This window comes from Mesorhizobium sp. BHbdii, assembly GCF_053848045.1.
In genome coordinates this window covers 392,109-447,936 of record NZ_JBSPKX010000002.1, presented here as the reverse complement: position 1 = coordinate 447,936, position 55,828 = coordinate 392,109, and the positions used below count along the sequence as shown (strand labels likewise).

Genomic DNA, 55,828 nt, shown 5'->3' with positions numbered 1-55,828 from the left:
CCGCCCTGGCGCGCGAACTCGGTCTGCCCAAAGTGCTGGTGCCGGCGCGGCCGGGCATCACCAATGCGCTCGGTTGCGTCGTCGCCGATCTCAGGCACGATTTCGTCAACACGGTCAACCAGCCGGTGGCCGGCCTTGATGAAATCCACATTCACGGCACATTGGAACGGCACCGAAACGAAGGCGAAGAGCTGATCGGCAAGGAAGCGGTGAAGCCGGAGACGATCCGCGTCACGCATTCCGCCGACATGCAGTTCGTCGGCCAGACCCATATCATCAACGTGCCGCTGCCGTCGTCTTCGGTGACGCGCGAGGTACTGCAGCAACTCTTTGAGAAGGCCTATTTCGCCCGCTTCAAGGTCGAGCTGCCGGAAATCCGCGCCAATCTGGTCAACCTCAACACCTCGGTGACCGGCGTGCGGCCGGCGATCGACCTGTCACGGCTGATCGACCCGGCAGGGCGCGCCAGAACGCTCGACGAGGCGCGGCGCGAAATCCGGCCGGTCTGGTATGGCGGGCGCTGGCACGATACGCCGGTCTATAGCAGGGAAAAGCTGCCGCTCGACGCATTCATCGAAGGGCCGGCGATCCTCGAACAGATGGACGCGACCACCGTGCTCGAGCCCGGCGACCGGGCGCGCTCGGACGCCGACGGCAACATCATCATCGACATCGGTGAGGCCTGAGATGGCAAAACTCGACACCATTACGCTTTCGGTCATCCAGGCGGCGCTGCAGCAGGTCTGCGACGAGATGGACCTGACCTTTTCGCGCGCCGCTTTTTCGCCCGTCATCGCCGAGGCCAACGACCGCTCCGACGGCATCTATTCGGCCGTCGATGGGTCGCTGATCGCGCAGGGCAGCCAAGGTCTGCCGGTGTTCGTCGGCGTGATGCAGTATTCGACCAAAACGGTGATCGAAATGATCGCCGACGGCCGCTGCCTGCAGCCCGAGCCCGGCGACATCTACATCGTCAACGACCCCTATCTCGGTGGCACCCACCTGATGGACGTGCGCTTCGCCATGCCGGTCTACCGGGACGGAACGATTTTCTGCTGGCTGTCGAACACCGGCCACTGGCCCGATATCGGCGGCTCGGTGCCGGGCGGCTTTTCCGCCTCGGCGACGGCCGTGGAGCAGGAGGGCCTGCGGCTGCCGCCGGTCAAACTGTTCAAGAAGGGCGTGCTCGATCGCGAGATCTACGCCATCATCTGCTCTAACATCAGGGTTGCCGACCAGCGCATCGGCGACATCCGTGCGCAGGCGGCCGCCCTGCTGATCGGTCAGGACCGGCTCAACGGAATCCTGGATCGTTACGGCAGCGAAACAGTGGTCGAGGCGATCGCCGAACTGCGCCGCCGCGCGGCCGAACAGATGCGCGCCAACATATCAGCCATTCCCGACGGCGTTTACCATTCCAAGGCCTTCGTCGATTCCGACGGGGTGGTGAACGAGCCGCTGACCATCGCGCTTGCCGTCGAGAAACACGGCGACACGCTCAACTTCGATTTCTCAGGCTCGTCAAAACCTTGCGCCGGGCCGATGAACAGCGTCTTGGCGACCACCTTGTCCTCGGTCTATCTCGCGATGCGCCATATTTTCCCTGATGTGCCGATCAGCGCCGGCGCCTTCGAGCCGCTGATCGTCAGGCGGCCGGAAGGCACCTTCCTCGACGCCAGATATCCGCGCCCGGTGTCGGGCTGCGCGGCCGAGGTTTCGCAGCGCATCGCCGAGGCGGTGTTCGCGGCGATGGTGCAGGCACTGCCGGACAAGGTGACGGCGGCCCCGGCCGGCTCCAGCGGCAATTTCGCGCTCGGCGGCAACGATCCGGCCCGCGGTCGCGATTACGTCATGTACCAGATCTCCGGCGGCGGCTATGGCGGCAATGCCGGTCACGACGGCCTGACCAACGGCTGCTCGACCATCGGCATCTCCAAATCGCCGCCGGTCGAAATCATGGAGCAGGCTTTTCCGGTGCTCTACCGCCACTATGCCCTGCGCGAAGGCTCGGGCGGCGCCGGCAAGCATCGCGGCGGTTTTGGCCTCGCCTACGAGGTCGAGATCCTGCGCGGCGACGCCCGCGCCTCCTTCGTCATGGACCATGGCCGCTTCGGCCCGCAGGGCGCGCTCGGCGGCAAGGACGGCGCGGTCAATACGGTGACCGTTTTTCGCGACGGCAAGGAACATGTGCCGCCGCACCTCTCCAAGGAGCAGGACATCGCCCTCAAAGCCGGCGACCGCGTGCGCGTCGGCACGCCGGGCGGCGGTGGCTATGGCGATCCCCTGGCGCGCGACCCGGAACTGGTGCTGAGGGATGTCGCCTTGGGTTACTACACGCCCGAGGACGCTGGCGAAAAATTTGGTGTCTCCCTGTCGACGGATGGGCTGGCGATCGACCGGGCGGCGACGGACGAGAAACGCGCCCACCGCTGAGATAGGACGAATCCTCGGCGAGGCCCCTCGCGCAACCAGACGCAACCAGGTCACTTTCCCGGCCCTCACTTTCCCGCTTGACTGACCCGCCGTACCGAATACGCTATTGGGGAAAATACCGGCTCCGACCGCCGGGCGGCAAAAATGCCTCGTATGCCTCGCCTTCCGCGGCGGCGGCTGCGGGGCATTGTTATTTTGGGGATTTGCTTGGGACGGCGTATCGAAATCGGCATCCTTTACTCGCGGTCGGGCAACTACCGCCTGCTGTCCGAATCCTGCCGTTCCGGTGCGATGACGGCCATCGCCGACATCAACGCCGATCCCGCCATCCCGATCGAATTCGTTCCGGTGGAGCGCGACCCGCAAGGCAATATCGATGGCTACGCGACGGGCTGCGCCGACATTCTCGCCAACAGCGGCGCGCGCCACATCATTGGCTGCATCACGTCATGGAGCCGCAAGGAGGTCATCCCGATCCTCGAGCGCGCCGGCGGCACGCTCTGGTATGCCTGTCCCTATGAGGGCTTCGAAGCAAACGAGCATGTCGTCTACATGCACGCTTGCCCAAACCAGCATCTCGTCCCGCTGCTGGCCCATGTCGTGCCGCGCTTCGGCGCCAATGGCTTCCTGCTCGGCTCCAACTATATCTGGGGCTGGGAGACTAACCGTGTCGCCCGCGACCTGATCGCCGACGCCGGCGGCAAGGTTTTGGGCGAGCGCTATCTGCCGCTCGGCGAGGTCGATGTCTCCAGACTGATCGCCGAGATCCAGGCAACCCGGCCGGAGTTCATCCTGAATAACCTGATCGGCTCCTCGTCCTATGCCTTCATCGCGGCCTATGCCGAACTCGCCGAACGCGACCCGCATTTCAGGCCGGAGCGCTGCCCCATCCTGTCCTGCAATCTCACCGAATGCGAGTTGCCGGCGCTCAATGATGCAGGCAATGGCCATCTTTCCGTCGGGCCCTACTTTCACGATATCTCGGCAGCGGATCGCCAGGGCGATTGGGCGCCCTCTGTCATGCCTGCCTCATCCTTCGAGGCGGCCGCCTATGCCTCGGTGCGGACGCTTGCCGAAATCCTCGCCCGCAATCCCGGCGCACAATGGCCGGACCTTCCCAAGGCCTTTGCCGGAACCTCGTTTCGAACCCCGCTCGGCGACATCTCCATCGATCCGCAAACCCAACACGCCACCTTGCCGGTGCAGATCGGGCGCATCGAGGGCACCGCGTTCAAGACCGTCACGCTGACCAAGGGTGTCGCGCCCGATCCCTATCTGTCCCGCTATGACCGGACCGAGACATTCGGCCGCCCACGCCTGAGGGTGGTCTCGTGAGCAAGGTCCCGCGCATCCCGAATCTCGGCGGCGCCAGGGCCTTTGTCCTGCATCGTCCGCATCCGACGGTGCAGGCGATCACGCGGCAATTGTCGGCCATCGGCCTCGAGACGGTCGGCTGCTGGCCGGAACTGCCGGCCGAGGCGCTGGCGGCGGACTTCGTCTTCTTCGATGCCGATCTCGGCTTCGACGAACAATTCCCATGGGCGCCGGGTGAGGCGCCGATGCCGCTGGTGGCGCTGATCGGCTCCGAAGCGCCGGGCCGCATCGAGTGGGCGCTGTCGCACAAGGCCGACGCCCAGTTGCTGAAGCCGGTTGGCAATGCCGGCGTCTACAGCGCCCTGTTGATCGCACGGCAGAGTTTCGAGGCGCGCAAGCTTTTGGCAAGCGAGATATCGTCGCTTCGCCTGCGCGTCGCGGAGCGCCAGACCATCGTGCGCGCGGTGGAGGCCCTGTCGAAAGGCGCCGAGGACGGCCGCGCCTATGCGCAGCTCCGGTCGCTGGCGATGAGCTGGCAGATCAGCGTCGAGGAGGCCGCGCGCCGGATCGTGGCGATGACGGAAGAAGGCGGCGATGACCAGTCCCATCGCGCCTGATCTTCCGGCAACCGGGCGCATGCCGGTCAAGCCACGCGCCGGGGTCTGGCGGCGCCTGGTCAAGCGCCCTCTGGCGGTGCTCGGCCTGGTGATCGTTGCCGTCGTCGTGGCTGGCGCCGTCCTGGCGCCGTGGCTGACGGGCTACGATCCGAATGAGCAGATGTTTGACGGGCTGACGCTTGAAGGTGCGCCCTTGCCGCCGAATGCCAGCTTCTGGCTGGGCACGGATCTGCTCGGCCGCGATCTGCTGACCCGCATCCTTTTCGGCGCGCGTACTTCGCTGATCATCGGGATCGTCGCCAACGGCGTGGCGCTTTTGATCGGCACGCTGGTCGGCGTCACCGCGGGTTATTTCCGCGGCTGGATCGGCAGCGCGCTGATGCGCTTCACCGATCTGATGATGGCCTTTCCGGCGCTGCTGCTCGCCATCTGCCTGGCGGCGGTGCTCCAGCCGAGCCTGTGGATCGTTGCCATGGTGATCGCACTGGTGAACTGGGTGCAGACCGCGCGGGTCATCTACACCGAGACCAGCTCGCTCGCCGAGCGCGAGTTCATCGACGCCGAGCGTACGATCGGGGCCAGCGCATCACGCATCCTGTTTCGCCATATCCTGCCGCATCTGCTGCCGACGATCATCGTCTGGGGCACGCTCGGCATCTCGACCACGGTGCTGCTCGAAGCAACGCTCAGTTATCTCGGCATCGGCGTGCAGCCGCCGACCGCATCCTGGGGCAACATCATTTTCGAGAACCAGACCTATTTCCAGGCAGCGCCCTGGCTGGTCTTCTTTCCGGGTGCGGCGATCCTGGCGCTGGCGCTGGCCTTCAACCTCATTGGCGATGCGCTGCGCGACATCCTCGATCCGACGCAAAGGGGCCGAGCATGATCGCCTATCTCGGCCGCCGTATCATTCAATCGCTGCTCATCCTGCTCGGCGTGTCGCTGATCACCTTTGCGTTGCTCTACCTGCTGCCCGCCGATCCCGTCCGACAGATCGCCGGCCGTAGCGCCACGCCCGAGACGGTCGAGAACATCCGCCGGCAGCTCGGCCTCGATCAGCCCTTCTTCATCCAGTACTGGCACTATCTGACCAGCCTGCTCAGCGGCGATCTTGGTCGCTCCTACATCCAGCGTTCCGAGGTCACGGAGCTCATCATCTCGCGGCTGCCGGCAAGCCTGCTTTTGATGGTCGGCGCCATCCTTTGCGAGCTGGCGATCGGCCTGACGATGGGCCTTGTTGCCGCAGTCAGGCGTGGCACCGCCACCGACCAGACGCTGATGGTCGCGTCCTTTGTCGGCGTCTCGGCGCCGCAATTCGTCGTCGGCCTGCTGCTCCTCTATGTATTCGCCGTGCGGCTCGGCTGGTTTCCGATCGGCGGCTACGGCACCTGGCGCCATTTGGTGCTGCCCTCGCTGACCATGGGAATCCTCGGCGCCGGCTGGTACGCCCGCATGATGCGCTCGTCAATGATCGACGTGCTGCGCCAGGACTATATGCGAACCGCTCGCGCCAAGGGCCTTGCGCGCGGCGCCATCATCTTCCGCCATGCACTGCCCAACGCCATCCTGCCGGTCATCGCCATGATCGGCATCGACATCGGCATCTTCATGGGCGGCATCGTGGTGGTCGAAAGCGTGTTCGGCTGGCCCGGCATCGGCCAGCTTGCCTGGCAGGCCATCCAGCGCGTCGACATTCCGATCATCATGGGTGTCACCCTGGTTTCAGCCTTGGCCATCGTGCTCGGCAATCTCCTGGCCGACACGGTCGCACCGTTCATCGATCCGCGCATCAAGCTTAGATGAAAACCAAAAAAGACCGGTAACAACCAGAGAAAGGGAACATGAGATGAAGAAATTCTTGACATCCACCCTTGCGGTATCGGCGCTCGCGCTGATGCTCGGCATGACAAGCGTACGCGCCGAGGATGCCGTCGATCCGAACGCCAAGCAGGGCGGCGCGATCACCATCACCTACAAGGACGACGTTGCCACGCTCGATCCGGCCATCGGCTATGACTGGCAGAACTGGTCGATGATCAAGAGCCTGTTCGACGGGCTGATGGACTACGAGCCGGGCACCACCAACCTGCGGCCCGACCTCGCCGAGAGCTATGAGATAGCGCGCGACGGCAAGACCTTCACCTTCAAGCTGCGCCAAGGGGTGAAGTTCCACAATGGCCGCGAGATGACCGCCGACGACGTGAAATATTCGCTCGATCGCGTCGCCAATCCGAAGACGCAGAGCCCCGGCGCCGGCTTCTTCGGCTCGATCAAGGGCCATGACGATGTCGCTGCAGGCAAGGCGGAAAGCCTGGCGGGCGTCACCGTCGTCGATCCCTACACGGTCAAGTTCGAACTGACCCGGCCCGACGCCACCTTCCTGCATGTCATGGCCATCAACTTCTCGCATGTCGTGCCGAAGGAGGAGGTCGAGAAATACGGCGCGGACTTCGGCAAGCATCCGGTCGGCACCGGGGCTTTCAAGCTCGCCGAATGGACGCTCGGCCAGCGCGTCGTCTTCGAGCGCAACCCGGACTACTGGCACAAAGGCCTGCCGCATCTCGACAAGGTCACCTTCGAGATCGGACAGGAGCCGATCGTGGCGCTGCTGCGGCTGCAGCAGGGCGAGATCGACATTCCCGGCGACGGCATTCCGCCGGCCAAGTTCCAGGAGGTGATGGCCGATCCCGAGCAGAAGGCCCGCGTCGTCGAGGGCGGCCAGTTGCACACCGGTTACATCACAATGAACACCACCATGGCGCCCTTCGACAATGTGAAGGTGCGGCAAGCGGTCAACATGGCGATCAACAAGGACCGTATCGTCCAGCTGATCAACAACCGTGCGGTGCCGGCCAACCAGCCGCTGCCGCCGTCGATGCCCGGCTACGACAAGGAATTCAAGGGCTATCCCTATGACGTGGCCAAGGCCAAGGCATTGCTTGCCGAGGCCGGTCATCCCGATGGTTTCGACACGCAGCTGTTCGCCATGAACACCGATCCCAACCCGCGCATCGCCCAGGCGATCCAGCAGGATCTGGCGGCGATCGGCATCAAGGCCAGCATCCAGTCGCTCGCGCAGGCCAATGTCATCGCCGCCGGCGGCGACAAGGCCGGCGCGCCGATGATCTGGTCCGGCGGCATGGCCTGGATCGCCGATTTCCCCGATCCGTCGAACTTCTACGGGCCGATCCTCGGCTGCGCCGGCGCGGTTCCGGGCGGCTGGAACTGGTCGTGGTACTGCAACAAGGATCTCGACGCCAAGGCGGCGGAGGCCGACTCGATCGTCGATCCGGCCAAATCAGGCGAACGTGCCAAGATGTGGAGCGCGATCTACGGCAAGATCATGGAAGACGCGCCCTGGGCGCCGGTCTTCAACGAGCAGCGTTTCACCATGAAATCGGCCCGGATGGGTGGCGCCGACAATCTCTATGTCGATCCCGTCCATATCCCGATCAATTATGACAATGTGTATGTGACCGATGTGCAATAACTGTGACTACACCATCCACGGGCGCCATCACCATTTCGGCTGGGACAATTCCTTTGTCCCGACTGAGCGGGTGGCGCCCGGTTCGACGATCGAATTCCAGTGCCTCGATTCGTCAGGTGGCCAGCTTCAGGCCGACAGCACCGTTGCCGACGTCGCTTTGCTCGACTTCGCCAAGGTGAACCCCGTCACCGGGCCCATCTATGTCGAAGGTGCCGAGCCGGGCGATGCACTGAAGGTGACGATCGAGATGTTCAAGCCGTCCGGCTTCGGCTGGACGGCGAACATTCCGGGATTCGGGCTGCTCGCCGACAATTTTTCGGAGCCGGCGCTGAACATCTGGACATACGACGCCGCCTCGCTCGAGCCGGCGCTGTTCGGCAAGCATGCGCGGGTGCCGCTAAAACCCTTTGCCGGCACCATCGGCAACGCGCCGGCTGAAATGGGCCTCCACTCGGTGGTGCCGCCAAGGCGCGTCGGTGGCAATCTCGACATCCGCGATCTCGCGGCCGGCACCACGCTCTATCTGCCGGTGGAGGTGGCCGGTGCGCTGTTTTCGGTCGGCGACACGCATGCCGCGCAGGGCGACGGCGAAGTGTGCGGCACGGCGATCGAAAGCCCGATGGATGTCGTGTTCAAGCTCGACCTGATTAAGGATGCGCGGCTGAAGACGCCGCGCTTCACCACGCCTGGCCCGGTGACGCGCCATCTCGATGCCAAGGGGTATGAGGTGACGACCGGCATCGGACCGGACCTGATGACGGGCGCCAGGGAAGCGGTCTCCCAGATGGTCGACCTGCTTGCCGGCCGCTACGCAATGGACCCGGTCGAGGCCTACATGCTGGTTTCGGTCTGCGGCGATCTCCGGATCAGCGAGATTGTCGACATGCCGAACTGGGTGGTGTCGTTCTACTTCCCGCGCTGCGTCTTCGAATGAGCAAAGGCGCAACCAGCAAGCGGACCGGGGCTTTTGCCCCGGCCGTTTCGGTCACGGCCGGACCGGTGCTGGAAATCTCCGGGCTGACCGTCGGCGTGCGTGGCGAAGATGGCGAGCGGCCGGTGGTATCAGAGCTATCGTTCTCGCTTTCGCGCGGCGAGACGCTTTGCATTGCCGGTGAATCCGGTTCCGGCAAATCGATGACCGCGCTGGCGATCATGCAGTTGCTGCCGCAGCCGGCCGCCCGGATAGGGTCTGGCACGATCCGGCTTCGCGATGTGGATCGGAGTGACATCGACCTGGCGGGGCTCGATGAGCGCCGGATGCGCCGCATTCGCGGCGACCGCATCGCGATGATCTTCCAGGAGCCGATGACATCGCTCAATCCGGTGCTGTCGATCGGCCGGCAGCTGGTCGAGTCCATCGAGGCCCATACCGGCCTGTCGCGCGCCGAGGCGCGCCGGCGCGCCATCGAGGCGCTGAAGGCTGTCCGCATCCCGGAAGCCGAAAGCCGGCTAAAACAGTTTCCGCACGAACTGTCCGGCGGCATGCGCCAGCGCGTGATGATCGCCATGGCGCTGGCACTGAAACCGGATGTGCTGATCGCCGACGAGCCGACGACGGCGCTCGACGTCACCGTGCAAGGCGAGGTGCTGGAACTGCTGCGCGATCTGCAGCGCGAACACGGCACCAGCATCATCCTCATCACCCATGACATGGGCGTGGTGGCCGAAATGGCCGATCGCGTCGTCATCATGCGGCACGGCCGCATGGTCGAGCAGGGAACAGCCGCCGATATTTTCGCCAGGCCGCAAGCCGACTATACGCGCGAGCTGCTCGCTGCCGTGCCGCGCATCGGAACCGGCGTCGGCCGCCAAAAGTCCCCCGAACAAAAATCCGTCGAAGCGGAAATGCCCGGAAGCGTGGCGGTGGTCAACGATCTGCATGTCCATTTCGACCTGCGCGGTGGCTTCTTCGGCCAAGTGAACCGCCGTGTCCACGCCGTCGAAGGCGTCAGCTTTTCGATCGCGCCGCACGAGACGCTGGCGCTGGTCGGCGAATCCGGCTGCGGCAAGTCGACCACCGCCAAAGCGTTGGCCGGGCTTGTGCCCTACCACGGCGATATCGTGATCGGCGGGCGCAATCTGGCGGGCCTTGGCCGTGACCAGCGCAGGTCGGTTCGCCGCGACGTGCAGATGATTTTCCAGGATCCCTATGCCTCGCTTGACCCGCGCATGCGCGTCGGCGACCTCGTTGCCGAGCCGCTGTTGATCCATGGCATTGCCTCGAAGGAAGAGCGCGGCCAGCTTGTGGCGGCGCTTTTCGAGCGCGTCGGGCTGTCGGCCGACCAGATGGAGCTCTATCCGCACGAATTCTCGGGCGGCCAGCGCCAGCGCATCTGCATCGCGCGCGCTCTGGCACTCAGGCCCAAACTCATCATCGCCGACGAGAGCGTTTCGGCGCTCGACGTGTCGGTGCAGGCCCGCGTGCTCGACCTGCTGAAGGAACTGCAGCGCGAATTCGGCATCGCCTATCTGTTCATCTCGCACGACATGGCGGTGGTCGAGAACATTTCCGATCGTGTCGCCGTCATGTATCTCGGCCAGATCGTCGAAATGGGCACCCGCGACCAGGTCTTTTCGAACCCGCGCCATCCCTACACGAAGCGCTTGATCGAGGCCGTGCCGGTGCCCGATCCGGCAAAGCGCCGGCCGCGTTTCGCGCGTCTCGACCAGGAGATCCCGAGCCCGACTCGAAAAATCGGCGAAGACCCGCCGAAACTGGCCCTGAAGGATCTTGGCAACGGTCATCTCGTTGCTGTTTCCTAGAGCGGGATGAATTTAGGTTGGCGAGCCGCGCTCGCGCGAGTTTTTGAAGGTGCTGGTGCAGGACGCTGATCTGGATGGGCTGAAACGCTGGTCGTTCACCACAGCGCGCATCGGCGAGACGAAGCTGCTGATCTCGCGCATCGGCGTGACCGGCGAGCTCGGCTTCGAGCTTTTCGTGCCGGCCGACGAGGCCGCCACCGTCTGGGACGCGTTGATGCGGGCCGGCCAGGATTTCGGCCTGAAACCCTATGGCGTGCTGGCGATATTCACGCTTGGACTGGAGAAGGCCTATCCGGCCCACGGCATCGACATGGACGAGACCCGCACGCCGTTTCATGTCGGCCTCGATCGCTGGATCAGGTCCGACAAGGGCGATTTCGTCGGCCGCGAGGCGCTGCTCAAGATCCGCGACACAGGCGTCGACGAGCCGCTGGACCGGGCTGATCGTCGAAGGCGGCATGCCGGCCGCGGCGAATGCGCGGGTTCTGGCCGACGGCGAGGATGCCGGCGTCGTCACTATAGCGACCACGGCTATTCCTCGGGCAAGGTGCTGGCGACCGCGCATCTGCGGCTGCCGTTCACGCAGATCGGGACGGTGCTCAGCATCGACATCGATGGCGCCGACACGCGGGGTGGTGTCGGCGATGCCGTTCTTCGATCCTGACGGGGTGAGGCTGAGGGCATCCTCGACACAGTAGTTTTGGCAGGTCGAGCCGATCGGCAGCGAACGTCGATGATTCCTGTCAGTGGCAGGTCGCAAACATCTAGGATTAGCCGAAGCATCCCTCCACTTCGTCATCCCAGGGCGGAGCAAGGAGCGAAGCGACGCGGCGCAGACCCTGGGATGACGAAGATGTGGTGGGCCTAACGCTAATCGCGAGCGTTGGAGACTTGCGGCCGGAAGCCGGCCGACGACCGTCCACAGCCGCGTTCAGGCTCAGTCTAAGAACCAAGTCCTCTGTGCAGAGGAACTAGTTTCGAAGTCCTGTGATGGTAACGCAATAACGGAACGCGAACGGCCAGCGAGGGCCGTCACCTCAAACCTGATCCGCGATCAGCCGATATTGGTCGGGCCGGCGATATCTGGCGAAGTCGAAATTCACCTTGCGGCAGACGGCGATGAGGTCGAGATCGGCGCGATGGACGATCACCTCGTCGTCGAGCGACATCGCCTGCGCCGCGATTTCGCCGGTCGGGGCGATGATGCAGGAGCCGCCGATCAGGGCCTGGCCGTCCTCGACGCCGGCCTTGGCCGCTGCCGCGACCCAGACCGTGTTCTGATAGGCGCCGGCCTGCATCGGCAGATGATTGTGGAACATGCGCAGATGCGCCAGCGCCGGCGCCTCATCGAGCAGCAGCGGGGTGTTGTAGCCGATCAGGACAATTTCGGCGCCGTTGAGGCAGAGCATGCGGTAGGTCTCCGGCCAGCGCCGGTCGTTGCAGATGGCCATGCCGACGCGCACGCCGCGATAGGCGAAGACCGGAAAGCCGAGATTGCCGGGCTCGAAATAACGCCGCTCGAGATGCACGGTCGTGCCCGGTTCCGGCTCACTTGATCCCGGTACATGGATTTTGCGATAGCGCCCGACAAGCTTCCCGTCCTGCCCGACCAGATCCATCGTATTGAAGCGGCCCCCGTCCACGCGCGTCAGCTCGGCATAGCCGAGCGCGAAGCCTATCTTGAGCCGCGCCGCGGTGTCGTAAAGGCGCTGCGTCTGCGGGCCCGGCATGGCCGGCTCGAAGAACGCCTCGATCTCGGCCTGGTCGTCGATGCGCCAGCGCGGAAAGAAGGTTGTCAGCGCCAGTTCGGGAAACACCGCGATTTCAGCGCCGGCGGCCGCCGCTCTTTCCAGAAGCACGACCAGCCGGTCCACCGTTTCGGACCGTTGCGCGCTTTTCTGTATCGGGCCGGTCTGGCAGACCGCTATGGTCAGGTTTCGAGCCATGGCGTCGTCTCCCAATAGATCGCAGTTCAGGCGGCAGCGGTCACCATGATCTCGACGCGGTAGCCGTCGCCGGCGAGCCGGGCTTCGAGCGTTGCCCGCACCGGCATGGCGCTTTTGTCGATCCAGGCGTCCCAGGCGGCGTTCATATTGTCGAAGTCGGCAATGTCGCGCAGCCATACCGTGGCGCTCAGGATCCTGGTCTTGTCGCTGCCGGCCTTCGCCAGATAGGCGTCGATCTTGGCGAGCACGTCGCGCGTCTGCTGCGTGGTGTCGCCGGACAGATCGTCGGCCGTCATCCCGGCCAGATAGACAATGCCCCAGATAGACAATGCCATTATGGGCTGAGCACGCGGCAGAAGCGTGGTCCATTCTCGAAGCGTTCGATCGTCATGCGGTCATCCCTCACTCACGGTGCTTTTTCCTCCGGCGCGAATGTCGCCCCGATCCGGCCGGGCGCAAGATCGCCCGGCTCGATGCCTTGACGCAACAGATCATCCGGCAACAGCCCGGTGCGGATCAGATCGCGACATGCCCGGGCCAGCGCCGGCGATGTCTTGATGCCGTAGCCGCCCTGGCCCGCCAGCCAGAAGAAGCCTTCGGCCTCGGCGTCGAAGCCGACCACCGGCGAGGCGTCGCTGACAAAACTGCGCAGGCCCGCCCATTGATGTTCTATCCGGCGCACGTCGATCGTCGTCGCCCGCTGCAGCCGATCGACGCCGACGGCGACGTCGAAATCGTCGGGATAAGCGTCCATCGGCTCGCTTGGGGTCGCATCCGCCGGCGAGACGAAAATCCGGCCGGCGTCCGGCTTGAAGTAGAATTCCTCGCCGACATCGTTGACCAGCGGCCATCCGGCAATGGAGACGCCATCCGGTGCTGCGACATGGAACGCGGTGCGCCGCTTCGGCACCAGACCGATCGGCGCAACTCCAGCCAGACCGGCGATCCTGTCCGCCCAGGCGCCGGCCGCATTGACGAGGATCGGCGCGGCGAACAGTCCCTGGCTCGTCTGCAGGATCCAGCGATCCTTGTGCCGCTCGATCGCGTCGACGCCTGCATTGGTGACGATCCGGCCGCCACGTCTGCGCGCGTTGCGCAGGAAACCCTGATGAAGCTCGTTGACGTCGATCTCGCGACAGCCTGGTTCGACGATCGCACCGGCGACATAATCGGCTCGCAGCACCGGCACGCGCGCAAACGCCTCTTCGGGACTGACCCGATGGATCGACGGCACGAATTGCCTGGCCCTTTCGAGTTCCTCTTCAAGCCGGCCGAGCTGATCCTGACGCGCGATGGTCAGCATGCCACGCGGAAGTATCAAGGGATGATCGCAAAAGTCCTCGGGCGGCGCTTCGAGAAAAGACCTGCTCGCGATCGCCAGCCGTCGGATGACGGCGTTGCCGTAATTCTCCGTAAAGCTCGCGGCCGACCGGCCGGTGGAATGGTAGCCGCAATGGCTTTCCCGCTCGAGCAGGATGACCGACGAGACGGCCGCCAGTTCATAGGCCGCGCTCGCTCCGGCAATGCCGCCGCCGATGATCGCGATCTCGGCTTCTTGTATCGAGGCGCCGTCGGGAGACTTCATCGCTAGTTCCTCTGCACAGTGATTTTGACAGGTTGGGCCGATCGGCAGCGAACGTCGATAGTTTTTCGGCGGCCAATTTCAGTGGCAAATCGCAAACTTTCGAGATTAGCCGAAACACCCCTCCCTTCGTCATCCCAGGGCGGAGCAAGGAGCGAAGCGACGCGGCGCAGACCCTGGGATCCATGCCGTTACCTCGCGGCAGTGCTCCAGCGGACCAGAACCGAACGCTACCACCCCGTTCCGCGAAAAAGCTCGAACCACTCTGGATTAGTCTTCTCGATCAGTTCTATCTTCCATGGGCGCGGCCAGCGCTTCAGCGACTTCTCGCGCTGGATGGCATCGCGGATATCGAAATGTTCTTCATACCAGACCAGACGCTGCACACCGTAGCGGCTGGTGAAGCGCGAGCCCTGGCCGGATTTGTGCTCCGGCATGCGGCGGCCAAGATCGTTGGTGACACCGATGTAGATCGTGCCGCGCTTCTGGCTCGCGGTCATATAGGCATAGCCGGTCATGGTGGAAGGGTAGCTGGCACCGTTGCGGATGCAAGCACCGTTCTGAGCCGTTGCATTCCTCGGCTGAGGTAACGGAATGGATCCCAGGGTCTGCGCCGCGTCGCTGCGCTCCTTGCTCCGCCCTGGGATGACGAAGGTGTGGTGGCTTATGGCTAATCGCAAACCCTCGAGATTGGCAGGAGGAGATCGGTCGGCGGCAACCATCACAGCCTCCTTCAGGCTCAGTCAAAGAACCAAATCCTCTGTGCAGAGGAACTAGTAACCGCGCATTGGATCGACAACGCCGAGCAGCTTTTCGCCGCGCCGATAGCGGCTGAGATTGTCTGCGAACATTTCAACGGCTTTCTCCTCCCAGCCTTCATAGACCGACGAGCAATGCGGCGTGACGATCACGTTCTCATAGCCCCAAAGTGGGTGATCAGCCGGCAGTGGCTCGGTCGAAAAGACATCGAGCGCGGCGCCTTTGATGCTGCCGCCGTCGAGCGCCGACAGCAGCGCTGCCTCATCGACGACGCCGCCACGCGAAACGTCGATGAGCACCCCCGACGGCTTCATCGCGGCAAACGCCGCAGCGCCGATCAGCCCGCGCGTCGCCTCCAGCAGCGGCACGCAACAGGCGATGAAGTCGGCCCGGCCCCAAAGTCCCGGCAATGCCTCGATGCCGTGAACCTCGTCGACATCGGCGGTTGGCCTGGGATGCGCACGTACGCCGAACGTCGTCAGCCCCAGGGCCTTCGCACGCCGGGCCAATGCTTGCCCGGTCCTGCCGAGGCCGAGCAGCAGCAATGTCTTGCCCTGGATTGGCTCGACCGAGCCGGTGATCCACGTTCGCGCGCGCTGATGCCTGGCGAAATTTCGAAGACCGAGCGAGAAGGACAGCATCGCCCCCAGCGCGTATTCGGCCATCATATCGGCCGCGACACCGGCGGCGTTCGTCACCGTCACCTTTTCGGGGTTCCAGCGACCCAGATGATCCGTCCCCGATCCGCCGACCGACACCCATTTCACCGTCGGGCTCTCCAGGAGAGCGGAGCGCGGAAAGCGCGCTGTGCCGTCGAAGCGCACCGAGTAGACGATCTCGGCCTTTGTCTCTTCTATCAGGGCGGCCAGACCGGCGTAGCTGTCACAAGGATAGACCGAAAGCCCCGGATGCTTGTCCCGCAACAGCTTCATCGCCACGGCCGGCGCGTTGGTGTGAAGGATTACGCTAGGGTCGGCTGTCATCGTCACGATAGAGGACCAATGCGCGGCGCTGCTCCTGCCGAGATACGCCGATGCACGCCATCCAGGCTTTCTGCGAAGGCAACAAATACGTTCCGTGCCGTGAGCTCGCGCAATACCTGTTCGTTGAGCCCGCCGCGCGTTGCATAGTCTTGCGCCAGATCCATGAAGCCCGTATCCGGCGTTGTTTCCGGTGCGTTGGCCAGCGCTTTGAAAATGGTGACGATATAGTCGCGCGCCCGCGCCTCGGCGACGCCATGCTGTTTCAGCCAGCCATGGATTGTATCGAGATATTTGAAATAGCTGGCAAATGTCGCGGTAACGACGCTCAGCGCGTCGAACTCGCTCGAATCATCGACCTCGATCACCTTTCCCAGCCTGCCGAACAATGCCGCCATGCGCCGGTCGGGCGGACAGATGATTGTCGCTCCCTGCCTGTGAGCGATCATCGGCATGGGAAGTGCCTTCGTCACCTGCTCCACGGGAGCGATCAAGGCGGCTATTTCTTCGCGCGACAGGGTGGCGATCAAGCTGACGACGTGACGGTCACGACGAAACCGCAATCCTGTTAGCACGTCATGCGCAATCTGCGGCCGAACCGCCAGCATGATCGTATCGCAACTGTCGAGGACTGCCTGATTGTTCGGTGCAACCCGTACATCGCGGTAGCGAAGCGCCAGGCTGGCAGCAACTTCTTCATTACGGGGCGACAGGACAATCGATACGGAATTGTCCGCGGCGGATTTAAGCCCGGTGACAATCGCGGCTGTGAGCGCGCCTGTGCCGATGCCGATGAAGCCGAGTTTCATTTGAATCCCTAAGCGTTGGTTCTGGATCGTCGTCAGCCGCCAAAATAGTACCAGCTCGGCGAGACTTTGGGATCAGAGCCCGCGATCGGCATTCTTGCGACGCTCAGAGCCAGCGCCTCACGCTTTGCTTGTAGTCGCGATACGCTTCGCCGAAACGCCGCTCGAGATAGGCCTCCTCGCGGGCGACGACGCCGTAGCGGATCAGGATTGCCAGCGGCAGCGTGAGGACAAGGATCCAAATATTCTGCGCGGCGACGCCGATGCCGCCATAGATCAGGAACATGCCGAGGTAGATCGGATTGCGCGTCCATCCATGGATGCCGGTCGTCACCAGCACGCGCGTCGGCTCATTCGTCGGCACCGGCGTCGCCGCACGGTAGAAGTTGCGAATGCCCGCTGCGAAAAGCGCAAAACCGATCAGCACCAGCGAGCCGCCGATGATCCAGGCCCCGGGAATCGGGAACGGCAAGCGCAACAGGCGATCCAGCACGAAGCCAATCAGAAAAGCGGCGAGAAAGAGCAGGGGCGGTCTCGCGATGACGCCTGCGGTTCCGGTGTCGGTTTGCCCAGCCGGGTCCATGTCTGCTCCCGCAGATGCTGGAGAGCTATGAAGCCATAGCCCCTAGAGATGACAATCAAGGTGTCATTCTAGAAGTTGACAATATAGGTGTCAATCGCGGAAATTGGCGGAGACAAGGAGAACGGAAGCGATGGCGCCGGCACGACACGGGACTGAGTTGGGCCCAAGAACAGGGACGGACCCCATCGTTGACGGCAAGGCCGAGGCGATCACCGAGCTGATGCTCGAAGTGGCCCAGTGCTTCTTCAGAATACGGGCTCTCGGCCAGAAGGCAGGGCTCATCACCAGTTGGGGCGGCGGTGCGTTCGGCTTCATGCGAAGCCTGGCGCTGCTTGGCCCGCTCACCGTGCCGCAGATCGCCCAGATGCGGCCCACCAGCCGTCAGCGCATGCAGCGGCTGGCGGATGAGCTTGCGGCCGAGGGGCTCGTCGAATTCATCGACAATCCGAAGCACCGGCGCTCGAAGCTCGTGCGGCTGACGCGCAAAGGCGACGCGCGCCACAGTGAGCTGAACGCCCAGCTCTTGGCGATCGCCTCGACCATGGGCGTCGCTCTTGACGAAGCGGACATCCGCAAGACCGCCGGGATCGTGCGGCAGCTGAGCGATGATGTGAAAGTGCGGTCGGAGCGGCTGTCGTAGCGCTGACGCAAAGGCTGCGCGGCGCCGTTGAAGGGAATCCTGCTTGAGCGGCTCCCTGATCGCGTGCCGTTCAGCCTGGATGCGCTTGGCTGATTGCCACTTCCGTCCGGGCCCGCCGGCGAACGGTTGCCAACCGGAACCTCTGCGGAGCTCAGGCGTTCGAAACCGCAGGAACTGATAGCTGCGCCTGCAATCGGCAAAGAGTACTGCAATGGCTCGGAAAGCAAAGATAACGACAGGCACGAACGACCGGCCGCGCAACGAAACCATAGGCCAATCCGGCGAACCGGACGACAGCAGCACGTCGCTTGAAGTCGACGAGACCGCCGCCCGGTTGAGAGACAAGCTGCAGGGCAAACCTGCGCAAGCTGCGCAGGATCAGACCAATGTCGACGAAGTACCGCCAGGCACTCCTGGCGCCGGCGAGAATATGTGTCGCCGCTGCGCCGGGACAGGCATGATCGACGGCCGCACCTGCCCCGAATGCGGTGGAACCGGAAAGGTGACGACGCCGATCGGCGGCGGCTGAGGCGATCAGGGGGCCTGCCCGTTCCTATCCGGGCTGCCCTGTGCGGATCAGATCGCCGGCACCCATTTCCAGAACACCCCCTCCATCCGTTCGGGATAGTGCTTGAACTCGCATTCGAAGCGCCACCCGTAAGTCTTGGCGGCCGCCAGCGCTTCCTTGCTGACTGGGTTCATGCCCGTTCCCGGCGCGAACCAGTCTTCCAGCAAGTCGTCGGGTATGTAGGCGCCGATCCTCAAAGGTAGTTTTTCCAGGACGACATCCATTTCGTCAGGTGCGGACATGGCCTCTCCCTTCAAGATTTTGCCACAAACAAGTCATTTGAGGCGGATTGGGTTCCGGGCCAGTCGCTGAGGTGGAAGGTGACCGTGATAGGCGCGGGGCTCCAGCTGCAGTGGGTGCAGTTTTGTTGGGCTATAGCTGGTTGTATGACAGTGCCGCGGACGAAGAGCCCCTCGCGGCGGGACGGTGCAACATTCCGGAGGACAGTTTCCCGGGTATCGACTTGGGCGAGTGATGCCTACGGGTCGGGTTCTCGTTGCGCACTGGTCGCGGGTTGCCGCGAGGTGTATAGCTCTTTGTGCTGTGCACCCTGATCCTTTATCGGGTCGCTAGAGCTTGTAAGCTTGAAGTCCACTTGCCTGTGTCGCCCAAGCGATGCGCATTGATTCGAAAGCTGGAGGAGGGCTAAAATAACTTAGCGAGCCAGGCCCTCGGGACATTAATAAAGTTATGAGGAGGAACCCATGCCAGCCAAGCGGTTGTTAATCGTTTTCGCGACTTCGATGTTATCTTCGATCACATATGCGATCTTATGTGGCGTTGATTCAACATCCGCGTCAGAATTTGTTGTCTGCGAAGGAGAATTTTTTGCCGAACCTGGTCTTGATGGTTGCCCGCCGAATGAAGCAGCAACTCAATGCTACACTGTAGATGACTTCGCGACGGACGTTTGTATGCAGACTGACGGATCACAAAAATACACAAAGGTCGTGTTGTCTCAGCGAGGTGGAAACAAATGTGGTTATACGATTTGGCGAATAATCTGCCGATAAAATTCTTCTCTATCCGGTGTGCCTAGTTTGGGTTCGCGACCAAATATTCACGTCGTCAGCGTCGCTCATTAATAGTGGTACTGCAAAAAGGAGGATCGCAATGAGGCCCGAAAATCCTCAAAGTGTTGAATTAGTATCCCATCCCCATTCCCATCCCCGGCCTCGGCTGCATATCGTTATACAATATATCAATTAGCTCTCTATTCTTATAGTAATCATATCCGTTACGGATCTGCTCTTGATCGCGCGGGTCATCTCCGAACGACCCAGAGAGATCAAACCAATGTCCAGAAGAAGGGTCCCACTGCCCAAAGTATGTACCGTATGCGCCGGCGCCACGAAGCGCTATTTCCTCCGGCACGCCCACAGCCGCAAAAGCGTAACCAAAATTAAAGTTGCCTGCATTCTCCCACTGTGATCCGAAAGTACTCTTATAATTCCAGAAGCCGGAGTTCCTAACTAACTGTACAGCCGCGATTAACGCCTCAGTTCGCCCACTCAACGTCGCCTTGTCGATACCCTGGAATAGCTTGCGAACATTTTCATCGACTGATTGGCCCCGCGGAAGCGCGGTTGGTCTATTGAACAGGTGATACTTTCCCGCGCTTTCAATTATCTTTGACGCACGCTCAATGCAATCAGGGGCACCAGCCAAGAAGGATCGACTTTGGTTGTCCGAAAAGTATGAGCCGGAACTGCTTGATAGGTATCCCGGTGGCTCTGTCGGAGTATTGGTCGCAAGCGATTGATGAGTTGTAAGAGTGTAAAGGCCACACGTCGGTTCTCGGTAAGATATCCCGGTTTCGGTGCTAGTCGGCTCATCAACCCTCTCCGCCTGAGAAGGGGATAGTTCGGTAGTAATTTCCTCCTGTTCTTTTTGATCTTGGCTGCCGGTTTCGTCGGGCACCTCGATATAGTGCTCCGCATCTGCCAAGGTGGTGTGCAAGTCGAAGTGTAAGAAACAGATCAGACTGCTACCGAATAGCAGCGTCTGCCGGCGGGTCACAAAGATGCGTGGCCCTGACTGCACCACGCCGATTGGTGTATGGCCCTTGTACATTCATAGTCACCTACGATGCTGTCCAAATGTGCATACCAAGGTCCTCAATTGTATCCGTGGTATCGTCCATTCTGATCTCGATTGTCCACGTACCTGAAGCGTCGCCATTCCAAAATATGTCTGCGTGCTGCGGCTTTAGTTCTATGGAAGAGGAAACTTCGCACACGCGGCCGAATCGAACTGAACTCGTCCCCTCAAAGGCTCCCGCCGGTGGCATAACGTCTAACGTTATTGGCTTGCGTCGATTTCCTAGGTACTCGAATGATGCTCCCCGAAGGAGCCGTCTTCCAGGGGGAAGCACAGATGAGTCAACGACCACGGTTGCTGTTATCTTGCCACCTTTGTCGCCGACGTTACCGCTTGGTGCGATCCGCAGCGCCGGTTTTCCGCACCAAAAGGATGAGACAGTAACCCGTTGCTCACGCTTTGTCTTAAGGAGCTCGCTTTGCACCTCTACAAGCCAAAGCGCTGCGTAATCTAAAATGCTGCCAGGCTTTGGTACGACAAAGGGAGTTTTTACTCCATAGAAGTCGTTGAGGCCAGCCGCCAATGGCGTAATTCTCTGAGCTAAACAAATAAGGTTCGAGACAAAAAGCTCCTTTTGTCGCGTCAACCGTTCATCATAGTTGAGTACCGAACCTGCGCGACAGTGCTCGTTTAGTTGTGCCCACGCAATCTGCCGACTGACCGCCGCACGGTTTGAACGAAACCCTTCGTCTTTGCGCAGGTAGTCTTCCTTCCTCCGCGCGATCACCAACTTGCTCTGTAATTGAGCAGATGCAGCACTAATCGACGCCAAGGTGCTTTCCCATGTCGCCAGTTCAAAACTAGATCTGTAAGCACCAGTCTCAAGCGCAGCGTCGTACACATCGGCTTTGTTGGTATTCGCTGTGTCCCTCGTTATCTGAGAAGACTGTTTTACGAAACTGTCGATTGACGACGGCGTCAGCACGCCTGAATAGGGCTTCCCGCTTGCACCCTGTCGGAGCATTTCCTCAGGCAATGCACGCTGTTCATCGAGTTTTGCAATTGTAATTTCTAGTCCGGATTTATCATCGGCGGCGTCTTGCCAAGGCAGTTTGTAAAGTCCGGCGTCTACCTCCTCAAGGTGAATGAGATCGAGTCGAATGAACTCCTCGCCCTTAAGCCTTGTATCGTTGCGAAGCTTCGCTAGTTCACCATATTGGTTCCGAACCTGGAGCGCGCTCTGCACATAGCGCAAAGCTTCATCGAGGTTCTGCTCGACTTTTCGAGGGGATATGCGATCATCAGTCGGCAGGTCTTGAAATGCTGCCGTTTCAAGGTCAGGTACTTGCGCGTCGACGCTGCCTGCAGTGTAAGTCTCTCCATCGGCATAAATACTGACAGAGTTGATGAGGGAGTTCTGGGGACTACGTATCAGGCTCTGAAGCTTCGCCGTGTCCTCACGAAGTGCGCCCAGATCGATGGAGTACGTTTGCGCAAACTCTGACCGAATACGGTCTATTTCGAGTTTATCGGACATAGTCAAACCTTGTGTAGAGAACCTACTCAATTGACCGCCGACGCTTGCTCGAACTCAAGCTCACCATTGAGAAGCTACGTCGCGCGTGCCTTGAACTCAACGCACTGGCACTCTGAAGCCTATCATCATTCAAGTCAATTACCTTAGCAATTGGCTGTAAACGCCGGCCACGCGGCCATCGTCAGAAGCAGGCGCAGGTGCCCAGTTTTGTTTCAGTGCTAGGAAAAATGTCACGCCAAATCAGCATGTTACGAGTGGCGCACCCGACAGGATTCGAACCTGTGACCTCTGCCTTCGGAGGGCAGCGCTCTATCCAGCTGAGCTACGGGTGCCTTCAGGATCGACGATCCGGAAAACGAACCAGCCGGTAAACTGGCCAGCCACGGCTTCTTAGCGGAAGCAGGGGCAAGCTTCAACGGGCAAGTCGAGTTTAGGCGAATTCCGAAGGCCCCCGCAAAAAGTGGGCTTTAAACGGCTCACTAGCCGATGTGTTGAACTGCACCCTTGATCGGAGTGGGCTTACCTCATAGAGCCAAGGTGGGGGGACATCAGTTGATGGACAAACGAAGCCTCACTGAACGCGACATCTGCACGAAATTCATCTTGCCTGCCGTCAAGCGCGCTGGATGGGACGAGATGTTGCAGGTTCGGGAGGAGGTTTATTTCACCAAGGGCCGGATCATCGTGCGCGGCAAGCTGGTGACTCGCGGCAAGGCGAAAAAGGCCGACTTCGTTCTCTACTATAAGCCGAATATCCCCATCGCCTTGATCGAAGCGAAGGACAACAATCACGGCGTTAGCGACGGCATCCAGCAGGGCCTAGAGTACGCCGCGACGCTGGACATCCCCTTCGTCTTTTCCTCAAACGGCGATGGCTTCGTCTTTCACGACCGCACGGGCCAGAGCGATACCAAGGAAACCAACCTCGGTCTCGATGCCTTCCCCTCACCCGCCGATCTGTGGGCGCGCTATCGCGCCTGGAAGGGCCTCGACCCGGAAGCAGAACAGATCGTGCTTCAGGATTATTTCGACGACGGCAGCGGCAAGGTCCCCCGCTATTATCAGGTAAACGCCGTCAACGCCGCGATCGAGGCCATCGCCAAGGGTCGCGACCGCGTGCTGCTCGTCATGGCGACGGGGACGGGCAAGACCTACACGGCGTTTCAGATCATCTGGCGCTTGTGGAAGGCGGGTCGCAAGAAACGCATACTCTTCCTCGCCGACCGCAACGTGCTGATCGACCAGACGATGGTGAACGACTTCCGCCCGTTTGGCGCGGCGATGGCGAAGCTTTCGACGAACGCAAAGACCATCGAGCGGCAGGACGGCACCACGGTCGATCTGATACTGGCGCTCGACAGGAAACGGCGGATCGACACCGCCTTCGAGGTCTATCTCGGTCTCTATCAGGCCATCACTGGGCCGGAGGAGCGCCAGAAGCTCTACAAGGAGTTCTCGCCCGGCTTCTTTGACCTGATTGTTATCGACGAATGTCATCGCGGCAGCGTGGCCGAGGATTCCGCTTGGCGCGAAATCCTCACCCACTTTTCCGGTGCAACGCAGATCGGCCTAACTGCCACGCCGAAGGAAACGGAATACGTTTCCAACGCCGATTATTTCGGCGAGCCAATCTTCACCTATTCATTGCGCCAGGGCATCAGCGACGGCTTTCTTGCGCCCTACAAGGTAATCAAGGTCCACATTGATCGCGATGTCGAGGGCTATCGCCCGGAACTTGGGCAACTCGACCGAGACGGCAACGAGGTCGAGGATCGCATCTATAACGCCAAGGATTTCGACCGGACGCTGGTTCTTGATGACCGCACCTTGCTTACCGCCAAGAAGATCACCGAATTTCTAAAGGAAAGCGGCGACCGTTTCCAGAAAACCATCGTGTTCTGTGTTGACCAGGAGCACGCCGCGCGGATGCGACAGGCGCTCATCAACGAAAACAAGGACCTTTGCGACGAAAACCACCGATACGTCATGCGGATCACCGGTAGCGACAAGGATGGCCAGGACCAGCTCGGCAATTTCTTGGACCCGGAGTCGAAATATCCGGTTCTCGTCACAACCTCGCGGCTTTTGTCCACTGGGGTTGACGCGCAGACCTGTCGGTTGATCGTGCTCGACCGCACGGTGGGTTCGATGACCGAATTCAAGCAGATCGTCGGGCGTGGCACGCGCGTTCACGAGGACACCAAGAAATTCTACTTCACACTGATCGACTTTCGTGGCGCGACCTCTCATTTCGCCGATCCGGAGTTCGATGGCGATCCGGTGCAGATTTATGAGGCCAGCGAAGACGATCCGATTATGCCGCCCGATGATGCCGTCGTTGATTTTGGTGAAGGTGATCAAGCGCTTTACGAAGCGGGCGATGGCGAAACCATAATTGATCAGCCGGGTTTTCCGCTGCCGCCGGGCAATCAGGTGCGAAAGATTTACGTGGACGGCGTCGGTGCCCGCATCATCGCCGAGCGAGTCGAATACCTCGACGAGAACGGCAAGCTCGTCACCGAAAGCTTGCGAGATTTCACTAAGACAGCGTTGAAGAAACGCTTCGCCAGTCTCGACGATTTCCTTAGACGCTGGAAATCTGCTGAACGCAAACAGGCGATCATTGAGGAACTGGAAGCCGAGGGCTTGGCGCTTGATGCCATCGCCGATGATCTGGGCAAAAACCTCGACCCGTTCGATTTGATCTGCCACGTCGCCTTCGACAAGAAACCTTTGACACGCCGTGAGCGGGCCGAGAACGTCAAGAAGCGTGATGTATTCACGAAATACAGCGCGCAAGCTCGCGCCGTGCTCGACGCGCTGCTTGAAAAATATCGCGACGAGGGCGTGCTCAATCTCGACGATGCCAATGTGCTGAAGGTGACGCCCTTCACCGCGATGGGCAGCGTCGTCCAACTCATCAAGGCGTTCGGCGGCAAGGAAGGTTTCGAAAAAGCCGTCCACGAAATGCAGAACGCCATTTACCAGGAGATCGCATAGCCAATGATTGTCCGCACCACTGTCAAATCGATTCAGGACATTATGCGCCAGGACGTCGGCGTCGATGGCGACGCGCAGCGCATCAGCCAATTGTGTTGGATGTTCTTCCTCAAGATCATCGACGATCAGGATCAGGAACTCGAACTGACCAAAGAGGGCTACCACTCGCCGATCCCGGAAGAACTCCAGTGGCGCAACTGGGCGGCTGACCCGGAAGGCGTCACCGGGCAAGCCATGCTCGATTTTATCAACGACGAACTGTTCCCTGCATTGAAAGGGTTGCAGCTCACTGGAAAACCGGGCGACCGGCGCCGCGTGGTGCGCGACGTGTTCGAGGATGCCTACAACTACATGAAATCCGGACACCTCATCCGGCAGGTCGTAAACAAGATCAACGAGGTTGATTTCAACAATCTCGATGAACGGCGTCACTTTGGCGAATTCTACGAGCAGTTGCTTAATGATCTTCAATCGGCAGGCAATGCCGGCGAATACTATACGCCGCGCGCCGTGACCGCCTTCATGGTTGATCGCATTGACCCGCGCCCAGGAGAAACCCTGTTCGATCCCGCTTGCGGCACGGGTGGCTTTCTCACCTGCGCCATTCGTCACATGGAGAAAGCCTACGTCCGCACGCCCGCGCAGCGTGAGACTATGCAGGGCGCACTTCGCGCGGTGGAGAAGAAGCAGCTTCCGCACATGCTCTGCGTCACCAACATGCTGCTGCACGGCGTTGAGGACCCGAGCTTTGTACGCCATGACAACACGCTCGCTCGCCCGCTGATTTCATGGGGCAAGGAGGAGCGGGTGGACATCGTTCTCACCAATCCGCCGTTCGGCGGGCGTGAGGAAGACGGCACCGAGAACAATTTCCCGACCTTCCGCACCAAGGAAACGGCCGACCTGTTCCTCGCCCTGATCGTGCGCCTCTTGAAACCGGCCGGACGCGCCGCCGTGGTGCTGCCCGACGGCACGCTGTTCGGCGAGGGCGTGAAGACGCGGCTGAAGGAACATTTGATGGAGGAGTGCAACCTCCATACCATCGTCCGCCTGCCCAATTCCGTGTTCAAGCCCTATGCCTCGATCGGCACGAATCTGCTGTTCTTCGAAAAAGGCACGCCGACCAGGGACATCTGGTTCTACGAGCACCGCGTGCCTGAAGGCCAGAAAGCCTATTCGATGACCAAGCCGATCCGGTTGGAGCATTTTCAAGGCTGCATCGACTGGTGGGGCGGAAAGGAACGCAGGGGCCGCGTCGGGACGCCGCAGGCGTGGCGCGTGACCGCCGAGGAGGTAAAGGCTCGCGGCTACAATCTTGGCATCAAGAACCCGCACACGATAGCCGACAATCACGGCGACCCGGAAATACTGCTGGCCGAGCTTGCCGCAGCGGAGGCCGAGACTGCGAGCTTGCGCGGTCAGTTGAAGGCGATTCTCGCCGAGGCGCTCGCCCGATGAACGCGGGACGACTGCTGAAGCATTATGAACGGATCGCCGACGCGCCCGACGCAATCGCTCGGCTGCGCCGCTTCATTCTCGATCTGGCAGTGCGCGGCAAGCTCGTTCCGCAGGATGCGAGTGACGAGCCTGCATCGGAACTGCTAAAGCGGATCGCGAAAGAAAAAGCGCGGCAGGTGAAGGCGCGAGAGAGGAGAGCGGATAAGCCGCTTCCACCCGTTAATGGCGACGCCGTTTTTGATGTGCCGCGGAATTGGCAATGGACGCGCCTCGGCGTCATCACCTCTTACATTCAACGGGGGAAGTCGCCCAAGTACGCCACTTCCGACGGCTCGCTCGTGATATCGCAAAAGTGCGTCCAATGGACTGGTCTCGACCTAACAGTTGCAAAGCTAGTCACTGTGGAATCGCTAACCGATTACGAGCCCGTTCGATTTCTTCGCGAAGGCGATTTACTTTGGAACTCGACCGGAACCGGTACCATTGGCCGAGTGATTCGGCTGGTCCAGCTTCCCCAAAAGCTCGTCTGCGATAGCCACGTCACCGTCGTTCGATGCCTGGAAGTCGATCCCGAATACGTCCGTACCTGGCTTCGATCCGATCATGTTTATGGACAGGTGGAGGACCGTGCAGCGGGCTCGACAAATCAGGTCGAACTAACCGCGCAAATGGCAATCAATCAGATCGTCCCCCTCCCACCGCTTGCCGAGCAGCGCCGGATCATCGCCAAGGTCGATGAGTTGATGGGCCTATGTGACCGGCTGGCGGCAGCGCGGGCAAGCCGCGAGGCGGCGCGCGACCGGCTGGCGGCGGCGAGCCTCGCCCGCCTCAACGCGCACGATCCCAGGACCTTCCAGGACGCCCGTTTCGCCCTCGACGCGCTGGCGGCGCTCACCACGCGCCCCGACCAGATCAAGGCCCTGCGCCAGACCATCCGCAACCTAGCCGTGCGCGGCAAGCTCGTGCCGCAAGACCCAAACGACGAACCGGCGTCGGATCTGCTGAAGCGGATCGAGAAAGACAAGGCCGAGCGGGCGACTTCCGCGCGTGACCGCCGCGCTACAAAGATCAGGCAATTGGTTGGCGATGAACTACCATTCCCTCACCCGTCGAATTGGGTGTGGGCTTCGTTTGGAGACATAACAATTTCGCGCGATGGCGAACGTGTTCCTTTATCGCGAGAGGAGCGCGAGCAGCGGGCGAAGGTCTACGATTACTATGGCGCCTCTGGCGTAATCGACAAGATCGACGGCTACCTATTCGACAAGCCGCTGCTGTTAATCGGAGAGGACGGTGCCAACCTCATCAACCGCTCGACTCCGATCGCGTTCATCGCGCATGGAAAATACTGGGTAAACAACCACGCTCACGTTCTTGATGGCCTTTCCGAGCGGTTCTTGCGTTATGTGGAGCTGTTCATCAATGCGATTGACCTGAAACCCTATGTGACCGGCACGGCGCAGCCGAAGATGAATCAGGCGAAGATGAACAGCATCCCGGTCGCCCTCCCACCCCTTGCCGAACAACACCGCATCGTTGCCAAAGTCGGTTCGCTGATGACACTCTGCGACCAGCTGGAGGCGGGCCTCACCGCCACCGCCGCCACCCGCCGCCGCCTGCTCGACGCGCTTCTCGCCGAGGCGCTCGCGCCGGGCGAGGGCCGCGAACGGGAGGCGGCAGAATGAGCCGCGTCCTGGAAAGGCGCGTGGTGGAGCGCCTCGATCCCGAGAAGGTGGCTTACTGGTATTTCCGCTTGAACGGCTTCTTGCAGGTCGAGAACTTCATCGTTCACCCAGAAAGGCGCGGCGGCCAGCGAACGGACGCCGATTTGCTGGCAGTTCGATTTCCGTTTCGTGCCGAGCGCTTATTCGATGATCCAAATGACGTCATGGCCGACGATGTGCAGCAGCTCGCGCTATCCGGCGATCTGATCGACGTTGTCATCGCAGAGGTAAAAACAAACCAGCTTTGCAGCTTGAACGGCCCATGGACGCGGCAAGATCGACAGAACGTCCATCGCGTGCTGGCAGCCATCGGGTGCCTTCCACCTGATCGTATCGAACCGGCGGCGGCGAACATCTATAGGGCAGGCTTCCACAGCAGCGATAGCCCGTTTCGCATCCGCTTGGTGGCGGTGGGGCGCGACCGAAGCGAGGACCTCGCTGCGGCATATCCCGAGGTGACGCAGCTGATCTGGGCAGAAATGCTGGCATTTATCTGGGATCGGTTTCAACGCTATCGACAGCAGAAGAAGCAGGTGGATCAGTGGGACTCCGAGGGCCGCAAGATCAAGCGGCTGGCCGATCGGTCCAACGATGCGGCGGATTTCATCGGACACGCCTTGCACCTCATGGGGGTGCGCAATGGTTAACCGAAGCAAAGGGTACCGGCCGGAGGCGGCGGAATGACTCTCACGGTTGCAGAAGCCGAGGCGGTGCTCCGGTCACGGCTTGGCGAGCCTGCCAAGCCGCCCACCGACTATGTGGTCGGTTTCACGACGCCATCCGGTAAGGTGCTTGCCGTTCATCGGGAGGCCGCCGAGACGCGGATCTGGTTCCAGCCGCCTGCGCCTCCGAACCTCAACGGGGTGAGCCTGTTGAGCAGCGCCTCGAATGGAAATTCGAACATAAGCGGGCCGCTTCTGCCGCTCCGGTCGCCGACAACGCTGCGTGTGGAGGTGGACAGTCGCGGCGCTCTGAACAGGTTTCTCGACTGGTATGCCGGCTCCATGACAGTGGTCCGGGCTACGAACCTCGCTGACGGCGTCGATCCACACGCTTTTCGTGACGCATTCGCGCGTTTCCAGCGCCTCATGACGGCAAAATCCGGCCATCCCTTTATGAATTTCCAGGAAGGGCTCGCTGCCGTTTGGGAAAGCTATAAGCCGCGCTTGCGAGACTACGCGCTCGGATTGCTTCGCGACGGGGAGTGGTCCGAAGCCGATATCGGTTCGGGAGCCATCCTGACCCGCATAATCGAGGCGATCGAAATTCAGGACAGCCGAAGCAATCTGACCAACAATCTCGTATTCTGGCAGAACCGTTACGGCCATTCTAACCGCGATCACCGGGCCTTGTTGGAGGGGGCATCGAACCCGAAGCTGCGCCGCGAGATCGAGGGCCTGCTGTTCGGCCTCTTTCGCGGCCGCACCGACGAAGGCGCGACCTTCGACCGGCTGAGCGAACTGACGGGCGGCAAGTATCCGCTCCTCGCCTACATCTATTTTCTCAAGGACATGGATCGGTTCATGCCGATCCAGCCGACCGGGTTCGACCGCGCCTTCCGTGCGCTCGGCATCGACTTCTTGACCCTACGCCAATGCAATTGGGAGAATTATTCGACCTACAATCGGACGCTCACCGCGTTGCGACCGCTCATCGAAGCGTCCACCGGCCTGAAGAATGTTCGCCTTGTCGACGCACATTCATTCTGCTGGATTTTCTCGACGCTTCTGAAACTGGAGTCGGAAGGCTCGATTGCAAAAGCGGCGGGCGACAAGGACGAGGGCCGCATCCTTGGCGGGCGCGAGAAATCCATCATCGCGATGCGCCTTTCGGTCGAGAACACGGTCAAGACTGCGAACGGCCAAATCGTTCAGAAAATCCAGAAGAACAAAGAACTTCGGATGAGTACCTCCGAACTGGAAAAGCTCATCGCGAACTTATTGGACATTCAAGAGAACCGATGTGCGCTCACCGGCATTCCCTTTCAGTTTCTTGGGCCAGAGGCGGACAAGAACCTGTTGCCATCACTTGATCGCATTGACAGCTCCGGTCACTACGAATTGGGCAATCTCCAAGTGGTCTGCCAATTCATCAATTTTTGGAAGGGCGATGCCGACAACACTGAGTTCCAACGATTGCTGATGATCGTGAGAGGGATCGAGGCCGAATAATAACCACACCCCTCACTGCTCCCCGGCATACAGCAACCTTGTCGTCGCGTTCGCCGCCATTGGCGACAGGTTGCGCTGGATCAGCGCCTCGACGTGGTCGTTGCGCTGGCGCGCGCTGTCGGCCCCCATCACCACGAGGATCAGCCGGCGGCCGTCGGCATCGTAGGAGGTGACGATGTTGAAGCCTGAGGCTCTGATGTAACCGGTCTTGATGCCGTTGACGCCGCGGACGCGGCCGAGCATGTCGTTGTGGCCGCGCACCAGCCTGCCGCGGAACATGAAGTCGCTTTCCGAAAAATAGTGGAAATGCTGCGGGAAGCGGGCGCGCAACGCCATGCCGAGCACCCCCATGTCGCGCGCGGTCGTCTGCTGGGCGACGTCCGGCAGGCCCGAAGCGTTGCGGAAGACGGTGCTGCGCATGCCGATCTGGCGCGCTTTGGCCGTCATCATCGCGGCGAACGCCGCTTCGCTGCCGCCGAGATATTCGGCGACGGCGACCGCCACGTCATTGGCCGATTTGACGGTAATCGCCCGGATCGCCGATTCGACGTCGATCGTCTCGCCGCGCCTGAAGCGCAGCTTGGTCGGCGGCTGCCTGGCGGCGTTGTCCGACACCGGGATCAGCGTCGTCTTGCTGATGCGGCCCTGCTCCAGCGCCTCGAACAGCAGGTAGAGCGTCATCATCTTGGTCAGCGACGCCGGATAGCGCGGCGCCGTTGAGTTCGCCTCGAACAGCGTCTTGCCGGTGCTGGCATCGATGACGATAGCCGCATATTTCTGCGCCGGCGCCGGCACCGCCAGCATCGTTTCAGTCGGCGTCGTCGCGCAGCCGGCGACCAGCACCAGCAGCGCAAACGCCGCGAGAAATCTTGAGATGAGCTGGAAGAGGCGCGGTCTGGACACTGTTCTGGAGGTAAGCCGTTGCTGAAACGAGTGGGAAACTAGCGTAACCCAATGGCGCCGTCTATTTCGTTAACACCGGTCTTCAGGGCAATCGCTTCAGGTTTGAATGCCCCCCGGCGCTGGCGCCGCCCCTCACCTGCCTGCCGGCATCCTCTCCCCGTAGAACGGGGAGAGGGGCGCTGTCATCGACGGTTTCGCCAATCACCGGCGTTCGCAAGAAGGGCGCCGGCATTGCGGCCAGCCCCTTTCTCCCCGTTTACGGGGAGAAATGCCTGGCAGGGCAATGAGGGGCAGCGCCGACGATCGACAATTGAGCTCCACATGGAGTTCCGGCCTGACGTGAAATACCTGGACTGCGCTTGCGCAACCGGCGCCGAGCGGGTTTGCTGGCGCCGGCAGAATCAGCAGGTGCGCCATGGATACGCTCACGATCAAGGCAAAAGGCATTTCGGTAACGGTCGATCTCACCGTCGGCCATCTCGCCGATATGACGGTCGATATCGACGGGCGCCGGCTAAAACCGCTGCATCGCGCACCGTGGATCGACGAGCCGCGCGAGACGCTGCCGCAAGACCTGCCGGCCGGCACCGTTCGCCTGTCCGGCGATTTTCTCTGCGCGCCGTTTTCGCGCAGCGATGTCGAGGAAGCACCCCTGCATGGCTGGCCGGCCAACAGCCCCTGGGATGTCGTCGCCTCCGAGGCGACTGCCGACGGCTGGCGGGCCGTTTTCAGGCTGCAGCACAAGGTCATGGGCGCGACGGTCGACAAGATCCTGACCCTGCGCGACGATCATCCCTTTCTCTACCAGGAACATGTCTTTTCCGGTGGTTCGGGCGCGATTTCCGTCGCCCATCATCCGATGATGGTGATGAAGGACGGCGGCAAGCTCGCTTTTTCGCCGAAGCGATTTGCGGCAACGCCGGACGACCCGCTCGAGCCTGATCCGGCCCGCGGCCGTTTCCACTTTGCCTATCCCGCGCGTTCCGCCGACCTGACGCGTTTTCCCGCCGCCGATGGCGGCACGCTCGACCTGACCGACTATCGCATGGACCAGAGCCGAGAGGATTTCGTCACGCTGGTCGAGGCCGACCATGGCGGGCCGGGCTGGACCGCACTGGCGCGAAAGGCGGAAGCCGATCTCGTTGTGGTGCTGAAGAACCCGGCCGAACTGCCGGTCACCATGCTGTGGGTCAGCAATGGCGGGCGCGACTACGCGCCGTGGAGCGGCCGCCATCGCGGCGTGCTCGGCATCGAGGACGGCCGCACCGCGCTCGGCCATGCCGCGTCACTGGGTGACAACTGGCTGAAGCGGGAAGGGGTGGTGACCGCCTTTGCTCTTGGCGAAGGCCGCAACGTCTCGTTCCGCCACGTCATCGGCGCCTTGCCTCAAGAAGCCGGCGGCGAGCCGCCGCGCGACATCGCCATCGCGCAGGGGCATATGCGCATTGCGGCTGCCGACGGTACGACGCGGAACGTCGCTTTCGACGGCGATTTCCTGCGGATTGGCAGGTCGGTCCCAGCTTGAGCGCTCGCCTCCCCACCTTCGTCATCCCAGGGCGGAGCAGGAGCGAAGCGACGTCGCGGAAGGGATCCATGCCGTGACATCAGCCGAGGAATGCGGCGGAACAGAATAAAAGCGCTCTGTAGCGATCCTTCGCGCCCCCCTCTGTCCTGCCCTCTTTGCCAAAACTTGGCATCTCCCCACTTGGGGGGAGATCGGCAGCTTCGCGGACAAAGTCCTTTTTGCAAGGCTGGTAGTTGGCGAAATCAGTGATGAAGACCAATCTCCCTCCTTGTGGGGGAGATGCCGAGTCCTTGGCAAAGAGGGCAGGACAGAGGGGGCGCTGTCCGCGATCAAAGGTTCTGCACCGCTGCGGCGCCCTGATGTCATGGCATGGATCCAGGGGTCTGCGCCGCGTCGCTTCGCTCCTTGCTCCGCCCCAGGATGACGAAGGGAGGATCGTTTCGGCCAATCTCGAACTTTGCGATCTGCCAACGGGCAACGCCAATCCCAGATTTGAAATTCCCGCGAATTATCGCCAAGATGCGATCCAAAACACCCGGCCAGAAAGGCTCCGATGTCCGAGATTGCCCACCTCGCCGCCACCATCTTCAAGCGCGCTGGCAAGGCGCAGCGTTTTGTCGTTGCCATCGCCGGTCCTCCGGGCGCCGGCAAGTCGACGATTTCGGCCCGCCTGCATGAGCTGCTGCCGGAAGGCGCGGCCGAAATCGTGCCGATGGATGGCTTCCATTACGACGATATCGTGCTCGAGCAGCGCGGCCTGCGCGCGCGAAAGGGCGCTCCGGAGACCTTTGACTTTGCCGGCTTCGAAACCTTGCTGAAGCGCATCCGCGCGGCCGAGCCCGACATCGCCATTCCGGTGTTCGACCGCAGCATGGAGCTGTCGCGCGCCGCTGCTTCGATCATCGCCGCCGACACCAAGTTCATCCTGGTCGAAGGCAATTATCTCTTGCTTGACGAGGAACCCTGGTCGCGGCTGGCGCCGCTGTTCGATTTCTCGATCTTCGTCGACGTGTCGCGCGCCGAACTCGAGCGTCGGCTGCTTGAGCGATGGCATGAGCATGGCCGCTCCGACGAGGATGCCCGCGCCTGGATCGCCTCCAACGACATGCCCAACATCGACCGCGTGCTTGCCCGCCGCCGCCCCGCCGATCTGGTGATCGCCATTCAAGCCTGATTCGCAGGACTGCCGGCGCCTGGAACCTTAGGACATTCCGGCCGTTATGTCAGATACGGCAATGATGCTGACATGAGGAAAACTGTCCCATGGCAACTCCGATGGCAACCAAGGCAAGAAAGCCTGCGCCCGGCAAGGGCAGGGCAACTCGTTCAAAGGCAACTGAAGCAAAGGCCACTGAATCGAAGACGGGCGCTGGCCCGGCGGTCGCCGCCCGCTCCAAGGATGCGGCAAAGCCCAGTTTTGGCAAGGCAGCACCGAAGAAAGTGACACCGACCGCAGCCAAGGCCACGGCAAAACCCGCCAAGCCGAGGAAATCGGCAAGCGGCAGCTCGATGGCGGACAGCGCAATGCGCACGGTCAAAACGACGGCCAATGTCGCAGCCGGTGCGGTTGTCGCCACCGCCAAGAGCGCTGCATCCCTTGCTGCTTCCGTCATGGGCAAGGGCGGCTCAAAATCCAAAGCCAAGACAAAATAGGCCCAGCCGCTTCTCGGCGCCTGCGGCCTGTTGAGCTAGCTCCTGGCGGGGATACTAAGACCCTTTTGCACCGCCGGCCGGGCAAGGCCGCGTTCCAGCCATGCCGCGACATTGCGAAAGTCGTCGAAGCCGACAAGTTCCCTTGCCTCGTAAAAACCGATCAGATTGCGCACCCAGCCCAGCATCGAGATATCGGCGATGGTGTAGTCGTCGTCCATGATCCAGCTGCGGCCCTTCAGCCTCGTCTCGAGCACACCGATCAGCCGCCGCGATTCGTCGCGATAGCGCGCCAGCGGCCGCTTGTCGGCGATTTCGCGTCCGGCGAATTTGTGGAAGAAGCCGACCTGCCCGAAGATCGGCCCGATCGAGGCCATCTGGAAGAACACCCACTGGATCGTTTCGTAACGCCGCGCCGGGTCGGCCGGGATCAGCCTGCCGGTCTTGTCGGTGAGATAGAGCAGGATGGCGCCGGATTCGAACAGCCCGATCGGCTTGCCGCCCGGGCCGTCCGGATCGATCATCGCCGGGATCTTGCCGTTGGGGTTCAGCGACAGGAATTCCGGCGTCCAGCTTTCTTTCTTGCCGATGTTCACCGCATGCGCCTCGTATGGCAGGCCGAGTTCCTCCAGCGCGATCGACACCTTCACACCGTTCGGGGTCGGGAACGAATAGAGCTGGATGCGGTCGGGATGGCTGGCCGGCCAGCGCGTGGCGATCGGAAAGGCGGACAGGTCGGTCATCGAAACTCCTGGGCGGGATTTTTCGCGCGCAAGCGCGCGGTCGCGGCGAGTGGCAACAAGTCTCGCCGTATCTGGGAACCGGTTGCGGTCAGACCGCCTTGAACGCCAGCACCGCATTGGTGCCGCCGAAGGCGAAGCCGTTGCTGATCGCCGCGCGCACCTTGCGCTCGCGCGCCACATTCGGCGTGATGTCGAGATCGCAATCGGCGTCGGTTTCGCGAAAATTGGCCGTCGGCGGCACGATGCCTTCGCGGATCGCCATCACGCAGGCGATCAGCTCCAGCGCGCCCGACGCGCCGAGGCAGTGGGCGTGCATCGATTTGGTCGAGGAGATCGAAAGCCTTGAGGCATGATCGCCGAAGACGCGCTTGATCGCCGCCGTCTCGATCTGGTCGTTGGCCTTGGTGCCGGTGCCATGCGCATTGATATAGTCGATGTCTTCCGGGTTCAGCCTGGCATCGACGAGGCAGAAGCGCATCGCCGCCTCCGGCCCTTCGATGGTCGGCGCGACGATGTCTGACGCATCGCCCGAAAGGCCGGCGCCGGCAATTTCGGCCAGAATCGTGGCGCCGCGCGCCATGGCATGCTCGTAGGTTTCCAGCACAACCATGCCGGCGCCTTCGCCGAGCACCAGGCCCTGGCGATCAGCCGAAAACGGCCGGCAGGTGTCGGGTGCCAGCACCCGCAGCGCCTCCCAGCCTTTCAGGATGCCCCAGACCAGTGGCGCATCGGTGCCGCCGGCGAGCATGATATCGGCGCGGCCGAGCCTGATCTGGTCGACAGCCGAGGCAATGGCGTGGTTGGACGAGGAGCAGGCCGAGGTGATGCCGAAGACCGGTCCGCGCAGGCCGAGATTCATGCTGACATGGCCCGCCGCGGCACCCGGCATCACTTTCGGCACGGTGAAGATGCCGGCGCGATTCTTGCCTTCGAGCAGGATGGCGCGATAGCTCTCTTCAATCGCCTCCCAGCCGCAGACGCCGACGCCGACGATGGCGCCCATCCGGTAGGTGTTGGCTGCGTGCGAGGTCAAGCCAGCCTGTTGCGCGGCTTCCCGCGCGGCGATCGTCGCCAGCAGGCTGAAGCGATCCATCGACACGACCTGCTTGCGGTCGATACCGTGATCGGGAAGCGTCTTGATTTCGCAGCCGACCCTGACTTTCAGGTCATGCAGCTCCGAATTGACGATCGGGCCGATGGCCGAGCGGCCGTCGCGCATCTCGCCCCAGATTGCGGGCGCATTGGTGCCGAGCCCGCATATGCCGCCGATGCCGGTAATGACGACGCGCTTGTGCATTCAGTCAGGCTTTATTCGCGATCAGCGCGCGAACCGCCTCGACCATGTCGCCGACGTTCTTCAGGTTGCTCCAGGCATCGACCGTGTTCATCTCGATCTCGATGCCATACTGTTCCTCGAGATCGAAGATGATCTCCGTCAGTTCCAGCGAATGGATGCCAAGTGAGGTCAGTTCGGTGCTGGTGGTGATTTCTTCGCCACCCGGCTCGGCATGAGCTTTGATCTTCGCGATGATGTCCGTTGCCAGCTGGTCAGCCATTCGGTTCCTTCCCCAACCTTGTCGTTTCTCGACGCCGACTGATCAGCGCCTCTTTATTCCCCAGGTTCAGATCGTCACCGTCGCCTTTTATCCCGCCAGGCGCTGTGTGACCGTACCAAGACGGCTCCTCTATAGAAACCGAAACGTTGTCAAGCAACAAGCTATATGTCGACAAAGCCGGCGGTGTGGTCTGGATTTGAGGTTCCTACGACTTTGATGGCACCAGCGGTTAGGAACCTCAAATCCAAACCACACCAGAATCCAATAAGTTGCCAGCGCATGACCCCGGAAACCGGAATCGGTTTCCGGAAAGGATCATGCGCCAACTGGAAAGTGCTGGAGCGTCCTTTGCGCGTCCAAGGGGACGCGCGGCGCTCCAGTATGGCTTTGAATCCGAAATTCGTTCATTACGCTGCTCCAAAGTGATGCGAATTTCGGATTCAAACCATATGAGTGTGGTTATCGTTGGCGCCATGGATATGATCGAACGTGGCCTGACCTTTGTCCCGCCTGCCCAGCGCGTCGCCGGAACGGCGCAGCTTGCTTGTGACAGGAATGGCGGCCGCACGCGTCTTCGGCGGCTTTATCAGGATGGTTCCGCCAAAATCCGCATGCCGGCCGTCTCGGCCGATCCGCTCGAAGCCGTCCTGATCAACACCGCCGGCGGGCTGACCGGCGGCGACCGCCTCGGCTGGGAGGTCGATGTCGGCGCCGGCGCCTCCGCCACCATAACCACCCAGGCCTGCGAGAAGGTTTACCGCGCCGCGTCCGATCGTGCCGAGGTGCGGGTGAAGCTGACAGTCGGCGCTGGCGGCCGCATCGGCTGGCTGCCGCAGGAAACCATCGTCTTTGATCGATCGGCCTTTGCCCGCAGGCTCGACCTGGAGCTTGCCGCCGGTGCCGAGGCGCTGGTGCTCGAGGCGACCGTCTTCGGCCGCCTCGCCATGGGCGAACGCGCGGCGCACGGCAATTTCCATGACCGCTGGCGCGTCAGCCAGGACGGAGCGCTTGTTCATGCCGAGGATTTCCGCATCGGGCCCGGCATTGCGGCCATTCTGGGCCGTTCCGCCGTGGCCGGCCGCGCCATCGCCATGGCGACGGTGCTGATGATCTCGCCGCGTGTGGAGGCTTTGCTCGATCCGGCCCGGGACATCATCGGCGGCCAGGGCGATGCCAGCGTCTGGAGCGTGAAGAAATCTGGCAAGCTTCTTGCGAGGGTGTTTGCCGAGGACAGCTACCAGCTCCGCAAGCGGCTGGTTCCGCTCGTCGAATTGCTCAACGGACGGGCGGGTCTGCCCAAATTATGGTCACTCTGATTCCGATTATGTCATTGCAATCTACGCCATCTTAGGGAAACGCATGAACCTGACGCCAAGGGAAAAGGACAAGCTGCTCATCGCCATGGCGGCGATTGTGGCGCGCAAGCGGCTCGAACGCGGCGTCAAGCTCAATCACCCGGAGGCGATCGCGCTGATCACCGACTTCGTCGTCGAGGGCGCCCGCGACGGCCGCCAGGTCGCCGAGCTGATGGAGGCCGGCGCCCATGTCGTCACCCGCGCGCAGGTGATGGAGGGCATCGCCGAGATGATCCACGACGTCCAGGTCGAGGCGACGTTTCCCGACGGCACCAAGCTGGTGACCGTGCATGAACCGATAAGGTGAGGAGAGGAAAATGCTTGAACTGCGCCCCAACTGCGAATGCTGCGACAAGGACCTGCCGCCTGAGGCGACGGATGCGCTGATCTGCACCTTCGAGTGTACCTTCTGCGCCGATTGCGCGGTGAACGTGCTGGGCGGCGTCTGCCCGAATTGCGGCGGCAATTTTTCAGCGCGCCCGATCCGGCCGGCGGCGATGCTGAAGAAACATCCCGCCTCGACAAAGCGCGTCCTCAAGGCCGAAGGCTGCGGCCCGGCCCGCAAGGCCGCGTGACGGCACGATCCTGATAACGGAAGGCATATTGATGGTTCCCGCAACGATCAAACGCACGTCGCTCTCGGCGATCCTGCTTTTCGCCGCCGCAATGCCCGCCCATGCTCATGTCGGCATCGGCACGACCGCGTCCTTGTCAGCCGGCTTCATGCATCCGCTCTCCGGGCTCGACCACATGGCGGTCATGATCGCGGTCGGGTTGTGGGCGGCGCTCAAGGGCGGCAAGGCGGTTGTCGCCTGGCCGCTCGCCTTCATCGGCGTCATGCTGGCGGGCGGCGCGTTCGGCATGCTGCAGGTGCCGGTGCCGTTCGTCGAGCCGGGCATACTGGCGTCCGTCGTGGCGCTGGGACTGCTGGTCGCGCTCGCGATCGATCTTCCGGTCTCGGCCGGCGTCGCCATCATCGGCCTGTTCGCGCTGTTCCACGGTCACGCCCATGGCACCGAGGTGCCTGAAAACGCCGGCGGGCTCGGCTATATGGCCGGCTTTGCTGTCGCCACCGCGCTGCTCCATGCCGCCGGCCTCGCTGCCGGTCTTGGCCTCGGCATCAGATTCCCGGGCCTTGCCCGCGCCGCTGGCGGCGCCTCAGCTGCCGTCGGTGCCGGCCTCGCCTTCGGCGTCTTGTGAGGCTGGCGATGATCCCGGGCGAAATCATCACGGCAGGCGGCGAGATCGAACTCAACAAGGGCCAGCCGACGGTCACCATGAAAGTGGCCAACAGCGGCGACCGGCCGATCCAGGTCGGCAGCCACTATCACTTCTTCGAGACCAATGAGGGGCTGAAATTCGATCGCGACAAGGCGCGCGGCATGCGCCTCGACATCGCCGCCGGCACGGCGATGCGCTTCGAGCCCGGCCAGGAGCGCGACGTCACGTTGGTGCCGCTCGGCGGCAAGCGGGAGGTCTACGGGTTCCAGCAGAAGATCATGGGCGCGCTGTGAGATCGAAGGCGTCGAGCAGTTTCGGCTCAGCTGGGCGGCTTGGCCGCCGCGTAGATGACGACCGTTCCAGGATCATCGAATTCCACGGCGAGAACGTCTTCGGTCTGCACGCGTCGAGAGTCGATGGCGTTGAACAGCAATGCGTTCGCCTCGATCTCCTCGCGCAGTTCCGCAATGTCGTCCTGATGCTGCTCGACCTTGCTTTCTATCGCCGGCGGCAGACCGCCTTCCGTGCGCGCTGCGTCGGTGAGGAACACGATATCGACTTTGTCAAGCTTGGATGTCTTGCGCACCGTACCGATGTTTTCACGCGTCCTGTCGATCGCAGTGGCGACTTTGCCGGCCTCCACAGTCGTGTTGGTCTCTTCCTGGCCGACCTCCGACCCGATGATCTTGTTGACCGTATCCGGGCCTTCCAGACCCTGTGCATTCAGCGCGGCCTGGGGAACGCTCGCCGCGAGAAAGGCAGTTGCGGCAACCATATGGAGCCATCTGGTGTCGGGGGAGGTGCTGATCGCCATCGCTCGCTCTCAGAGCCTCTTTCGAGACTCGCTTTTACGCCAAAAAGTCGAAACGTATTCTGCCCTGCGAAGGTTCCCTCCCCGATGCGGCAGGCCGGCCTTGTGCCGGCCCGCCACAGCGTATCGTCAGCTCGCTTTCTTGGTGATCAAGGTCAGCGCGCCATTGGTGTCCATGCTGGCGGCGATCACTTGCGCCGAGGTGAGTCCTTTGGCTTCGAGCGCGGATTTGACTTGCGGGGTCGCGTCGATCGAGCTGCGCAATTTCTGCAGGCCGTCCTCGCCGCGCTTGGCGATCACTTCGTTGACCTTCGTCTGCGTTTCCTTGGGCAGTTCCTCGATGTCGACGACGTTCACGGTCTGAATCGCCGGCGCTTCCGGCTGAGCGCCGGGCGCCGCGGGAGCGGGCGAAGCCGGCGGCTCGCCGGGTTGCGGCGCAGGCTGTTGCTGGGCGCTGGCAGCGGTCGCGAGCAGGAGGGTGGCGGCGGCTGCGAGACTTATCGTTTTGCGCATGGATCTTCCTTTCCATCGATTGGCGAACGGTCGTGTTGGGGTGACCCGGCCACCTCAAACGTTAAATGGGATCGGAAGGTGTCGCTCAGCGGGTCATTACGTGACCATAGGATGGCGACAATGTGCGGCCGGGCTTCGACCGGCTGTATTGGGACGTATTTCGGGAGCAATTGCTGATGGCTAGAATCACCCGCGCCGCCTATGCGCAGATGTACGGCCCGACCGTCGGCGACAAGGTGCGGCTCGCCGATACCGAACTGTTCATCGAGGTCGAAAAGGATTTCACCCTTCATGGCGAAGAGGTGAAATTCGGCGGCGGCAAGGTCATCCGCGACGGCATGAGCCAGAGCCAGGTGTCCCGCGCCCAAGGCGCGGTCGACACTGTCATCACCAATGCACTGGTCGTCGATGCGTCAGACGGCATCTTCAAGGCCGATATCGGCCTCAAGGACGGACGCATCGCCGCGGTCGGTAAGGCCGGCAATCCGGACATGCAAAACGGCGTCACCATCATCATCGGCCCCGGAACCGAGATCATCGCCGGCGAAGGCAAGATCCTCACCGCCGGCGGCTTCGACGCGCATATCCACTTCATCTGCCCGCAGCAGATCGAGGAGGCGCTGATGTCAGGCATCACCACCATGCTCGGCGGCGGCACCGGACCGGCGCATGGCACGCTGGCGACGACCTGCACGCCTGGGCCGTGGCATCTGGCGCGCATGATTCAATCCTTCGACGCCTTCCCAATGAACATCGGCCTGTCGGGCAAGGGCAACGCGTCCTTGCCGGCCGCGCTTGAAGAGATGGTTCTGGGCGGTGCCTGCTCGCTGAAGTTGCACGAGGACTGGGGCACGACGCCCGCGGCAATCGACTGCTGCCTGTCGGTCGCCGACGACTACGACGTCCAGGTGATGATCCACACCGACACGCTGAACGAATCCGGCTTTGTCGAAAACACGGTGGCGGCGATCAAGGGCCGCACCATCCACGCCTTCCACGCCGAAGGCGCCGGCGGCGGCCATGCGCCCGATATCATCAAGGTTTGCGGCCTGCCCAACGTCATCCCGTCCTCGACCAATCCGACCCGGCCCTACACCGTCAACACGCTGGCCGAGCATCTCGACATGCTGATGGTCTGCCATCATCTGTCGCCGTCGATCCCCGAAGACATCGCCTTTGCCGAAAGCCGCATCCGCAAGGAGACCATCGCCGCCGAAGACATTTTGCACGACATCGGCGCCTTCTCGATCATCTCGTCGGACAGCCAGGCCATGGGCCGCGTCGGCGAAGTGGCGATCCGCACCTGGCAGACCGCCGACAAGATGAAGCGCCAGCGCGGTTCGCTGCCGCAGGAGACCGGCGACAACGACAATTTCCGCGTCCGCCGCTACATCGCCAAATACACGATCAACCCGGCCGTCGCGCACGGCCTGTCGAACGAGATCGGCTCGGTGGCGGTCGGCAAGCGCGCCGACCTGGTGCTGTGGAACCCTGCCTTTTTCGGCGTCAAGCCGGATATGGTGCTGATCGGCGGCATGATCGCCGCCGCCCCGATGGGCGATCCCAACGCCTCGATCCCGACACCGCAGCCGATGCACTACCGGCCGATGTTCGGCGCCTATGGCAAGGCGATGACCAATTCGTCGGTGACCTTCGTTTCCAGGGCGGCGCTCGATGCCGGCCTGCGCGGCCGGCTCGGCGTCGACAAGCAGATGGTCGCCGTCGAGAACACCCGCGGCGGCATCGGCAAGCATTCGATGGTGCTCAACGACGCCACCCCGCATGTCGAGGTCGATCCCGAAACCTATGAGGTGCGCGCCGACGGCGAATTGCTCACCTGCGAACCGGCCACCGTGCTGCCGATGGCGCAGAGGTACTTTTTGTTCTGATCCATCGGCGCTATAGCTGACGCAGAACATGCCGCGCCGGGCGCTAATGAACCAGCAACTCCCTTACGCCCACGACATCTTCCCTCACATCCGCATCGTCATGGGCATGGTGATCGGCCTCGGCGTCACGCGTCATCCCGCGGCTCTTCGACACGATCGTTTGACCACAGCGGGTCCTTTCGGACGCGCAAAGGACGCTGTAGAAACTTGAATTCGGGGCATGCGCCGGCATTAGGCCGATGTTCGGGATGGTCTAGGCTTTTTGGAAAGGCAGTTTTTACATGAAGCTCGACATCCGCACAGATTTCACCAAATTCCCGCGTGCCGTCTCGGTGCTCGCCGCCGGCGAGGCGGGACCGGTCACCCCATATGATCGTGCCGTGCTGGCCCATGACGAGCGGCATCTGCGCCGCCGCGCCATCGAAACGGCCCGTAGCGACAAGGTGCTGGTCGACCTGCCCGAGCCGGTTGCCTTGAACGATGGCGACCGGCTGGTGCTGGAGGATGGCCGCCAAATCGAGATCATTGCGGCCGAGGAACCGCTCTACGATATCCGTGCCGTAAGCCCGGTTCATCTCACCGAACTCGCTTGGCATATCGGCAACCGCCATCTTGCCGCCGCCATAGAGGCGGAACGAATCCTGATCCTGCGCGATCACGTCATCAAGGCGATGCTGGAAGGGCTGGGTGCGACCGTGAGCGACGTTTCCGAGCCGTTCAAGCCGGTGCGCGGCGCCTATTCCGGGCATGGCGGCCATGGCCATGCTCATGCCGAGGCGCATGCGCACAGCCATGCTGAAGCGCATTCCCACGCCCATGGCGAGTCGCATTCCCACAGCCACTCGCACGACCATGACTGACCAGCCTTCCAACCTTTCTTTGTTGCGGCTGATGGCCTGGCTGTCGCCTGCATTCCCGGTCGGCAGTTTTTCCTACAGCCATGGTCTCGAGCAAGCCGTGCATGCCGGGCTGGTTGCCAATAGCAAAGACCTTGCCGCATGGCTGGAGACGCTGGTCGAGATGGGCTCGGGCTGGAACGATGCCGTGCTGTTTGCCGAAAGCTGGCGGCGCGCCCGCCAGGCTGGCGATCTCGCCGAAATCGCTGCACTCGCCGAGGCTTTGGCCGGCTCGCGCGAGCGCCATGCCGAGACCATGCTGCAGGGTGCCGCCTTCCTGAAGGCGGCATCGGCCTGGCCGTGTCAGGTGCCGGACCGTCTGCCGGCCGAGTGCGCCTATTGCGTCGCCGTCGGCGCCGTTTCTGGCGGCAACGCCATTGCCCTGCAAGACGCGCTAGCCGCCTTCCTGCAGACTTTCTTCTCCAACCTCGTCCAGGCCGCGATCCGGCTCGGCGTCGTCGGCCAGACCGGCGCCACCGCGCTGCTCGCCGGCTTCGAACCGCTGGCGCTTGGCGTCGCCGCCCGTGCTGCCGGCTCGACGCTGGATGATCTCGGCGGCTGCGCGTTCGTCTCGGACGTCATGGCGATGAAGCACGAGACGCAATATTCGCGGCTGTTCCGGTCATGAGCCTTAGTGCAAACAGGCTCTGCCTCATCAAGACATTTAACGGCATTCGTCTGTCGCCCATCAGCGTGGTCGGGCACTCGATCGGATCGACAATCAACATCGGCTTCGGTGCGACAACGCCGCACCGCTATGCAAAACGCCTAAGCGGCAAGCGTCGAGTTGGCCATTTCAGACGTGCAGAATGGGATCTCTTTCTTGCCTCCGCCTGTTGGGAGCTACGCAAAACCAACGGTTACTGTCTGCGTTGGTCTGACAATCCGCGCCGGATTGCCAAGGAAATCGAACTGTCGGTCGGCAAGACGGTCATCAGCGTGTCGCTGCGCGGATTGCGGAAACAGGCGGAAATTCGGTTTGCCAATGGCGAGACACTGCGGTTCTGGCCTGACCGCGACGAAGATGGTGGAGGTTGGAATTTGAACATTGGCAAACGCCATCTGTCTGCTGCAGGCCGCTCATGATCGTCCTCGCTTTCGCCCTCTCGCTGGTCCTGCTGCTGATCACCGCACTGCATGTCTATTGGGGTATTGGCGGGATCTGGCCGGGCAGGGACGCTGCCTCCTGCGCCCGCGCGGTGGTCGGCTTCCGTGGCGTCGACGAAATGCCAGCGCCGTTCGCCAGCCTTGCCGTTGCTGCCTGTCTCGGCCTGGCGACTCTGTGGCCGATGGCACTCGAAGGCGTGTTTGCCACGCCCTTTCCCAAGGCTGGGCTCGCCGCGACAGCGCTGCTCATCGCGCTGGTTTTCCTGGCGCGCGGCATTGCCGGCTTTACACCGTGGTGGCGCCGGCTGGCGCCCGAACAGCCTTTCGCCCGGCTCGATGTCAGCTATTATTCGCCGCTGTGCCTTTTGATCGGGCTCGGCTTCGCCGTCCTTGCCATCACGGAGTTCGCTAGATGACACAAGCCAATGGTCCTCTTCGCATCGGCATCGGCGGCCCCGTCGGCTCCGGCAAGACGACGCTCACCGAAAAGCTCTGCAAGGCGCTGCGCGACGAGTTCTCCATCGCCGTGGTCACCAACGATATCTATACCAAGGAAGATGCCATGATGCTGGCCCGGCTTCAGGCGCTGCCCGAGGATCGCATCATGGGCGTCGAAACCGGCGGCTGCCCGCACACCGCCATCCGCGAGGACGCTTCGATCAATCTGCAGGCGATCGCCGAGATGACAAAAAAATTCCCGGATCTCGATATCGTCTTCATCGAATCGGGCGGCGACAATCTTGCCGCCACGTTTTCCCCCGACCTCGCTGATCTGACGCTCTACGTCATCTCCGTCTGCCAAGGCGAGGAAATCCCGCGTAAGGGCGGGCCGGCGATCACCCGGTCCGATTTCCTGGTCATCAACAAGAGCGATCTCGCCCCTTATGTGAACGTCGACCTCGACGTCATGGAGAGCGATGCCGCCCGCATGCGCGGCAAGCGGCCGTTCGGCTTCACCGATCTGTCGCGCGGCAAGGGGCTGCAGGAAGTGATCGATTTCATAATCGAGCATGGCGGGCTGCGCGTCGGTGCCGCCAGAAGCACTGCGGCGTGAGGCAAAGCGCTCGTCTGCACCAAACGAAACCGGTTGCGCGCATCCGCGGCGCGCGGCATCCTTGTTTCTTTCACGGAGGTTTTCGATGAGCATCGCCCGCTTGCAGAAGGAAATGCTGACCAACCTGCCCTTCTACGAGGAGCGCGTCGATCTGGCTTGCGCCTTCCGCTGGACCGCGCGGCTCAACATGCATGAAGCCGTGGCCAATCATTTCTCGCTGGCCGTCAACGATGACGGCTCGCAGTTCCTGATGAATCCCAACCAGGTGCATTTCTCACGCATCAAGGCGAGCGACCTGCTGCTGATCGACGCCAACGATCCCGATACGCTCTCCGGCCCGAATGCACCCGACCCGACGGCATGGGGCCTGCATGGCGCCATCCATCGTAATGTGCGTCATGCGCGCTGCGTCATGCATGTGCACTCGATCCACGCCACGGTGCTCGCTTCGCTCGCCGACTCGACGTTGCCGCCGATCGACCAGAACTCGGCGATCTTCTTCAACCGTCACGTCGTCGATGGCCATTATGGCGGGCTCGCCTTCGAGGAAGAGGGCGAACGCTGCTCACAGCTGCTTACCGATCCGAAGGTCAAGGTAATGGTCATGGGCAACCATGGCGTGCTGGTCATCGGCGATAGCGTCGCCGACACCTTCAACCGCATGTTCTATTTCGAACGCGCCGCCGAGACCTACATCAAGGCGCTGTGGACCGGCCGACCGCTGCGGGTCCTGTCGGACGAAATCGCGGAGAAGGCAGCAACGGAGCAGGAAGATTATCCCGGCCAGGCCGAGCGGCACCTTTCCGAACTGAAGGCGATCCTCGACGAGCAGGAGCCGGTTTACCGGAACTGATGCCTAAAGGCCCAGCTCAGCCCGCAACTCGTCGGCGCTGTTGATGACGATCGCGCCGGGCGGCCCTTCCATAGGCACTTCCGGCCAGAAGATCGTCCTCATCCCCGCCGCCAATCCCGCCGTGACGCCGGTCACGCTGTCGTCGACGGCCACGGCATCGGCCGGATCGACATCGGCCAGCCATGCGGCGCGCAGGAACGGCTCGGCATGCGGCTTGCCTTCGCGCACGTCGTTGCGGCTGACCGTCTTCATGCCGGGATAGAAAAGACCGACCATGCGCAGATTGGCGTCGACGACCAGCCGGTCGGAATTGGACACCACCGCTTGCGCCACGCCAAGCGCGCGCAGCTCGTTGAAGATCTCGATCGCGCCGGGGCGCGGCTTCAGCGTCTCGGCCATCGGCAAATAGTGGTCGTATTTACGCACGATCCAGTCATCGAAGGGCAGGTCGAGCCCGAACTCGTCGCGCAGCATTTCGTAGACCGGCCATGCGGCAATGCCGAGCACCCGCTCATGCAGGTCGGGCGGCGCGGCGATGCCGACGCTGTGCAGCGCCGCAATCAGCGCCGCCTCGTGCAATGGCTCGCTGTCGACCAGCGTGCCGTCCATGTCCCAGAAAACCGCTTTCGGCGTCATGCGAGGCTCCTTTGTCCGAATCCCTTAAAGGGTTTGCGTCGGGAGATAAACCGCCGCGCCTGACTGCACCAAAATTGCGGCACTTCAAAAATTGCTCGCCTAAATTCATCCACTCGAAACAGCACAGGTAAATCGAGTGGTCACCTAAGCAATTGCTCTGCCGATAGGCAATTGCGCACAAGCTCATTCCCCCGTAAAAGTAAGGCGCTCCCATCTCGATGCTCGGGGGCAGGGAGGCAGCAAGTTGAATTCCCGGCAGGACAGCGGAAGCAACAGACTGGACGAAGCGGCGCGCGCCGGCTGGCTCTATTATGTCGCAGGTAACACGCAAGACCAGATCGCCTCGACGCTCGGCATCTCACGACAGACGGCGCAGCGGCTGGTGTCGCTGGCGGTGTCGGAAGGGCTTATCAAGGTCCGTGTCGACCACCCCATCGCCAATTGCCTCGACCTCGCGGCCCGGCTGAAATCGCGCTTCGCGCTCGATCTGGTCGAGGTGGTGCCGAGCGATCCCGCTTCCTCCTCCACCATCGGCGTCGCCGTGGCGGCGGCTGCCGAAATCGAAAGACGGTTGCGCTCGCCGACGCCGATCGTCATGGCGATCGGCACCGGCCGCACGCTGAAGGCGGCGATCGAGCAGCTGCCGCCGATGGAATGTCCGCAGCACAAGGTGGTGTCGCTGACTGGTAACATCTCGCCCGACGGTTCGGCCGCTTTCTACAACGTCATCTTCACCATGGCCGACAGGGTCAAGGCGCGCTCCTTCCCAATGCCGTTGCCGGTCATCGCCTCCTCGCCGGAGGAGCGCGAGATGCTGCTCAGCCAACCGATGATCCAACCGACGCTGGCACTTGCCGCGGAGGCCGACGTCACCTTCGTCGGCATCGGCGATCTCGGCCCCAAGGCGCCGCTTTACGAGGACGGCTTCATTTCGGAAAGTGAACTGAGGGCGCTGCAAAAAGCGGGCGGCGTCGCTGAGATCGTCGGCTGGGTGTTCGATCGCGAAGGCCGGATGATCGAGGGCATCACTAATGACAGAGTGTCCTCGGCATCTTTGCCGTCGCGTGAAAAATCGCTGGTGATCGCGCTCGCCATGGGCGAGCGGAAACTGCCGGGCATCCTTGCGGCTGTAAACCGGCGGCTGGTCAACGGTCTCATCACCGACGAGCGGACCGCCGCCGCCTTGCTGGCCACCAGCTGATTTGCGATAAGTCCAGCAAGGCTATTTGCGCCGGCCGCAAGGATCGTTGCCGTCAAGAAAACCCATGTCGCGCTGTAGATGCGGCGGCAATTCCCTGATGTCGAGATAGGCCCGTTTCCTGGGTCCGTGCCGTGCCAATCCCCGCGCCAGCCGCAAAAACCAGTCTCGGCCTGGCGTCAGAAATAGCTTTTCCTGTACCGTGGTCATGATCGTCAGCCTTTGTTATTTCTGGACGAGAGTGATCGTCGACCTCAAATATCGGCTGGATCGGGCCTTGCTGCCAATCAAACGTCGATCACGGCCCATAAGGAGGGCTTATGCCTGAACTCAAGTCACGGCAGGTCTCCCAGCTGCCTCCGCTTCAGGCGATCCGGGTGTTCGAGGCGGTGGCGCGGCATCTTTCCTTCACCAAGGCAGCCGGCGAGCTCGGCATGACCCAGGCGGCGGCGAGCTATCAGATCAAGCTTCTGGAGGAGCGCGTCGGGGCGCCTTTGTTCCTGCGCCGGCCAAGGCAGATCGTGTTGACCGAGGCCGGGCAACGCATGGCGCCTGCGGTCAGCGAGGCGTTCGCCCTGTTGGGTGGAGCCTATGCCGCGGCGCGCAGCGGCGCCGATGGGATGCTCTGCGTCTCGACGCTGCTGACCTTTGCCTCGAACTGGCTGGCGCAGCATCTCGGCTCGTTCCAGGTCGCGCATCCGTCGCTGGCCGTGCGTCTCGATACATCGAACCGCCTCGTCGATTTCGCCCGCGAGGACATCGACATCGCCATCCGTTCGGGCGGCGGAAACTGGCCGGGCGTGGAGGTGCACAAGCTTTTCAATGCGGACTTCACGCCGATGCTGAGCCCGAAACTCGCGGCGACCATCGGCGGGGTGAAGGAGCCGGCCGACCTGTTGCGCCTGCCGATCCTCGATCCCGGCGACATCTGGTGGCGGGACTGGTTTATCGCCGCCGGCCTGCCCGTCGAGGAACTGGCCAAGCGCCCCGGCTCCAGCATGGGGGCGCAGGCCTATGAGGCAAACGCCGCGATTGCCGGGCAGGGCGTGGCGATTGTGACGGCCGCTCTCTTCAAGGCCGAGCTTGCCGATGGCCGCCTGATCCAGCCTTTCGATCTGGTCGGCGACGACGGCCACGCCTACTGGCTGGTCTATCCCCAGGCGCGGCGCAACGTGCCGAAGATCCGCGCTTTTCGCGAATGGATCCTGGCTGAGATTGCCGGCCAGTAGGTCGGCAATTGTCCAATCAAGTGGGCGCCGAAATCCGGCATTTCGCGTGCGCCGATAGCCATCCCACTGTTCTTCAAATACCCCCGAACGCGTCTCGAACCGGATGCCGCACTAGCTTTCGTGCTGCGCTGCAGCAACGAATCCGGCTTGACATAAATCACACAAAATGAGTAATTGCTCACAGCCAAAGCAAATGCTCAGCTTGGTCTATGGGAGGAATTTGATGAAACTTCGCACGCTCACCCTGGGTCTGTTGTCGGCCAGCACCCTTGCGTTCGCCGCGCATGCCGAATCCATCACCATCGCCACCGTCAACAATGGCGATATGGTCCGCATGCAGACGCTGACCGACGACTTCACCGCCAAGAACCCCGATATCCAGCTCCAGTGGGTCACGCTCGAGGAGAACGTGCTGCGCGAGCGCGTCACCACCGACATCGCCACCAAGGGCGGCCAGTATGACGTGATGACCATCGGCACCTACGAAGTTCCGATCTGGGCCAAGCAGAACTGGCTGCTGCCGCTCGACAAGCTCGGCGACGACTATGACGTCAAGGACATCATCCCGGCCATCGCCGGTGGCCTTTCGGTCGAGGGCAAACTCTATGCGGCACCGTTCTACGGCGAAAGCTCCTTCGTCATGTACCGCAAGGACCTGATGGAGAAGGCCGGGCTGACCATGCCCGACGCGCCGACCTGGGACTTCATCAAGCAGGCCGCCGAGAAGATGACCGATCGCGCCAACGGCGTGAACGGCGTCTGCTTGCGGGGCAAGGCCGGCTGGGGCGAGAACATGGCCTTCCTGACCGCCATGTCGAACTCCTTCGGCGCACGCTGGTTCGATGAGAACTGGAAGCCGCAATTCGACCAGCCCGAGTGGAAGAACACGCTGCAGTTCTATGTCGACCTGATGAAGGCCAATGGCCCCGAGGGCGCATCTTCGAACGGCTTCAACGAAAACCTGGCGCTGTTCCAGCAGGGCAAGTGCGGCATGTGGATAGACGCCACCGTCGCTGCGTCCTTCGTCTCAGACCCGAAGAACTCCACGGTCGCCGATAAGGTCGGCTATGCGCTGGCGCCCGACAATGGCTTGGGCAAGCGCGGCAACTGGCTGTGGGCCTGGTCGCTGGCCATTCCCGCCGGCACGCAGAAGGCTGACGCGGCTCAGAAGTTCGTGTCCTGGGCAACCAGCAAGGACTATCTCGAGCTCGTCGCATCGAAGGAAGGCTGGGCCAATGTTCCGCCCGGAACGCGCTCCTCGCTGTACGCCAACCCCGAATACCAGAAGGCGGCGCCCTTCGCCAAGATGACGCTGGACTCGATCAACGCAGCCGATCCGACGCATCCGACCGTCAAGCCGGTACCCTATGTTGGTGTCCAGTTCGTCGCCATCCCTGAGTTCCAGGGCCTTGGCACCACCGTCGGCCAGCTCTTTTCGGCCGCACTCGCCGGCCAGACCAGCGTCGACGACGCCTTGAAGCAGGCCCAGGATGCTGCCACCGCGACGATGACCGAGGGTGGTTATATCCAGTAGGCTCCTCCCGGTGGCGAACGCCGGCTGCCCATCATGGCCGGCCCCACCTTGACCAGCAGGGGGCCGCCCGAATCCCAGTTCGGGCGGCCACCTTCAAACTCTGAAAATTGGCACGCCTCTGAATTTAGCTGACCTCGAAGGGTGACCGTCATGGCTACTCAGCAGACCCGTTCGCTTGCCCGCTTCATGATGGCGCCATCCGTGGTGCTGCTGTTCGTCTGGATGATCGTTCCGCTGGCATTCACCCTGTGGTTCTCCTTCCAGCAGTACAACCCGCTCAATCCGATCCGCGACGGGTTCGTCGGCTTCTCGAACTACGCCCTTTTCTATTCCAATCCGGCATTCCTGCAGTCGATCCTCAACACGCTAATCCTCGTGGCCAGCGTGCTTTTGATCACGGTGATCGGCGGCATCCTGCTGGCGCTGCTGATCGATCAGCCGATGTGGGGACAGGGCATCGTCCGCATCCTCGTCATCTCGCCGTTCTTCGTCATGCCGCCCGTGGCCGCACTGGTCTGGAAGAACATGATCATGCATCCGCAATACGGCGTCTTTGCCGACATTGCGCGCTTCTTCGGCGGGCAGCCGATCGACTGGTTTGGGCAGTATCCCATGCTGGCGATCATCATCATCGTCGCCTGGCAGTGGCTGCCGTTTGCGACATTGATCCTCCTGACGTCCCTGCAGTCGCTCGACGGCGAGCAGAAGGAAGCCGCCGAGATGGACGGGGCCGGCTTCATCAGCCGCTTCATCTATTTGACGCTGCCGCATATGTCGCGCGCCATCACCGTCGTCATCCTGATCCAGACGATCTTCCTTCTGTCGGTCTATGCCGAGATCCTCGTCACCACCAATGGCGGCCCGGGCTACGCCTCCACCAACCTGCCCTTCCTCGTCTACCAGAAGGCGTTGCTGGAGTTCAAAATCGGCCAGGCATCCGCCGGCGGCATCCTCGCCGTCATTCTCGCCAACATCGTCGCCTTCTTCGCCATGCGCGCGGTCGGCAAGAACCTGGACAAATAAGGGAGGAAACGATGGCACGTGCAGTCAGCACCCAACACAAGACGATTGCGACCGCGGCCGCCTGGATCGTCGCCCTGCTGATCTTCTTCCCGATCCTCTATACGATCATCACCTCGTTCAAGTCGGAGCAGGAGGCCATCCAGGGCTTCAACCTGTTTCCGTCGGGAACCACGGAGAGCTATACCGCGGTCGAGGCGCAGAGCGGCTACTTCAAGTTCTTCCTCAACTCCGTGTTCCTGTCGGTCGGCTCGACTATCCTGGCTTTGCTCTTCGCTATACCGGCGGCCTGGTCGATGGCGTTCTCGCCGGGCAAGTGGACCAAAGACATCCTGATGTGGATGCTTTCCACCAAAATGATGCCGGCCGTTGCCGTGCTGTTCCCGATCTACCTGATCTTCCGCGATACCGGATTGCTCGACAGCCGCATCGGTCTGATGATCATGCTGATGCTGATCAACCTGCCGATCGTGGTGTGGATGCTCTACACCTACTTCCGCGAAATCCCGGGCGAGATCCTGGAAGCGGCGCGCATGGATGGCGCATCGCTCTGGAACGAGATCGTCTATGTGCTGACGCCGATGGCTGTGCCGGGCATCGCCTCGACAATGCTGCTCAACATCATCCTGGCATGGAACGAGGCGTTCTGGACGATCCGGCTGACCACCACCGAGGCCGCCCCGCTCACCGCCTTCATCAGTTCCTTCTCAAGCCCTCAAGGGTTGTTCTGGGCCAAGCTGTCGGCGGCCTCGACGCTGGCGATCGCGCCGATCCTGATCATGGGCTGGTTCAGCCAGAAGCAGCTGGTGCGCGGCCTGACATTTGGTGCCGTGAAGTAGCGACGTTGCTCGAAGCATCTGGCGAAAAATAACCCCTCGGGGAGGAAACCATGGGAAACATCACGCTCAAGCACGTCTCCAAGTCGTTCGGGTCGACGATCATCATTCCGGGCATCGACCTGGTCATCGAGAACGGCGAGTTCGTCGTCTTCGTCGGCCCGTCAGGCTGCGGCAAGTCCACGCTGCTGCGACTGATCGCCGGGCTGGAGGATACCACCGCCGGCACCATCAACATCGACGGCCGCGACGTCACCGGCGAGGCGCCGGCCAAGCGCAAGCTGGCCATGGTGTTCCAGTCCTATGCGCTCTACCCGCACATGACGGTGGCCAAGAACATCGCCTTCCCGCTAAAGATGGCGGGAGAGGACCAGGCGACCATCGATCGGAAGGTGAAGGACGCGGCGCGCATCCTGAACCTCACCAACTATCTCGATCGCCGCCCCGGCCAGCTCTCCGGCGGTCAGCGCCAGCGCGTCGCCATCGGCCGCGCTATCGTACGGCAGCCATCGGCTTTCCTGTTCGACGAACCTTTGTCCAACCTCGACGCAGCACTGCGCGGCACCATGCGGCTGGAGATCAGCGAGCTGCATCATCAGCTCAAGACGACGATGATCTACGTCACCCACGACCAGGTCGAGGCGATGACCATGGCCGACAAGATCGTCGTGCTCAATGCCGGCAACATCGAACAGGTCGGCTCGCCGATGGAGCTCTACAAGACGCCGAAGAACCTGTTCGTCGCCGGCTTCATCGGTTCGCCCAAGATGAACCTGATCGAAGGCGCGCCGGCGGCCAAACATGGCGCCAAGACCGTCGGCATCCGTCCCGAGCATATGAACATCTCGAAGACTTCAGGCGAATGGAAAGCCACGGTCGGCGTCGCCGAGCATCTCGGCTCCGACACGTTTTTGCACGTGCAGGCCGACGGTGTCGGACCGCTGACGGTGCGCGCCGACGGCGAACTGGCCGCCCATCACGGCGACACGATCTATCTGACGCCGGACAAGACCAAGCTGCACCGCTTCGGCGCCGATGGAAAGGCGATGATGCAATGAGGCTCGAGGGTAAATCGGCGCTGATCACCGGGTCGGCGCGCGGCATCGGCAGGGCGTTCGCCGAAGCCTATGTCCGCGAGGGCGCCATGGTCGCCATCGGCGACATCAATCTCGAAGCCGCCGAAAAGACCGCTTCGGAGATCGGCGGCAACGCTTACGCCGTGAAACTGGACGTCACCGACCTCGCTTCGATCGAGGCGGCGGTCAAGGCGGTCGAGACAAGGGCCGACCGGCTGGATATTCTGATCAACAACGCCGCTCTGTTCGACCTGGCGCCGATCGTCGAGATCACCAAGGCGAGCTACGACAGATTGTTTTCCGTCAATGTCGCCGGCACGCTGTTCATGCTGCAGGCCGCCGCCCGCTCGATGATCGCGGCTGGTCGGGGCGGCAAGATCATCAACATGGCGAGCCAGGCCGGGCGCCGCGGCGAGGCGCTGGTCGCCGTCTATTGCGCTACCAAGGCCGCCGTTATCTCGCTCACTCAGTCGGCGGGACTCGACCTGATCAAGCACCGCATCAACGTCAACGCCATCGCGCCGGGCGTCGTCGACGGCGAGCACTGGGACCATGTCGATGCCCTGTTCGCCAAATACGAGAACCGGCCGAAGGGCGAGAAGAAGAGGCTGGTCGGCGAAGCCGTGCCCTATGGCCGCATGGGCACTGCGCAAGACCTCACCGGCATGGCGGTGTTCCTGGCCAGCGACGACGCCGAATACATCGTCGCCCAGACCTACAATGTCGATGGCGGCCAGTGGATGAGTTGAGGGGGCGAAGGCGCTCTTCTCCCCGTCTCCTCCACCGGGGGGAAGAGCCGTCCCGCTAAAGGGTAAAGCAGATGACCGTGAAACTCTCTTCTTCCATCCTCGCCAAGCTTCCGCCTGAGGTCGCCGGCCCGAAATATGATCGCGCGGCGCTCAAGGCCGGTATCGTCCATTTCGGGGTCGGCAACTTCCATCGCTCGCATCAGGCCGTCTATCTCGACGACCTGTTCAATGCGGGCCTCGGCCACGACTGGGCAATTATCGGCGCCGGCGTCTTCGAGGGCGAAAAGGTCGGCCGCGGCAAGTTGCAGGAACAGGACTGGCTGACCACCGTGGTCGAGCAGGATGCTGGCCACATGAGCGTCCGCGTCACCGGTGTCATGATCGACTTCCTGATGCCGGGCGCCGCGGCCGCGATCATAGAACGGCTTGCCGATCCGGCGATAAGGATCGTTTCACTGACCATCACCGAGGGTGGCTACTTCATCGACCCGGCGTCGGGCGTGTTCAATCCGACCCATCCCGACATCGTCGCCGATGCGCAGCCGGAAGCAACGCCGAAAACTGTCTTCGGCATCATTCTTGCCGGGCTGATGCGCCGCCGCGACGACGGCATCGTGCCCTTCACAATCATGTCCTGCGACAACATCCCTCACAACGGCCATGTCACCGCCGATGGCGTCATCGGCCTCGCCCGGCTGATTGACGAGGATCTGGCGACCTGGGTGAGCGATAACGTTGCCTTTCCCAACGGCATGGTCGACCGCATCACGCCGGCCACCACTGACCGCGAGCGTGGCATTCTCTCGAGCGAATTCGGGCTCGACGACAACTGGCCGGTGTTCTGCGAACCGTTCAGGCAATGGGTGCTCGAGGATCGTTTCACCAACGGCCGCCCGCCGCTGGAAAAGGTCGGCGTACAGTTCGTCAGTGACGTCGCGCCCTACGAGTTGATGAAGATCCGCATCCTCAATGGCGGTCATGCGACCATCGCCTATCCGGCCGGGCTGATGGACATCCATTTCGTCCACGAGGCAATGCAGGAGCCGCTGGTGCGCGGCTTTCT

57 protein-coding genes, 1 tRNA gene and 1 pseudogene (2 of these 59 only partly in view) are annotated in these 55,828 nt (G+C 62.1%); 39 read left to right on the top strand and 20 right to left on the bottom strand.

What is annotated here, in order from left to right; genetic code table 11:
* The 10 genes from ACWTU8_RS14915 to ACWTU8_RS14870 all read left to right on the top strand — a co-directional run.
* Window positions 1-686 carry the 3' portion of a hydantoinase/oxoprolinase family protein gene (locus tag ACWTU8_RS14915; RefSeq protein WP_455848755.1) on the top strand. Its footprint begins 1,399 nt before the window's first position, so 686 of the gene's 2,085 nt are visible here — the last part of the coding sequence; the start codon falls outside the window, past its left edge; it ends in the stop codon at window positions 684-686.
* 1 nt (window position 687) lies between these two features.
* Window positions 688-2,433: a hydantoinase B/oxoprolinase family protein gene (locus ACWTU8_RS14910; RefSeq protein ID WP_455848754.1), complete on the top strand. Its 1,746-nt coding sequence runs from the start codon at window positions 688-690 to the stop codon at window positions 2,431-2,433.
* A 207-nt stretch (window positions 2,434-2,640) separates the two neighbouring features.
* Window positions 2,641-3,768, top strand: a complete 1,128-nt coding sequence (locus ACWTU8_RS14905; RefSeq protein ID WP_455848753.1) for a transporter substrate-binding protein — start codon at window positions 2,641-2,643, stop codon at window positions 3,766-3,768.
* Window positions 3,765-4,364, top strand: a complete 600-nt coding sequence (locus ACWTU8_RS14900) for an ANTAR domain-containing response regulator (RefSeq protein WP_065009964.1) — start codon at window positions 3,765-3,767, stop codon at window positions 4,362-4,364. The genes ACWTU8_RS14905 and ACWTU8_RS14900 overlap by 4 nt, the downstream gene beginning before the upstream one ends.
* Window positions 4,342-5,250: an ABC transporter permease gene (locus ACWTU8_RS14895; protein ID WP_455848752.1), complete on the top strand. Its 909-nt coding sequence runs from the start codon at window positions 4,342-4,344 to the stop codon at window positions 5,248-5,250. Before ACWTU8_RS14900 ends, ACWTU8_RS14895 begins: the two co-directional genes overlap by 23 nt.
* Window positions 5,247-6,167, top strand: a complete 921-nt coding sequence (locus tag ACWTU8_RS14890; protein ID WP_455848751.1) for an ABC transporter permease — start codon at window positions 5,247-5,249, stop codon at window positions 6,165-6,167. Before ACWTU8_RS14895 ends, ACWTU8_RS14890 begins: the two co-directional genes overlap by 4 nt.
* Before the next feature lie 43 nt (window positions 6,168-6,210).
* Window positions 6,211-7,854 (top strand): ABC transporter substrate-binding protein, encoded by a 1,644-nt coding sequence (locus ACWTU8_RS14885; RefSeq protein ID WP_455848750.1) that lies wholly within the window; start codon window positions 6,211-6,213, stop codon window positions 7,852-7,854.
* Complete coding sequence (locus ACWTU8_RS14880; protein WP_455848749.1) at window positions 7,844-8,788, top strand: acetamidase/formamidase family protein; 945 nt, start codon at window positions 7,844-7,846, stop codon at window positions 8,786-8,788. Before ACWTU8_RS14885 ends, ACWTU8_RS14880 begins: the two co-directional genes overlap by 11 nt.
* Window positions 8,785-10,617, top strand: coding sequence for an ABC transporter ATP-binding protein (locus tag ACWTU8_RS14875; RefSeq protein WP_455848748.1), 1,833 nt, complete (start codon window positions 8,785-8,787; stop codon window positions 10,615-10,617). Before ACWTU8_RS14880 ends, ACWTU8_RS14875 begins: the two co-directional genes overlap by 4 nt.
* Window positions 10,618-10,672: 55 nt before the next feature.
* Window positions 10,673-11,281, top strand: coding sequence for a hypothetical protein (locus ACWTU8_RS14870; protein WP_455848747.1), 609 nt, complete (start codon window positions 10,673-10,675; stop codon window positions 11,279-11,281).
* Window positions 11,282-11,654: 373 nt separating this feature from the next.
* Here the strand turns inward: ACWTU8_RS14870 and ACWTU8_RS14865 are convergent, their stop codons facing one another.
* The 7 genes and pseudogenes from ACWTU8_RS14865 to ACWTU8_RS14835 form a co-directional block, all read right to left on the bottom strand.
* Entirely contained in the window at window positions 11,655-12,563 is a 909-nt protein-coding gene (locus tag ACWTU8_RS14865; protein ID WP_455848746.1) for a nitrilase-related carbon-nitrogen hydrolase, read from the bottom strand.
* A gap of 26 nt (window positions 12,564-12,589) precedes the next feature.
* Window positions 12,590-12,954, bottom strand: a pseudogene (locus tag ACWTU8_RS14860) (RidA family protein).
* 15 nt (window positions 12,955-12,969) lie between these two features.
* Window positions 12,970-14,148, bottom strand: coding sequence for an NAD(P)/FAD-dependent oxidoreductase (locus ACWTU8_RS14855; protein ID WP_455848745.1), 1,179 nt, complete (start codon window positions 14,146-14,148; stop codon window positions 12,970-12,972).
* A 227-nt stretch (window positions 14,149-14,375) separates the two neighbouring features.
* Complete coding sequence (locus ACWTU8_RS14850) at window positions 14,376-14,663, bottom strand: GIY-YIG nuclease family protein (protein WP_455849066.1); 288 nt, start codon at window positions 14,661-14,663, stop codon at window positions 14,376-14,378.
* Window positions 14,664-14,918: 255 nt separating this feature from the next.
* Window positions 14,919-15,887 carry a D-2-hydroxyacid dehydrogenase gene (locus tag ACWTU8_RS14845; protein WP_455849065.1) on the bottom strand — a complete coding sequence of 323 codons (969 nt, stop codon included), beginning with the start codon at window positions 15,885-15,887 and terminating at the stop codon, window positions 14,919-14,921.
* A gap of 2 nt (window positions 15,888-15,889) precedes the next feature.
* Window positions 15,890-16,693, bottom strand: a complete 804-nt coding sequence (locus ACWTU8_RS14840; RefSeq protein ID WP_455848744.1) for a pyrroline-5-carboxylate reductase — start codon at window positions 16,691-16,693, stop codon at window positions 15,890-15,892.
* 103 nt (window positions 16,694-16,796) lie between these two features.
* Window positions 16,797-17,273, bottom strand: a complete 477-nt coding sequence (locus tag ACWTU8_RS14835) for a methyltransferase family protein (RefSeq protein WP_455848743.1) — start codon at window positions 17,271-17,273, stop codon at window positions 16,797-16,799.
* A 130-nt stretch (window positions 17,274-17,403) separates the two neighbouring features.
* Here ACWTU8_RS14835 and ACWTU8_RS14830 point away from each other — a divergent pair, with 130 nt between their 5' ends.
* Together ACWTU8_RS14830 and ACWTU8_RS14825 are read left to right on the top strand one after the other, a co-directional pair.
* Window positions 17,404-17,913 (top strand): MarR family winged helix-turn-helix transcriptional regulator, encoded by a 510-nt coding sequence (locus tag ACWTU8_RS14830; protein WP_455848742.1) that lies wholly within the window; start codon window positions 17,404-17,406, stop codon window positions 17,911-17,913.
* 346 nt (window positions 17,914-18,259) lie between these two features.
* On the top strand, window positions 18,260-18,442 hold the full coding sequence (locus tag ACWTU8_RS14825; RefSeq protein WP_455849064.1) for a hypothetical protein: 183 nt from the start codon (window positions 18,260-18,262) through the stop codon (window positions 18,440-18,442).
* A gap of 47 nt (window positions 18,443-18,489) precedes the next feature.
* Here ACWTU8_RS14825 and ACWTU8_RS14820 read toward each other — a convergent pair whose 3' ends face one another.
* The 4 genes from ACWTU8_RS14820 to ACWTU8_RS14805 all read right to left on the bottom strand — a co-directional run bounded on the left by ACWTU8_RS14820 (window position 18,490) and on the right by ACWTU8_RS14805 (window position 22,390).
* A complete protein-coding gene (locus ACWTU8_RS14820) occupies window positions 18,490-18,723 on the bottom strand; it encodes a hypothetical protein (protein WP_027152211.1) in 234 nt (77 codons plus the stop codon).
* Window positions 18,724-19,624: 901 nt separating this feature from the next.
* Window positions 19,625-20,554, bottom strand: coding sequence for a polymorphic toxin type 44 domain-containing protein (locus ACWTU8_RS14815; RefSeq protein ID WP_455848741.1), 930 nt, complete (start codon window positions 20,552-20,554; stop codon window positions 19,625-19,627).
* A 10-nt stretch (window positions 20,555-20,564) separates the two neighbouring features.
* Window positions 20,565-22,058 (bottom strand): hypothetical protein, encoded by a 1,494-nt coding sequence (locus tag ACWTU8_RS14810; RefSeq protein ID WP_455848740.1) that lies wholly within the window; start codon window positions 22,056-22,058, stop codon window positions 20,565-20,567.
* A gap of 255 nt (window positions 22,059-22,313) precedes the next feature.
* Window positions 22,314-22,390 (bottom strand) — tRNA-Arg (locus tag ACWTU8_RS14805).
* 223 nt (window positions 22,391-22,613) lie between these two features.
* Here ACWTU8_RS14805 and hsdR point away from each other — a divergent pair.
* From hsdR to ACWTU8_RS14780, 5 genes are read left to right on the top strand one after another with little or no spacing between them, the layout of a single operon-like run.
* A complete protein-coding gene (hsdR, locus tag ACWTU8_RS14800) occupies window positions 22,614-25,058 on the top strand; it encodes an EcoAI/FtnUII family type I restriction enzme subunit R (protein WP_455848739.1) in 2,445 nt (814 codons plus the stop codon).
* Between the two features lie 3 nt (window positions 25,059-25,061).
* Window positions 25,062-26,516: an N-6 DNA methylase gene (locus ACWTU8_RS14795; RefSeq protein ID WP_455848738.1), complete on the top strand. Its 1,455-nt coding sequence runs from the start codon at window positions 25,062-25,064 to the stop codon at window positions 26,514-26,516.
* Window positions 26,513-28,201: a restriction endonuclease subunit S gene (locus ACWTU8_RS14790; RefSeq protein ID WP_455848737.1), complete on the top strand. Its 1,689-nt coding sequence runs from the start codon at window positions 26,513-26,515 to the stop codon at window positions 28,199-28,201. Before ACWTU8_RS14795 ends, ACWTU8_RS14790 begins: the two co-directional genes overlap by 4 nt.
* Window positions 28,198-28,887 carry a hypothetical protein gene (locus ACWTU8_RS14785; RefSeq protein WP_455848736.1) on the top strand — a complete coding sequence of 230 codons (690 nt, stop codon included), beginning with the start codon at window positions 28,198-28,200 and terminating at the stop codon, window positions 28,885-28,887. Before ACWTU8_RS14790 ends, ACWTU8_RS14785 begins: the two co-directional genes overlap by 4 nt.
* Before the next feature lie 33 nt (window positions 28,888-28,920).
* Window positions 28,921-30,411 carry a hypothetical protein gene (locus ACWTU8_RS14780; RefSeq protein ID WP_455848735.1) on the top strand — a complete coding sequence of 497 codons (1,491 nt, stop codon included), beginning with the start codon at window positions 28,921-28,923 and terminating at the stop codon, window positions 30,409-30,411.
* Between the two features lie 12 nt (window positions 30,412-30,423).
* On the opposite strand, the gene ACWTU8_RS14775 is transcribed toward ACWTU8_RS14780, so the two are convergent.
* The gene (locus ACWTU8_RS14775) at window positions 30,424-31,314 is read right to left on the bottom strand and encodes a D-alanyl-D-alanine carboxypeptidase family protein (protein WP_455848734.1); all 891 of its coding nucleotides are present in this window, start codon (window positions 31,312-31,314) and stop codon (window positions 30,424-30,426) included.
* Between the two features lie 415 nt (window positions 31,315-31,729).
* Between ACWTU8_RS14775 and ACWTU8_RS14770 the strand changes: the two genes are divergently transcribed.
* A complete protein-coding gene (locus ACWTU8_RS14770) occupies window positions 31,730-32,839 on the top strand; it encodes a hypothetical protein (RefSeq protein WP_455848733.1) in 1,110 nt (369 codons plus the stop codon).
* 553 nt (window positions 32,840-33,392) lie between these two features.
* A complete protein-coding gene (locus ACWTU8_RS14765; protein ID WP_455848732.1) occupies window positions 33,393-34,013 on the top strand; it encodes a nucleoside triphosphate hydrolase in 621 nt (206 codons plus the stop codon).
* Between the two features lie 49 nt (window positions 34,014-34,062).
* On the opposite strand, the gene ACWTU8_RS14760 is transcribed toward ACWTU8_RS14765, so the two are convergent.
* From ACWTU8_RS14760 to ACWTU8_RS14745, 4 genes are all read right to left on the bottom strand, one after another.
* Entirely contained in the window at window positions 34,063-34,389 is a 327-nt protein-coding gene (locus ACWTU8_RS14760; protein WP_455848731.1) for a hypothetical protein, read from the bottom strand.
* Window positions 34,390-34,527: 138 nt separating this feature from the next.
* Window positions 34,528-35,232 carry a glutathione S-transferase family protein gene (locus ACWTU8_RS14755; RefSeq protein ID WP_455848730.1) on the bottom strand — a complete coding sequence of 235 codons (705 nt, stop codon included), beginning with the start codon at window positions 35,230-35,232 and terminating at the stop codon, window positions 34,528-34,530.
* Between the two features lie 88 nt (window positions 35,233-35,320).
* On the bottom strand, window positions 35,321-36,529 hold the full coding sequence (locus ACWTU8_RS14750; RefSeq protein ID WP_287093136.1) for a beta-ketoacyl-[acyl-carrier-protein] synthase family protein: 1,209 nt from the start codon (window positions 36,527-36,529) through the stop codon (window positions 35,321-35,323).
* Window positions 36,530-36,533: 4 nt separating this feature from the next.
* A complete protein-coding gene (locus tag ACWTU8_RS14745) occupies window positions 36,534-36,788 on the bottom strand; it encodes an acyl carrier protein (protein ID WP_065011664.1) in 255 nt (84 codons plus the stop codon).
* A 473-nt stretch (window positions 36,789-37,261) separates the two neighbouring features.
* Between ACWTU8_RS14745 and ACWTU8_RS14740 the strand changes: the two genes are divergently transcribed.
* The 5 genes from ACWTU8_RS14740 to ACWTU8_RS14720 are packed head-to-tail and all read left to right on the top strand — an operon-like array spanning window position 37,262 to window position 39,657.
* Window positions 37,262-38,104, top strand: a complete 843-nt coding sequence (locus tag ACWTU8_RS14740; protein WP_455849063.1) for an urease accessory protein UreD — start codon at window positions 37,262-37,264, stop codon at window positions 38,102-38,104.
* Between the two features lie 43 nt (window positions 38,105-38,147).
* Window positions 38,148-38,450 (top strand): urease subunit gamma, encoded by a 303-nt coding sequence (locus ACWTU8_RS14735; RefSeq protein ID WP_023801505.1) that lies wholly within the window; start codon window positions 38,148-38,150, stop codon window positions 38,448-38,450.
* A gap of 10 nt (window positions 38,451-38,460) precedes the next feature.
* Complete coding sequence (locus ACWTU8_RS14730) at window positions 38,461-38,718, top strand: DUF1272 domain-containing protein (RefSeq protein WP_287350644.1); 258 nt, start codon at window positions 38,461-38,463, stop codon at window positions 38,716-38,718.
* Between the two features lie 31 nt (window positions 38,719-38,749).
* Window positions 38,750-39,343: a HupE/UreJ family protein gene (locus tag ACWTU8_RS14725; RefSeq protein ID WP_455849062.1), complete on the top strand. Its 594-nt coding sequence runs from the start codon at window positions 38,750-38,752 to the stop codon at window positions 39,341-39,343.
* 8 nt (window positions 39,344-39,351) lie between these two features.
* Complete coding sequence (locus ACWTU8_RS14720) at window positions 39,352-39,657, top strand: urease subunit beta (RefSeq protein ID WP_065011660.1); 306 nt, start codon at window positions 39,352-39,354, stop codon at window positions 39,655-39,657.
* 26 nt (window positions 39,658-39,683) lie between these two features.
* On the opposite strand, the gene ACWTU8_RS14715 is transcribed toward ACWTU8_RS14720, so the two are convergent.
* Together ACWTU8_RS14715 and ACWTU8_RS14710 are read right to left on the bottom strand one after the other, a co-directional pair.
* Window positions 39,684-40,178 carry a hypothetical protein gene (locus ACWTU8_RS14715; RefSeq protein WP_455848729.1) on the bottom strand — a complete coding sequence of 165 codons (495 nt, stop codon included), beginning with the start codon at window positions 40,176-40,178 and terminating at the stop codon, window positions 39,684-39,686.
* Between the two features lie 126 nt (window positions 40,179-40,304).
* Window positions 40,305-40,688, bottom strand: coding sequence for a hypothetical protein (locus ACWTU8_RS14710; RefSeq protein ID WP_127207942.1), 384 nt, complete (start codon window positions 40,686-40,688; stop codon window positions 40,305-40,307).
* Window positions 40,689-40,864: 176 nt separating this feature from the next.
* Between ACWTU8_RS14710 and ureC the strand changes: the two genes are divergently transcribed.
* From ureC to ACWTU8_RS14675, 7 genes are all read left to right on the top strand, one after another.
* Entirely contained in the window at window positions 40,865-42,577 is a 1,713-nt protein-coding gene (gene ureC, locus ACWTU8_RS14705) for an urease subunit alpha (RefSeq protein WP_455848728.1), read from the top strand.
* A 281-nt stretch (window positions 42,578-42,858) separates the two neighbouring features.
* On the top strand, window positions 42,859-43,437 hold the full coding sequence (gene ureE / locus ACWTU8_RS14700; protein WP_455848727.1) for an urease accessory protein UreE: 579 nt from the start codon (window positions 42,859-42,861) through the stop codon (window positions 43,435-43,437).
* Entirely contained in the window at window positions 43,430-44,101 is a 672-nt protein-coding gene (locus tag ACWTU8_RS14695) for an urease accessory protein UreF (protein WP_455848726.1), read from the top strand. Before ureE ends, ACWTU8_RS14695 begins: the two co-directional genes overlap by 8 nt.
* On the top strand, window positions 44,098-44,559 hold the full coding sequence (locus ACWTU8_RS14690; protein ID WP_455848725.1) for a hypothetical protein: 462 nt from the start codon (window positions 44,098-44,100) through the stop codon (window positions 44,557-44,559). Before ACWTU8_RS14695 ends, ACWTU8_RS14690 begins: the two co-directional genes overlap by 4 nt.
* Complete coding sequence (locus ACWTU8_RS14685) at window positions 44,556-44,996, top strand: DUF3995 domain-containing protein (RefSeq protein WP_455848724.1); 441 nt, start codon at window positions 44,556-44,558, stop codon at window positions 44,994-44,996. Before ACWTU8_RS14690 ends, ACWTU8_RS14685 begins: the two co-directional genes overlap by 4 nt.
* The gene (gene ureG / locus ACWTU8_RS14680; protein ID WP_455848723.1) at window positions 44,993-45,634 is read left to right on the top strand and encodes an urease accessory protein UreG; all 642 of its coding nucleotides are present in this window, start codon (window positions 44,993-44,995) and stop codon (window positions 45,632-45,634) included. The genes ACWTU8_RS14685 and ureG overlap by 4 nt, the downstream gene beginning before the upstream one ends.
* Before the next feature lie 85 nt (window positions 45,635-45,719).
* A complete protein-coding gene (locus ACWTU8_RS14675) occupies window positions 45,720-46,487 on the top strand; it encodes a class II aldolase and adducin N-terminal domain-containing protein (RefSeq protein ID WP_029347185.1) in 768 nt (255 codons plus the stop codon).
* Window positions 46,488-46,490: 3 nt separating this feature from the next.
* Here the strand turns inward: ACWTU8_RS14675 and ACWTU8_RS14670 are convergent, their stop codons facing one another.
* Window positions 46,491-47,123 (bottom strand): HAD family hydrolase, encoded by a 633-nt coding sequence (locus ACWTU8_RS14670; protein WP_455848722.1) that lies wholly within the window; start codon window positions 47,121-47,123, stop codon window positions 46,491-46,493.
* Between the two features lie 244 nt (window positions 47,124-47,367).
* Here ACWTU8_RS14670 and ACWTU8_RS14665 point away from each other — a divergent pair, with 244 nt between their 5' ends.
* Window positions 47,368-48,324, top strand: a complete 957-nt coding sequence (locus ACWTU8_RS14665; protein ID WP_455848721.1) for a sugar-binding transcriptional regulator — start codon at window positions 47,368-47,370, stop codon at window positions 48,322-48,324.
* Between the two features lie 21 nt (window positions 48,325-48,345).
* Here ACWTU8_RS14665 and ACWTU8_RS14660 read toward each other — a convergent pair whose 3' ends face one another.
* Entirely contained in the window at window positions 48,346-48,531 is a 186-nt protein-coding gene (locus tag ACWTU8_RS14660) for a hypothetical protein (protein WP_455848720.1), read from the bottom strand.
* A gap of 110 nt (window positions 48,532-48,641) precedes the next feature.
* On the opposite strand from ACWTU8_RS14660, the gene gcvA reads away from it, so the two are divergent.
* From gcvA to ACWTU8_RS14625, 7 genes are all read left to right on the top strand, one after another.
* Window positions 48,642-49,550: a transcriptional regulator GcvA gene (gcvA, locus tag ACWTU8_RS14655; RefSeq protein WP_029347193.1), complete on the top strand. Its 909-nt coding sequence runs from the start codon at window positions 48,642-48,644 to the stop codon at window positions 49,548-49,550.
* Between the two features lie 223 nt (window positions 49,551-49,773).
* On the top strand, window positions 49,774-51,084 hold the full coding sequence (locus ACWTU8_RS14650) for an ABC transporter substrate-binding protein (protein ID WP_455848719.1): 1,311 nt from the start codon (window positions 49,774-49,776) through the stop codon (window positions 51,082-51,084).
* A 150-nt stretch (window positions 51,085-51,234) separates the two neighbouring features.
* Entirely contained in the window at window positions 51,235-52,107 is an 873-nt protein-coding gene (locus tag ACWTU8_RS14645) for a carbohydrate ABC transporter permease (protein ID WP_127207932.1), read from the top strand.
* Window positions 52,108-52,118: 11 nt separating this feature from the next.
* A complete protein-coding gene (locus tag ACWTU8_RS14640) occupies window positions 52,119-52,943 on the top strand; it encodes a carbohydrate ABC transporter permease (RefSeq protein WP_455848718.1) in 825 nt (274 codons plus the stop codon).
* A 50-nt stretch (window positions 52,944-52,993) separates the two neighbouring features.
* Window positions 52,994-53,998 (top strand): ABC transporter ATP-binding protein, encoded by a 1,005-nt coding sequence (locus ACWTU8_RS14635; protein ID WP_455848717.1) that lies wholly within the window; start codon window positions 52,994-52,996, stop codon window positions 53,996-53,998.
* Entirely contained in the window at window positions 53,995-54,765 is a 771-nt protein-coding gene (locus ACWTU8_RS14630; protein WP_455848716.1) for an L-iditol 2-dehydrogenase, read from the top strand. The genes ACWTU8_RS14635 and ACWTU8_RS14630 overlap by 4 nt, the downstream gene beginning before the upstream one ends.
* Before the next feature lie 71 nt (window positions 54,766-54,836).
* Window positions 54,837-55,828, top strand: partial view of a mannitol dehydrogenase family protein gene (locus ACWTU8_RS14625; RefSeq protein WP_455848715.1) — the 5' portion only. The gene runs 487 nt beyond the window's last position; the window shows 992 of its 1,479 coding nt (coding positions 1-992); the start codon lies at window positions 54,837-54,839; the stop codon falls past the right edge of the window.

Excerpts from the sequence above, each read along its gene's own strand:
- ACWTU8_RS14910 (WP_455848754.1), top strand. The coding sequence starts at position 688 with ATGGCAAAACTCGACACCATTACGCTTTCGGTCATCCAGGCGGCGCTG.
- ACWTU8_RS14895 (WP_455848752.1), top strand. The coding sequence starts at position 4,342 with ATGACCAGTCCCATCGCGCCTGATCTTCCGGCAACCGGGCGCATGCCG.
- ACWTU8_RS14890 (WP_455848751.1), top strand. The coding sequence starts at position 5,247 with ATGATCGCCTATCTCGGCCGCCGTATCATTCAATCGCTGCTCATCCTG.
- ACWTU8_RS14885 (WP_455848750.1), top strand. The coding sequence starts at position 6,211 with ATGAAGAAATTCTTGACATCCACCCTTGCGGTATCGGCGCTCGCGCTG.
- ACWTU8_RS14880 (WP_455848749.1), top strand. The coding sequence starts at position 7,844 with ATGTGCAATAACTGTGACTACACCATCCACGGGCGCCATCACCATTTC.
- ACWTU8_RS14875 (WP_455848748.1), top strand. The coding sequence starts at position 8,785 with ATGAGCAAAGGCGCAACCAGCAAGCGGACCGGGGCTTTTGCCCCGGCC.
- ACWTU8_RS14865 (WP_455848746.1), bottom strand. The coding sequence starts at position 12,563 with ATGGCTCGAAACCTGACCATAGCGGTCTGCCAGACCGGCCCGATACAG.
- ACWTU8_RS14855 (WP_455848745.1), bottom strand. The coding sequence starts at position 14,148 with ATGAAGTCTCCCGACGGCGCCTCGATACAAGAAGCCGAGATCGCGATC.
- ACWTU8_RS14850 (WP_455849066.1), bottom strand. The coding sequence starts at position 14,663 with ATGACCGGCTATGCCTATATGACCGCGAGCCAGAAGCGCGGCACGATC.
- ACWTU8_RS14845 (WP_455849065.1), bottom strand. The coding sequence starts at position 15,887 with ATGACAGCCGACCCTAGCGTAATCCTTCACACCAACGCGCCGGCCGTG.
- ACWTU8_RS14840 (WP_455848744.1), bottom strand. The coding sequence starts at position 16,693 with ATGAAACTCGGCTTCATCGGCATCGGCACAGGCGCGCTCACAGCCGCG.
- ACWTU8_RS14835 (WP_455848743.1), bottom strand. The coding sequence starts at position 17,273 with ATGGACCCGGCTGGGCAAACCGACACCGGAACCGCAGGCGTCATCGCG.
- ACWTU8_RS14830 (WP_455848742.1), top strand. The coding sequence starts at position 17,404 with ATGGCGCCGGCACGACACGGGACTGAGTTGGGCCCAAGAACAGGGACG.
- ACWTU8_RS14820 (WP_027152211.1), bottom strand. The coding sequence starts at position 18,723 with ATGTCCGCACCTGACGAAATGGATGTCGTCCTGGAAAAACTACCTTTG.
- ACWTU8_RS14815 (WP_455848741.1), bottom strand. The coding sequence starts at position 20,554 with ATGTACAAGGGCCATACACCAATCGGCGTGGTGCAGTCAGGGCCACGC.
- ACWTU8_RS14810 (WP_455848740.1), bottom strand. The coding sequence starts at position 22,058 with ATGTCCGATAAACTCGAAATAGACCGTATTCGGTCAGAGTTTGCGCAA.
- hsdR (WP_455848739.1), top strand. The coding sequence starts at position 22,614 with ATGGACAAACGAAGCCTCACTGAACGCGACATCTGCACGAAATTCATC.
- ACWTU8_RS14795 (WP_455848738.1), top strand. The coding sequence starts at position 25,062 with ATGATTGTCCGCACCACTGTCAAATCGATTCAGGACATTATGCGCCAG.
- ACWTU8_RS14790 (WP_455848737.1), top strand. The coding sequence starts at position 26,513 with ATGAACGCGGGACGACTGCTGAAGCATTATGAACGGATCGCCGACGCG.
- ACWTU8_RS14785 (WP_455848736.1), top strand. The coding sequence starts at position 28,198 with ATGAGCCGCGTCCTGGAAAGGCGCGTGGTGGAGCGCCTCGATCCCGAG.
- ACWTU8_RS14780 (WP_455848735.1), top strand. The coding sequence starts at position 28,921 with ATGACTCTCACGGTTGCAGAAGCCGAGGCGGTGCTCCGGTCACGGCTT.
- ACWTU8_RS14770 (WP_455848733.1), top strand. The coding sequence starts at position 31,730 with ATGGATACGCTCACGATCAAGGCAAAAGGCATTTCGGTAACGGTCGAT.
- ACWTU8_RS14765 (WP_455848732.1), top strand. The coding sequence starts at position 33,393 with ATGTCCGAGATTGCCCACCTCGCCGCCACCATCTTCAAGCGCGCTGGC.
- ACWTU8_RS14755 (WP_455848730.1), bottom strand. The coding sequence starts at position 35,232 with ATGACCGACCTGTCCGCCTTTCCGATCGCCACGCGCTGGCCGGCCAGC.
- ACWTU8_RS14750 (WP_287093136.1), bottom strand. The coding sequence starts at position 36,529 with ATGCACAAGCGCGTCGTCATTACCGGCATCGGCGGCATATGCGGGCTC.
- ACWTU8_RS14745 (WP_065011664.1), bottom strand. The coding sequence starts at position 36,788 with ATGGCTGACCAGCTGGCAACGGACATCATCGCGAAGATCAAAGCTCAT.
- ACWTU8_RS14740 (WP_455849063.1), top strand. The coding sequence starts at position 37,262 with ATGGATATGATCGAACGTGGCCTGACCTTTGTCCCGCCTGCCCAGCGC.
- ACWTU8_RS14735 (WP_023801505.1), top strand. The coding sequence starts at position 38,148 with ATGAACCTGACGCCAAGGGAAAAGGACAAGCTGCTCATCGCCATGGCG.
- ACWTU8_RS14730 (WP_287350644.1), top strand. The coding sequence starts at position 38,461 with ATGCTTGAACTGCGCCCCAACTGCGAATGCTGCGACAAGGACCTGCCG.
- ACWTU8_RS14725 (WP_455849062.1), top strand. The coding sequence starts at position 38,750 with ATGGTTCCCGCAACGATCAAACGCACGTCGCTCTCGGCGATCCTGCTT.
- ACWTU8_RS14720 (WP_065011660.1), top strand. The coding sequence starts at position 39,352 with ATGATCCCGGGCGAAATCATCACGGCAGGCGGCGAGATCGAACTCAAC.
- ACWTU8_RS14715 (WP_455848729.1), bottom strand. The coding sequence starts at position 40,178 with ATGGCGATCAGCACCTCCCCCGACACCAGATGGCTCCATATGGTTGCC.
- ACWTU8_RS14710 (WP_127207942.1), bottom strand. The coding sequence starts at position 40,688 with ATGCGCAAAACGATAAGTCTCGCAGCCGCCGCCACCCTCCTGCTCGCG.
- ureC (WP_455848728.1), top strand. The coding sequence starts at position 40,865 with ATGGCTAGAATCACCCGCGCCGCCTATGCGCAGATGTACGGCCCGACC.
- ureE (WP_455848727.1), top strand. The coding sequence starts at position 42,859 with ATGAAGCTCGACATCCGCACAGATTTCACCAAATTCCCGCGTGCCGTC.
- ACWTU8_RS14695 (WP_455848726.1), top strand. The coding sequence starts at position 43,430 with ATGACTGACCAGCCTTCCAACCTTTCTTTGTTGCGGCTGATGGCCTGG.
- ACWTU8_RS14690 (WP_455848725.1), top strand. The coding sequence starts at position 44,098 with ATGAGCCTTAGTGCAAACAGGCTCTGCCTCATCAAGACATTTAACGGC.
- ACWTU8_RS14685 (WP_455848724.1), top strand. The coding sequence starts at position 44,556 with ATGATCGTCCTCGCTTTCGCCCTCTCGCTGGTCCTGCTGCTGATCACC.
- ureG (WP_455848723.1), top strand. The coding sequence starts at position 44,993 with ATGACACAAGCCAATGGTCCTCTTCGCATCGGCATCGGCGGCCCCGTC.
- ACWTU8_RS14675 (WP_029347185.1), top strand. The coding sequence starts at position 45,720 with ATGAGCATCGCCCGCTTGCAGAAGGAAATGCTGACCAACCTGCCCTTC.
- ACWTU8_RS14670 (WP_455848722.1), bottom strand. The coding sequence starts at position 47,123 with ATGACGCCGAAAGCGGTTTTCTGGGACATGGACGGCACGCTGGTCGAC.
- ACWTU8_RS14660 (WP_455848720.1), bottom strand. The coding sequence starts at position 48,531 with ATGACCACGGTACAGGAAAAGCTATTTCTGACGCCAGGCCGAGACTGG.
- gcvA (WP_029347193.1), top strand. The coding sequence starts at position 48,642 with ATGCCTGAACTCAAGTCACGGCAGGTCTCCCAGCTGCCTCCGCTTCAG.
- ACWTU8_RS14650 (WP_455848719.1), top strand. The coding sequence starts at position 49,774 with ATGAAACTTCGCACGCTCACCCTGGGTCTGTTGTCGGCCAGCACCCTT.
- ACWTU8_RS14645 (WP_127207932.1), top strand. The coding sequence starts at position 51,235 with ATGGCTACTCAGCAGACCCGTTCGCTTGCCCGCTTCATGATGGCGCCA.
- ACWTU8_RS14640 (WP_455848718.1), top strand. The coding sequence starts at position 52,119 with ATGGCACGTGCAGTCAGCACCCAACACAAGACGATTGCGACCGCGGCC.
- ACWTU8_RS14635 (WP_455848717.1), top strand. The coding sequence starts at position 52,994 with ATGGGAAACATCACGCTCAAGCACGTCTCCAAGTCGTTCGGGTCGACG.
- ACWTU8_RS14630 (WP_455848716.1), top strand. The coding sequence starts at position 53,995 with ATGAGGCTCGAGGGTAAATCGGCGCTGATCACCGGGTCGGCGCGCGGC.